Source organism: Shewanella sp. CG12_big_fil_rev_8_21_14_0_65_47_15, assembly GCF_002783505.1.
Lineage (GTDB): Bacteria > Pseudomonadota > Gammaproteobacteria > Enterobacterales > Shewanellaceae > Shewanella.
Window position 1 is genome coordinate 57,672 of sequence record NZ_PFGL01000017.1, and the last position, 57,671, is coordinate 115,342.

48 protein-coding genes and 3 pseudogenes (2 of these 51 cut by a window edge) are annotated in these 57,671 nt (G+C 45.4%); 31 read left to right on the forward strand and 20 right to left on the reverse strand.

Going from position 1 to position 57,671, the window contains the following annotated elements; translation table 11 throughout:
- The 3 genes from COW15_RS04425 to COW15_RS04435 form a co-directional block, all read left to right on the forward strand.
- Positions 1–144: the 3' end of an EAL domain-containing protein gene (locus COW15_RS04425; protein ID WP_293630399.1), read on the forward strand. 4,317 nt of this gene lie to the left of the window's left edge; the window shows 144 of its 4,461 coding nt (coding positions 4,318–4,461); its start codon lies off the left edge, out of view; its stop codon occupies positions 142–144.
- Between the two features lie 78 nt (positions 145–222).
- Positions 223–2,439: a patatin-like phospholipase family protein gene (locus COW15_RS04430; protein ID WP_293630400.1), complete on the forward strand. Its 2,217-nt coding sequence runs from the start codon at positions 223–225 to the stop codon at positions 2,437–2,439.
- Between the two features lie 198 nt (positions 2,440–2,637).
- Positions 2,638–4,680, forward strand: coding sequence for a M13-type metalloendopeptidase (locus COW15_RS04435; RefSeq protein ID WP_293630401.1), 2,043 nt, complete (start codon positions 2,638–2,640; stop codon positions 4,678–4,680).
- A gap of 117 nt (positions 4,681–4,797) precedes the next feature.
- On the opposite strand, the gene hxpB is transcribed toward COW15_RS04435, so the two are convergent.
- Positions 4,798–5,457 (reverse strand): hexitol phosphatase HxpB, encoded by a 660-nt coding sequence (hxpB, locus tag COW15_RS04440; RefSeq protein WP_293630402.1) that lies wholly within the window; start codon positions 5,455–5,457, stop codon positions 4,798–4,800.
- 436 nt (positions 5,458–5,893) lie between these two features.
- Between hxpB and acnB the strand changes: the two genes are divergently transcribed.
- Positions 5,894–8,491, forward strand: a complete 2,598-nt coding sequence (acnB, locus tag COW15_RS04445) for a bifunctional aconitate hydratase 2/2-methylisocitrate dehydratase (protein WP_293630403.1) — start codon at positions 5,894–5,896, stop codon at positions 8,489–8,491.
- Between the two features lie 160 nt (positions 8,492–8,651).
- Here acnB and rsd read toward each other — a convergent pair whose 3' ends face one another.
- The gene (gene rsd, locus COW15_RS04450) at positions 8,652–9,137 is read right to left on the reverse strand and encodes a sigma D regulator (protein WP_293630404.1); all 486 of its coding nucleotides are present in this window, start codon (positions 9,135–9,137) and stop codon (positions 8,652–8,654) included.
- A gap of 459 nt (positions 9,138–9,596) precedes the next feature.
- Here rsd and hemE point away from each other — a divergent pair, with 459 nt between their 5' ends.
- From hemE to COW15_RS04465, 3 genes are all read left to right on the forward strand, one after another.
- Positions 9,597–10,661 carry a uroporphyrinogen decarboxylase gene (gene hemE, locus COW15_RS04455; protein WP_293630405.1) on the forward strand — a complete coding sequence of 355 codons (1,065 nt, stop codon included), beginning with the start codon at positions 9,597–9,599 and terminating at the stop codon, positions 10,659–10,661.
- A gap of 416 nt (positions 10,662–11,077) precedes the next feature.
- The gene (locus COW15_RS04460) at positions 11,078–13,657 is read left to right on the forward strand and encodes an EAL domain-containing protein (protein WP_293630406.1); all 2,580 of its coding nucleotides are present in this window, start codon (positions 11,078–11,080) and stop codon (positions 13,655–13,657) included.
- A 75-nt stretch (positions 13,658–13,732) separates the two neighbouring features.
- Positions 13,733–14,536: an SDR family oxidoreductase gene (locus tag COW15_RS04465; protein WP_293630407.1), complete on the forward strand. Its 804-nt coding sequence runs from the start codon at positions 13,733–13,735 to the stop codon at positions 14,534–14,536.
- Here COW15_RS04465 and COW15_RS04470 read toward each other — a convergent pair.
- The 4 genes and pseudogenes from COW15_RS04470 to purH all read right to left on the reverse strand — a co-directional run bounded on the left by COW15_RS04470 (position 14,533) and on the right by purH (position 21,178).
- A pseudogene (locus COW15_RS04470) lies at positions 14,533–14,754 on the reverse strand (hypothetical protein). The gene COW15_RS04465 and the pseudogene COW15_RS04470 sit on opposite strands and share 4 nt — an antisense overlap.
- A 60-nt stretch (positions 14,755–14,814) precedes the next feature.
- Complete coding sequence (locus COW15_RS04475) at positions 14,815–18,027, reverse strand: ImpA family metalloprotease (RefSeq protein WP_293630408.1); 3,213 nt, start codon at positions 18,025–18,027, stop codon at positions 14,815–14,817.
- A 177-nt stretch (positions 18,028–18,204) separates the two neighbouring features.
- Positions 18,205–19,503 carry a phosphoribosylamine--glycine ligase gene (gene purD, locus COW15_RS04480; RefSeq protein WP_293630409.1) on the reverse strand — a complete coding sequence of 433 codons (1,299 nt, stop codon included), beginning with the start codon at positions 19,501–19,503 and terminating at the stop codon, positions 18,205–18,207.
- Positions 19,504–19,579: 76 nt separating this feature from the next.
- Positions 19,580–21,178, reverse strand: coding sequence for a bifunctional phosphoribosylaminoimidazolecarboxamide formyltransferase/IMP cyclohydrolase (purH, locus tag COW15_RS04485; protein WP_293630410.1), 1,599 nt, complete (start codon positions 21,176–21,178; stop codon positions 19,580–19,582).
- A gap of 348 nt (positions 21,179–21,526) precedes the next feature.
- On the opposite strand from purH, the gene zntR reads away from it, so the two are divergent.
- Positions 21,527–22,018, forward strand: a complete 492-nt coding sequence (gene zntR, locus COW15_RS04490) for a Zn(2+)-responsive transcriptional regulator (protein ID WP_293630411.1) — start codon at positions 21,527–21,529, stop codon at positions 22,016–22,018.
- A 2-nt stretch (positions 22,019–22,020) separates the two neighbouring features.
- Positions 22,021–23,514, forward strand: coding sequence for a permease (locus COW15_RS04495; RefSeq protein ID WP_293630412.1), 1,494 nt, complete (start codon positions 22,021–22,023; stop codon positions 23,512–23,514).
- 69 nt (positions 23,515–23,583) lie between these two features.
- On the opposite strand, the pseudogene COW15_RS04500 reads toward COW15_RS04495, so the two are convergent.
- A pseudogene (locus COW15_RS04500) lies at positions 23,584–24,042 on the reverse strand (SPFH domain-containing protein); the annotation flags it as partial.
- A 185-nt stretch (positions 24,043–24,227) separates the two neighbouring features.
- On the opposite strand from COW15_RS04500, the gene COW15_RS04505 reads away from it, so the two are divergent.
- Genes COW15_RS04505 through COW15_RS04515 form a run of 3 tightly spaced genes read left to right on the forward strand, consistent with a single transcriptional unit; the run spans position 24,228 to position 26,399 of the window.
- Complete coding sequence (locus COW15_RS04505) at positions 24,228–24,482, forward strand: hypothetical protein (RefSeq protein WP_293630413.1); 255 nt, start codon at positions 24,228–24,230, stop codon at positions 24,480–24,482.
- 3 nt (positions 24,483–24,485) lie between these two features.
- Complete coding sequence (locus COW15_RS04510) at positions 24,486–24,776, forward strand: hypothetical protein (RefSeq protein ID WP_293630414.1); 291 nt, start codon at positions 24,486–24,488, stop codon at positions 24,774–24,776.
- A gap of 6 nt (positions 24,777–24,782) precedes the next feature.
- The gene (locus COW15_RS04515; RefSeq protein ID WP_293630415.1) at positions 24,783–26,399 is read left to right on the forward strand and encodes a PepSY-associated TM helix domain-containing protein; all 1,617 of its coding nucleotides are present in this window, start codon (positions 24,783–24,785) and stop codon (positions 26,397–26,399) included.
- 78 nt (positions 26,400–26,477) lie between these two features.
- Here the strand turns inward: COW15_RS04515 and trxC are convergent, their stop codons facing one another.
- A complete protein-coding gene (gene trxC, locus COW15_RS04520) occupies positions 26,478–26,900 on the reverse strand; it encodes a thioredoxin TrxC (protein ID WP_293630416.1) in 423 nt (140 codons plus the stop codon).
- A gap of 192 nt (positions 26,901–27,092) precedes the next feature.
- On the opposite strand from trxC, the gene COW15_RS04525 reads away from it, so the two are divergent.
- Complete coding sequence (locus COW15_RS04525; protein WP_198781225.1) at positions 27,093–27,428, forward strand: FKBP-type peptidyl-prolyl cis-trans isomerase; 336 nt, start codon at positions 27,093–27,095, stop codon at positions 27,426–27,428.
- 19 nt (positions 27,429–27,447) lie between these two features.
- A complete protein-coding gene (locus COW15_RS04530) occupies positions 27,448–28,425 on the forward strand; it encodes a sensor domain-containing diguanylate cyclase (RefSeq protein ID WP_293630417.1) in 978 nt (325 codons plus the stop codon).
- A gap of 88 nt (positions 28,426–28,513) precedes the next feature.
- Here COW15_RS04530 and COW15_RS04535 read toward each other — a convergent pair whose 3' ends face one another.
- The 4 genes from COW15_RS04535 to COW15_RS04550 form a co-directional block, all read right to left on the reverse strand.
- Positions 28,514–28,858: a cytochrome c3 family protein gene (locus tag COW15_RS04535; RefSeq protein ID WP_293630418.1), complete on the reverse strand. Its 345-nt coding sequence runs from the start codon at positions 28,856–28,858 to the stop codon at positions 28,514–28,516.
- Positions 28,859–28,927: 69 nt separating this feature from the next.
- On the reverse strand, positions 28,928–30,595 hold the full coding sequence (locus tag COW15_RS04540; RefSeq protein WP_293630419.1) for an FAD-binding protein: 1,668 nt from the start codon (positions 30,593–30,595) through the stop codon (positions 28,928–28,930).
- 461 nt (positions 30,596–31,056) lie between these two features.
- Positions 31,057–32,793 carry a tannase/feruloyl esterase family alpha/beta hydrolase gene (locus COW15_RS04545; protein WP_293630420.1) on the reverse strand — a complete coding sequence of 579 codons (1,737 nt, stop codon included), beginning with the start codon at positions 32,791–32,793 and terminating at the stop codon, positions 31,057–31,059.
- A 145-nt stretch (positions 32,794–32,938) separates the two neighbouring features.
- Positions 32,939–34,177: an OprD family outer membrane porin gene (locus tag COW15_RS04550; RefSeq protein WP_293630421.1), complete on the reverse strand. Its 1,239-nt coding sequence runs from the start codon at positions 34,175–34,177 to the stop codon at positions 32,939–32,941.
- A gap of 277 nt (positions 34,178–34,454) precedes the next feature.
- Between COW15_RS04550 and COW15_RS04555 the strand changes: the two genes are divergently transcribed.
- The gene (locus tag COW15_RS04555) at positions 34,455–35,174 is read left to right on the forward strand and encodes a FadR/GntR family transcriptional regulator (protein WP_293630422.1); all 720 of its coding nucleotides are present in this window, start codon (positions 34,455–34,457) and stop codon (positions 35,172–35,174) included.
- Positions 35,175–35,268: 94 nt separating this feature from the next.
- Here COW15_RS04555 and COW15_RS04560 read toward each other — a convergent pair whose 3' ends face one another.
- The 5 genes and pseudogenes from COW15_RS04560 to COW15_RS04580 all read right to left on the reverse strand — a co-directional run bounded on the left by COW15_RS04560 (position 35,269) and on the right by COW15_RS04580 (position 40,993).
- Positions 35,269–35,673 carry a DUF1850 domain-containing protein gene (locus COW15_RS04560; protein WP_293630423.1) on the reverse strand — a complete coding sequence of 135 codons (405 nt, stop codon included), beginning with the start codon at positions 35,671–35,673 and terminating at the stop codon, positions 35,269–35,271.
- Between the two features lie 44 nt (positions 35,674–35,717).
- Positions 35,718–37,751, reverse strand: coding sequence for a TRAP transporter permease (locus tag COW15_RS04565; RefSeq protein WP_293630425.1), 2,034 nt, complete (start codon positions 37,749–37,751; stop codon positions 35,718–35,720).
- A gap of 114 nt (positions 37,752–37,865) precedes the next feature.
- Positions 37,866–38,822 (reverse strand): TAXI family TRAP transporter solute-binding subunit, encoded by a 957-nt coding sequence (locus tag COW15_RS04570; protein ID WP_293630426.1) that lies wholly within the window; start codon positions 38,820–38,822, stop codon positions 37,866–37,868.
- Between the two features lie 368 nt (positions 38,823–39,190).
- Positions 39,191–39,313: a hypothetical protein gene (locus COW15_RS04575; protein WP_269819992.1), complete on the reverse strand. Its 123-nt coding sequence runs from the start codon at positions 39,311–39,313 to the stop codon at positions 39,191–39,193.
- Between the two features lie 332 nt (positions 39,314–39,645).
- Positions 39,646–40,993 (reverse strand): annotated as a pseudogene (locus COW15_RS04580) (helicase HerA-like domain-containing protein).
- A 236-nt stretch (positions 40,994–41,229) separates the two neighbouring features.
- On the opposite strand from COW15_RS04580, the gene COW15_RS04585 reads away from it, so the two are divergent.
- Together COW15_RS04585 and COW15_RS04590 are read left to right on the forward strand one after the other, a co-directional pair.
- On the forward strand, positions 41,230–41,412 hold the full coding sequence (locus COW15_RS04585; protein WP_363699829.1) for a hypothetical protein: 183 nt from the start codon (positions 41,230–41,232) through the stop codon (positions 41,410–41,412).
- Positions 41,409–41,630: a hypothetical protein gene (locus COW15_RS04590; protein WP_293630461.1), complete on the forward strand. Its 222-nt coding sequence runs from the start codon at positions 41,409–41,411 to the stop codon at positions 41,628–41,630. The genes COW15_RS04585 and COW15_RS04590 overlap by 4 nt, the downstream gene beginning before the upstream one ends.
- 38 nt (positions 41,631–41,668) lie before the next feature.
- Here the strand turns inward: COW15_RS04590 and COW15_RS04595 are convergent, their stop codons facing one another.
- Entirely contained in the window at positions 41,669–42,736 is a 1,068-nt protein-coding gene (locus tag COW15_RS04595; RefSeq protein ID WP_293630430.1) for a hypothetical protein, read from the reverse strand.
- A gap of 288 nt (positions 42,737–43,024) precedes the next feature.
- Here COW15_RS04595 and COW15_RS04600 point away from each other — a divergent pair, with 288 nt between their 5' ends.
- The 3 genes from COW15_RS04600 (at position 43,025) to COW15_RS04610 (ending at position 47,433) form a co-directional block, all read left to right on the forward strand.
- Positions 43,025–44,485 carry a WH2 domain-containing protein gene (locus COW15_RS04600; protein WP_293630432.1) on the forward strand — a complete coding sequence of 487 codons (1,461 nt, stop codon included), beginning with the start codon at positions 43,025–43,027 and terminating at the stop codon, positions 44,483–44,485.
- 486 nt (positions 44,486–44,971) lie between these two features.
- Positions 44,972–45,523: a winged helix-turn-helix domain-containing protein gene (locus tag COW15_RS04605; RefSeq protein WP_293630433.1), complete on the forward strand. Its 552-nt coding sequence runs from the start codon at positions 44,972–44,974 to the stop codon at positions 45,521–45,523.
- Positions 45,524–46,047: 524 nt separating this feature from the next.
- The gene (locus COW15_RS04610; RefSeq protein WP_293630435.1) at positions 46,048–47,433 is read left to right on the forward strand and encodes a hypothetical protein; all 1,386 of its coding nucleotides are present in this window, start codon (positions 46,048–46,050) and stop codon (positions 47,431–47,433) included.
- Between the two features lie 428 nt (positions 47,434–47,861).
- On the opposite strand, the gene COW15_RS04615 is transcribed toward COW15_RS04610, so the two are convergent.
- Positions 47,862–48,242, reverse strand: coding sequence for a hypothetical protein (locus tag COW15_RS04615; RefSeq protein WP_293630437.1), 381 nt, complete (start codon positions 48,240–48,242; stop codon positions 47,862–47,864).
- A 47-nt stretch (positions 48,243–48,289) separates the two neighbouring features.
- Between COW15_RS04615 and COW15_RS04620 the strand changes: the two genes are divergently transcribed.
- The 4 genes from COW15_RS04620 to COW15_RS04635 all read left to right on the forward strand — a co-directional run bounded on the left by COW15_RS04620 (position 48,290) and on the right by COW15_RS04635 (position 51,241).
- Positions 48,290–48,871: a hypothetical protein gene (locus COW15_RS04620; RefSeq protein ID WP_293630439.1), complete on the forward strand. Its 582-nt coding sequence runs from the start codon at positions 48,290–48,292 to the stop codon at positions 48,869–48,871.
- Between the two features lie 372 nt (positions 48,872–49,243).
- On the forward strand, positions 49,244–50,017 hold the full coding sequence (locus tag COW15_RS04625; RefSeq protein ID WP_293630441.1) for a RhoGAP domain-containing protein: 774 nt from the start codon (positions 49,244–49,246) through the stop codon (positions 50,015–50,017).
- A gap of 164 nt (positions 50,018–50,181) precedes the next feature.
- Entirely contained in the window at positions 50,182–50,460 is a 279-nt protein-coding gene (locus tag COW15_RS04630; protein WP_293630443.1) for a hypothetical protein, read from the forward strand.
- 94 nt (positions 50,461–50,554) lie between these two features.
- A complete protein-coding gene (locus COW15_RS04635; RefSeq protein ID WP_293630445.1) occupies positions 50,555–51,241 on the forward strand; it encodes an RIO1 family regulatory kinase/ATPase in 687 nt (228 codons plus the stop codon).
- A gap of 270 nt (positions 51,242–51,511) precedes the next feature.
- Here the strand turns inward: COW15_RS04635 and COW15_RS04640 are convergent, their stop codons facing one another.
- Positions 51,512–52,225, reverse strand: a complete 714-nt coding sequence (locus tag COW15_RS04640) for a hypothetical protein (RefSeq protein WP_293630447.1) — start codon at positions 52,223–52,225, stop codon at positions 51,512–51,514.
- 539 nt (positions 52,226–52,764) lie between these two features.
- Between COW15_RS04640 and COW15_RS04645 the strand changes: the two genes are divergently transcribed.
- The 7 genes in view from COW15_RS04645 to COW15_RS04675 are tightly spaced (at most 47 nt apart) and all read left to right on the forward strand, a layout consistent with a single transcriptional unit that may run on beyond the window.
- Positions 52,765–53,040 carry a hypothetical protein gene (locus COW15_RS04645; protein WP_293630449.1) on the forward strand — a complete coding sequence of 92 codons (276 nt, stop codon included), beginning with the start codon at positions 52,765–52,767 and terminating at the stop codon, positions 53,038–53,040.
- A 47-nt stretch (positions 53,041–53,087) separates the two neighbouring features.
- Entirely contained in the window at positions 53,088–53,783 is a 696-nt protein-coding gene (locus COW15_RS04650) for an EscR/YscR/HrcR family type III secretion system export apparatus protein (RefSeq protein ID WP_293630451.1), read from the forward strand.
- Position 53,784: 1 nt separating this feature from the next.
- The gene (locus tag COW15_RS04655) at positions 53,785–54,468 is read left to right on the forward strand and encodes a type III secretion system apparatus protein VscT2 (RefSeq protein WP_293630453.1); all 684 of its coding nucleotides are present in this window, start codon (positions 53,785–53,787) and stop codon (positions 54,466–54,468) included.
- Positions 54,461–54,748 (forward strand): hypothetical protein, encoded by a 288-nt coding sequence (locus tag COW15_RS04660; protein ID WP_293630455.1) that lies wholly within the window; start codon positions 54,461–54,463, stop codon positions 54,746–54,748. The genes COW15_RS04655 and COW15_RS04660 overlap by 8 nt, the downstream gene beginning before the upstream one ends.
- Positions 54,738–56,204, forward strand: a complete 1,467-nt coding sequence (locus tag COW15_RS04665) for a secretin N-terminal domain-containing protein (RefSeq protein ID WP_293630457.1) — start codon at positions 54,738–54,740, stop codon at positions 56,202–56,204. The genes COW15_RS04660 and COW15_RS04665 overlap by 11 nt, the downstream gene beginning before the upstream one ends.
- 2 nt (positions 56,205–56,206) lie before the next feature.
- Positions 56,207–57,469 carry a type III secretion system ATPase VscN2 gene (gene vscN2 / locus COW15_RS04670; RefSeq protein ID WP_293630458.1) on the forward strand — a complete coding sequence of 421 codons (1,263 nt, stop codon included), beginning with the start codon at positions 56,207–56,209 and terminating at the stop codon, positions 57,467–57,469.
- Positions 57,423–57,671, forward strand: partial view of a hypothetical protein gene (locus COW15_RS04675; RefSeq protein WP_293630459.1) — the 5' portion only. Its footprint extends 147 nt past the window's final position; the window shows 249 of its 396 coding nt (coding positions 1–249); it begins with the start codon at positions 57,423–57,425; its stop codon lies beyond the right edge, outside the window. Before vscN2 ends, COW15_RS04675 begins: the two co-directional genes overlap by 47 nt.

Consider the following 57,671-nt stretch of genomic DNA (forward strand, 5'->3'; position numbering starts at 1 on the left):
GAAGGGATTGAGACCGTGGAGCAGTTGGAGCAGGTCTTTAGTCGAGGATGTTATATTATCCAAGGTTACTATTTTGCCAAACCTATGTCTGTGAGTGATTTTGAACATTATTTAGTGACAGATAATCAAGCCGAGTCGATTTAGATAAAATATGACTGACGGTTAAATAGATAAATTTGTTAATATTAACTCGAAATTTTATCCAATAAAAAGTAGCCAATCATGATGCGTAGAATACTCGCTTCTCTCTTTTTATGTCTGTTCCTCTCCCCTCTAATTGCAGCCGAACGGCCTAAGATAGGGCTGGTTCTCAGCGGTGGTGGTGCCAAGGGAGCTGCCCACGTAGGAGTGCTCAAAATATTGGAAGAACATCATATTCCGGTCGATTACATTGCAGGTACCAGTATCGGTGCCTATGTCGCAGGCATGTACTCACTGGGGTACAGTGCGAGCGAAGTCGAAGCCATTATGATGGGGGTCAATTGGGACAGCGGCTACTCGGATACTATTCCGCGCAATGTATTGAGCTACAGGGATAAACAGCTAAGGGATCGTTACAACATTCCACTGAACATTGGCTATAACGAAGGGGAAGTGAGGGCGCCTAGCGGTTTGCTACGGGGTCAGACCATGTCGCAGTTATTGCGACAATCAACGGATTTAGTGAATCAGTTCGGTCATTTTAATGAGTTAGCCATTCCCTACCGAGCGGTGGCGACCGACTTAGAAACCAGCTTACCGGTAGTGCTCGACCAAGGCAGTATAGTCAAGGCGATGCAGGCCTCTGCCACTGTACCCGGCGCGCTGCAACCTACCCAAATCGATGGCAAGCTGCTCGTCGATGGTGGTATTGCCAACAATATGCCCGTCGATGTGGTGAAAGCCATGGGCGCCGATATTATTATCGCCGTGGATATTGGTTCACCATTAGTTAAGAAAGACAAATTAGACAGTACGATTGCAGTGCTCGATCAGCTTTCCAACTTTTTGACCAATGCTAGCACCGAAAAACAAAAATTACTGCTGACAGATAAAGATGTGTTGATCCGCCCCGCGATCGATGCCTTAAGCACCACAGATTTTACTATCATGCCGCAGGCATTAACCTTAGGTAAAGAAGCCGCCAACGGCCAGCTTGATAAGCTGAGCAGTATGAGCGTGAGTCCCGAGGAATATGCTGCCTACGTCGCTGCCAAACAAGCCAAGGGCAAAGTGCTTATCGCTAATGTGAGCCATCCCATCCAGGAAATAGTGTTCGACAACCAGTCTAAGGTGAACCTCAATCTATTGAAGGAAGCCTTAGAGCTTAAAGCGGGGCAATCGGTCACTAAAGATGAGCTGAATGAAGCATTAAAACGCATTTACTCCCTCAATAAATTTGAGCGTGTCGATGCCGAATTTGTTGACGGTGAACACGGCCGCATACTCACAGTGACCACTAAAGCGAAATCCTGGGGCCCTAATTATTTCCAACTGGGCTTTAATTGGGAGGATGACTTTAGTGCTGATTCGGCTATCACTTTTGATACGGCTTACACTATGACGGATCTCACCCGCAACGGTGGCGAGTGGCGTAATGAAGTTAAGCTCGGATTTGAAAAATTATTTGCCACTGAGTTCTATCAACCTTTGGATAGGGATCAGGAGTTTTATAGCCGCGCGCGTTATCAATACGATACCCAGAGTTGGAACCTATATGACAATAACAATCGCGTCTTTGATTTCGATAAGCGGACCCATACTATCGAACTCGGTATGGGTTATAACCTTATCCTGCAGGGCATAGTTGAGCTTGGGCTAGTGGCGGAGAAAGGTGTGATAGTCAACGATGCTTGGCTCACTGAGGATTTTGATTTCAGCTCCTTCGGCGCCTATTTTAAATTTGGTTACGATAGTTTAGATAGCATCAGTTTCCCCACATCGGGGAATCGTGTCACCTTAAACGTCTATGTGCGCAATGAAGATTTCGACGATATTGTCGACAATAATGAAAATGAATACAGCGTGCAGATTGAAGCCGACTGGAAAGGGGCATTGAGTGTGGGCAACCATGCTTTTGTGGGTAAAGCCTCACTTGGTACCAATAACAATGATGGTGTCAATACGCTGCATCTCTCCGAGTTAGGTGGTTTCTTAAACCTTTCGGGTTACCACAAAGATTCACTGAGTGGTTCACATAAAATCTTTGGTGCCTTTATCTACCAGTACGACTTGGGGCGTGATGCCTTAGGTATGACGGATTATCCTTTATACCTAGGTTGGAGTTTAGAGGCGGGAAATGTTTGGTATGAAAGGTCCGACGTCAGTCTATCCGATCTTATCTATGCCTCGAGTTTGTACATAGGCACAGATACATCCATGGGGCCGGCAGCGCTGGGTTTCGGGATCACAGATATGGGTGATAAATCCTTCTATTTATTTGTAGGTAAAGCCTTTTAGGCAATGACTTAGCCGCAGCTAATCAACAAGGGCATGACTAAACTCATGCCTTTTTTCGTCATAGTGCTGACAATAAGCTCTAAAATAGTCACTAAAATGTCATATCCTTTTACAAAATCCTGCTACTGCGGGGCAGGGCAAGATGCTAAGGTTTTGCGGGAAAATCAATAACACACTCAACGGAAGCTGGGGAAAACAATGAAGAAAATTAGCACACTGGCTCTGGGGATCGCCCTGAGTTTAGGTTTAGCCGCTTGCAGCAGCGAGCCTAAAACGGAAGTCGCCGCGGTTTCTGGCATTGAATTACAAAATTTTGATGCCTCAGTTCGCCATCAAGACGATTTCTATTACAGCGTCAACGGTAAGTGGTTAGCGAATACGCCCATTCCTGCCGATAAATCCAACTACGGTGCATTCTCTGTGCTCTACGATCAGAGCCAAGATGCATTGAAAAAGATCATCGATGAAGTGGCCGCGAAAAAGAATCCAGCGGCGGGCTCTAATGAGCAGAAGATCGGTGACTTTAATGCCAGCTTTATGAATACCGAACTGCTGGAAACCTTAGGTGTTACCCCACTTAATCGGTTATTAAATGATATCGCCAGCGCGAAAAGCCACGCCGATTTACCCGCAGTCATGGGTAAGTTACTCACCAGCGGTGCTAGCATTCCCTTTGGTTTTTTTGTTAACAATGACGCGAAAAATTCGACCCAATATGCGGTGTATTTAAGCCAATCGGGCCTCACACTGCCGGATCGTGATTACTACCTTAAGGATGATCCTAAGTTTGCCGCTAATCGCCAAGCGATGGCGAAGTATGTCACCGATATACTGACCGAGGCGGGTTATAAGGACGCCAAGCGAGCGGCCAAAAACGTGGCGGAGATCGAATTGATGCTGGCGCAAAGCCAGTGGAGCCGCGTTGAATCCCGTGATGCGAATAAGGCTTATAACAAGCGCGATCGCGCTGAACTCCAACAGTTAACGGGCAAGTTCGATTTTAATGCCTTCGCCGCGAATGCGGGTTTTGGCGACAAAGTCACTGAAGTGGTTGTGCGTCAACCTTCCTATTTTGAAAAACTTGGGGCAAATTTTGATGCCTTCCCCGTTTCGGCGTGGCAGGATTATCTCGCGTTCCACTTAGTCGACAGTTATGCCGAACTGCTGAGCAAAAACTTTGTCGATTTGAACTTCGCTTTTAAGAGCAAAACCTTAATGGGGATCGAAGAGCAACAACCTCGCTGGAAAAAGGCCGTCGATGGCGCCGACCAAGTGATAGGTGAGCTAGTGGGCGAGGAATACGTTAAGCAATACTTCAAGCCAGAAGCTAAAGCTCGTATGGAAACCATGATCAAAAACCTGATCAAAGGGTTTGAGGTCAGCATCAATGAGCTCGAGTGGATGACGCCCGAAACCAAAGTTGCCGCCCAGGAAAAACTGGCTAAATTCACCTATAAAATCGGCTATCCAGATAAGTGGAGAGATTACTCGGGTTTAGCGATCAAATCCGATGAGCTGGTGGGTAACTATATGCGTTACGCCCAGTTTGAATATCAAGACATGATCAACAAGCTCGGCAAGCCTATCGATCGTACCGAGTGGGGCATGACGCCGCAAACGGTCAATGCTTATTACAGCCCAGTGAAAAACGAAATCGTGTTCCCTGCCGCTATTTTGCAGCCACCCTTCTTCAATATGGATGCCGACGATGCGGTGAACTACGGTGGTATCGGTGCCGTGATCGGCCATGAAATCAGCCATGGTTTCGATGATCAAGGCGCTAAGTACGATGGTGACGGTAACCTGCGTGACTGGTGGTCGGACAAAGACCGCGAAGAGTTCCAAAAACGCGGCAAACAGCTTTCGGCTCAGTATTCTGGCTATGAAGCGCTGCCGGGTAAATTCGTTAACGGTGATTTGACCCTAGGGGAGAACATCGGCGACTTAGGTGGCTTAACCGTGGCTGCGCGCTCTTATCTGATGAGCTTAAACGGCAAGCCAGCGCCTGTGATTGACGGTTTAACGGGCGAGCAGCGTTTCTTTGTCGGTTGGTCGCAAGTTTGGCGCCGTAACTACCGCGATGAAGAACTGGGACGTCGTTTACTGACCGATCCCCATTCACCTAGCCACTACCGTGCAATGGGTACGCCACGTAATCTCGAAGCTTTCTATAAAGCCTTCGAAATGAAAGAGGGCGATAAGATGTATTTAGCGCCTGAGGACAGGGTTAAAATCTGGTAACAGATTGAGTTAAAAGTAAAAAGCCAGACAATATCTGGCTTTTTACTATATGGATGCATGCAACTCTACTACTGGGATAATCATTTTTGCGCCTAGAATCTAGAATCTAAAGTAGGCTTACGCCGTTAACACCTCGGGTAATGCGAGCAAAGTGTCTGTTTGATGATGTGCAATCACCCATTTAGCTTCATCCCTCTGTTCTGCGGCGGGAATAGCGACGGTTTGCATATTGGCGGCGCGGGCGGCGATCAAGCCGTTAAAGGAGTCTTCGATGGCGAGGCAAAAGCGGGGATCGACACCTAGAGCTTTAGCGCAGTTTAAATAGACTTCAGGGTGAGGTTTGCCGTAGGTAAGATGTTCGGCCGATTCTATCGCCATAAATGTTTCACTAAGCTCTAACCTAGTTAATACGGCTTGGATAATGGTATTTGGGGATGATGTGGCTAAGCCAATTTTTAACCCCAGAGTTTGGCAATGGGTAATCGCCTCATGGACACCTAACATAGCTTCGCCACTAACCAGAATTTCCGCCGCGACTTTATCAACAATCGCCTGGCTGACCTTGGCGTTGTCGTAGTTTGTCCAAGGGGCTTTGTGATACCAATAATCGACACATTGGTCGATACGTAAGCCCGTGGTCTGTTGAATCGTTTCTATGGTGACTGGGACTCCGAGTGCCGATAGCACTTCATACTCGACCCGCTGCCATAGGGGTTCAGAATCGATTAAAACGCCATCCATATCAAAAATGACGGCTTGAACATTTAGGATTGTCATTGGTACTCCGATGGGCGGGGATAGAATCACTTAGCAATGCGATAAATTGCGTTTGAGTGTAAGTTTTTGCACTGCATCTTAAAAGTCAAAATCCACAAAGTTGAGAAATATTTACGCATATTTAAGCCACAGAGCTGAAAAATTCTTGTTTGATTTCAAATTTGTGAAAACATGTTAACTATTTGTGTTGTATGGTTTTTTATCTGTTTTCAAACTATTGTCTAATTTCCCTTGTTTTATTCTTCCCGTATGTTGGGCATCGCCGCCGGATTTAGCCCTTATTTCGTCCTTCGTCGAGTGTGAGCTGATTCATACTTTTGCAAAGCTGTAGTATACTGCAGGCCGGAAATACGGGTCGATCATGTCGGACTGTCAGCTTCAATAAAGAAGACGTGCAGTTTCGTTGTTAGAGCGCCAAACAAAGAGGAATGTTGCCGTGCTAGAAGCATATCGTAAACACGTCGCAGAACGTGCTGCAGAGGGCGTAGTCCCTAAGCCATTAGATGCACATCAAGTGGCTGAACTGGTTAAATTGGTTCAAAATCCACCCGCAGGTGAAGAGGCTTTCGTTCTCGACCTGCTCGAAAATCGAATTCCCCCCGGTGTTGATGAAGCCGCTTATGTTAAAGCTGCTTTCTTAGATGCAGTGGCTAAAGGCACTGTTGCTTCACCTATTCTATCTGCTGAGCGTGCTACCGAGTTATTAGGTACTATGCAAGGCGGCTATAACATCGAACCTCTGATTGCGCAGCTCGACAATCCCGCGCTCGCACCATTGGCCGTTAAAGCCCTCGCTCATACTCTACTGATGTTTGATTCTTTCCACGATGTGGTTGAGAAGATGGAAGCGGGTAATGAGTTTGCTAAGCAAGTGGTTGAAGCTTGGGCAAATGCCGATTGGTACTTAAGCCGTCCAAAACTTGAAGAGAAAGTGACGCTGACAGTATTTAAAGTCTCAGGTGAAACCAACACCGACGACCTGTCACCTGCACCTGATGCTTGGTCACGCCCCGATATCCCATTGCACGCGTTAGCTATGCTGAAAAACGCCCGTGATGGTATTGAGCCTGACGTTGCTGGCGCCGTTGGCCCAGTGAAAAAAATCGAAGCGTTAAAAGCACAAGGTTTCCCATTAGTATATGTGGGCGACGTTGTGGGTACGGGTTCATCACGTAAATCGGCCACTAACTCAGTGCTGTGGTTTATGGGTGATGATATTCCATTCGTACCCAACAAACGTGCTGGCGGTTTCTGCCTTGGCGGTAAAATTGCACCGATTTTCTTCAACACTATGGAAGATGCCGGCGCACTGCCTATCGAGCTCGACGTGAGCAAGATGGAAATGGGCGATGTTATCGACATTTACCCATACGCTGGTGTGGTTAAGCGCCACAGTAGCGATGAAGTGATTTCAGAATTTAGCCTGAAAACTGACGTACTGTTAGACGAAGTGCGTGCGGGTGGTCGTATTCCTTTGATCATTGGCCGTGGTCTAACCGACAAAGCCCGTGATGTATTAGGTTTACCTGCATCTGATGTATTCGTGCGCCCACAGGATGTCGTTGATTCTGGTAAGGGTTATACCCTAGCACAGAAGATGGTCGGTAAGGCATGTGGTGTAGCTGGCGTGCGTCCTGGCCAATACTGCGAACCTAAGATGACCTCTGTCGGTTCACAGGATACTACTGGTCCTATGACCCGTGACGAGCTGAAAGACTTAGCCTGTTTAGGTTTCAGTGCCGATTTGACTATGCAGTCATTCTGTCACACCGCGGCTTATCCAAAGCCAGTGGATGTGAACACCCATCATACTCTGCCAGATTTCATCATGAACCGCGGTGGTGTATCACTGCGTCCAGGTGATGGTGTTATCCACTCATGGCTAAATCGTATGTTACTGCCCGATACCGTTGGTACCGGTGGTGACTCACATACCCGTTTCCCTATCGGTATTTCATTCCCTGCAGGTTCTGGTCTAGTAGCGTTTGCTGCGGCGACGGGCGTTATGCCACTCGATATGCCTGAATCAGTATTAGTGCGCTTTAAGGGTAAGATGCAACCCGGCATCACCTTACGTGATCTAGTGCATGCTATCCCATTAAAAGCCATCGAAATGGGCCTGTTAACCGTTGAGAAGAAAGGTAAAGTGAACATCTTCTCTGGTCGCGTACTGGAAATCGAAGGCTTAGAAACTCTGAAAGTTGAGCAGGCATTCGAACTGTCTGACGCGTCTGCAGAGCGCTCTGCAGCGGGTTGTACTATCAAGTTAGACAAAGAACCTATCATCGAATACCTGAACTCAAACATCATCATGCTGAAGTGGATGATCGCTGAAGGTTACGGCGATCGTCGTACGATTGAACGTCGTATCAAAGGCATGGAAGAGTGGTTAGCGAATCCTGAACTGATGAGTGCCGATAAAGATGCCGAGTACGCTGCAGTTATCGAAATCGACCTAAACGACATCAAAGAGCCAATCCTGTGTGCGCCGAACGATCCTGATGATGCAGTACTGCTGTCATCTGTTGCGCAAACAAAGATTGACGAAGTGTTCGTCGGTTCTTGTATGACCAACATTGGTCACTTCCGCGCAACCGGTAAGATGCTGGACAAGTTCGCTAAAACTCTGCCAACCCGTCTGTGGATTGCACCACCGACTAAGATGGACAGAGATCAGCTGACCGAAGAAGGCTACTATGCGATTTTCGGTCGTGTAGGCGCGCGCATCGAGATCCCAGGTTGTTCATTGTGTATGGGTAACCAAGCACGTGTGGCCGAAGGTTCGACTGTGGTATCGACTTCAACCCGTAACTTCCCGAACCGTTTAGGTACAGGCGCTAATGTCTACCTAGCTTCTGCGGAATTAGCGGCGGTTGCTGCGCTATTGGGTCGTCTGCCGACGGTTGAAGAATATCAAGCATACGCTAAAGAGTTAGACGCGACTGCGGCTGACACTTACCGTTACTTGAACTTCGATCAAATCGATTCCTACACTAAAAAAGCCGCGGAAGTGATCTTCCAATCCGCCGTGTAATCGATTGTCCTTAAGGTCATTTGATGTAAAAAGCCAGCGCCAGCTGGCTTTTTGTTAATGTAAAACAGTGAATAAACATCGAGAGAGGAACAAGAATAAACGAAAAACGATGTTATGCAGCGCACTCACACCAGTATGTGCGCCTTAGCATGGATGGGCATTATGCCTGTTGGGCTTGCTCTGAATAGTTGTTATGCAGTACTTCGAGGAGTTCGTCCTCAAGTTCAAAACGGGTTTCCATCGCCTGGGCCAACTCAGACAAATCTTTATCGAGTTGATACAGCACTTGGTCGTCCTGTGCTTCGGCGTATTTATCGTTGAAATCCAGTGCGATATTGGTCGTTGGGGTAATTTGGGGTAGCACTTGCTGAGCTAAGGTCTTGCTCGATTCACCAAATTTTTCGCAGTCGGTAACGACGCGATCATACACTTCAAAATGACCTTCGGAGACATAATCGACTAACAGATCACAGAAGGATTTTACATTGTCAAAGGAGGGGAGGGATTTCTCTGATTTAGTGTAGGGAGGTAAGCCGGCAATTTGGCAGTAATGCACTAACAGCTTGCGACGATTTTCTAGCCATTGATCTATAAGCTTATTTGAACCGCCCCACTTCTGTTCTGCTTTTTCGAGTTCTCTCAGCATGATGCATTCCATTTAAGTGCCCGGACATGCTTCTAATGTAGGGGAGAAACCGCTATTTGATCAACCCTTTTTATCGGGTTTTGCGAGAATAACCCGATGGACAAACCAGCTGTTTTGTATAAAAAAATACCGAAATAAAAAGCCCAACGATAGAAACCTATCGTTGGGCGAGTAACGTATATAGCAGGCTCGATGCGACGAGCTTCTTGATTGTTCTTGCTAGCGCAGACTTTTTATACCAAAGGCAGGGAACTGGCGCAACTTTTTTCTGTCCGAGTGTGACTTTGGCTCTGATTGCTAAACAGGGTGTTATCTGGTTAACATTTTAGCGCTAAGTGGTTAATTGGACACCAATGATGGGTATTAGCTCACATTAATTAGCTCATATTGGTTACATTATTCGCGTAAATGCTAAACTACCGACCCAGCGGATCTCAATAAGTCTAGGAATCAAGCCAAATGGCAGAATTAAAGAATGATCGTTATTTACGCGCCCTACTGAAACAACCTGTCGATATGACCCCCGTTTGGATGATGCGTCAAGCTGGCCGTTATCTCCCTGAATATAAAGCGACTCGCGCCCAAGCGGGCGATTTCATGTCTTTATGTAAAAACCATGAGCTGGCCTGTGAAGTGACCCTGCAACCCCTGCGTCGTTATGAGCTGGATGCGGCCATTTTGTTTTCCGATATTTTAACTGTGCCCGATGCTATGGGTTTAGGTCTGTATTTTGAGGCGGGCGAAGGCCCACGTTTTGAGCGCCCAACAGACACTATCGATGCGATTAAAAAGCTATCAATCCCAGATCCGGAAGATGAGCTGGGTTATGTAATGAAGGCCGTGAGCACTATTCGCCGCGAACTGAACGGCGCTGTGCCGTTGATCGGTTTCTCGGGTTCACCTTGGACGCTGGCCACTTATATGGTTGAAGGCGGTTCGAGCAAAACCTTCGAAAAAATCAAAAAAATGGCCTATGCCGAGCCCGCCGCGCTGCATATGCTACTCGATAAGTTAGCCGATTCTGTGACGTTATATTTGAACGCACAGGTGGCTAACGGTGCGCAATCTTTAATGATTTTCGACTCTTGGGGCGGCGCTTTGTCGCACTCGGCTTACCGCGAGTTTTCATTGCGTTATATGCAGAAGATTATCGATGGCCTGACTCGTTTTGCCGATGGCCGTCAAGTGCCTGTGACCTTATTCACTAAGGGCGGCGGTTTGTGGTTAGAAGCGATGGCAGAAACCGGCTGTGACGCCTTAGGTTTAGACTGGACTGTGGATATTGCCGATGCCCGTCGCCGTGTTGGCCATAAAGTAGCGCTGCAAGGCAATATGGATCCGTCAATGTTGTATGCGCCAATTCCTCGTATTGAAGAGGAAGTCGGTCACATTCTGGCGGGCTACGGTGAAGGTTCGGGCCATGTCTTTAACTTAGGTCATGGTATTCACCAGCACGTTGACCCAGAGCATGCGGGTGCCTTTATTAAGGCGGTTCATGCGCAATCGAAGCAATACCATAAGTAATCTTGGGTTTGCGAAACAGGCCCGCTTACGGGCCTGTTTTATGTCTGATATTTGAATTGATAGCGTTGGGAACTTCTCGTGAAGGTATCTTTATGGATCATCATATGCGGTGGTTTCTATAGTCTGCAAGCTTAATGCATCTTACTTTTAAATAACGACTTACATACCCTATATTCACATACTGATTATGTATGAATTATCTTGAAAAAATGTAAAATTCACAATCGGTTAATTTATAAATTTTATTTTTAAATCAAAGGTCTTGAATTGATTTAATTGTATGAAAATGTCTACTTTAGCAACGACTAAAGCTAAGTGATGTTTAATACTATTCGTAAATAAGCTATGTTGCATGGCGAAGGGAAAGATGATGCGAAGCCATCAGTCAATTTAGTCATAAAAAGCCGTGGTAAGAGATGCACATTGGCAAGAAAATATTGGTATTTATTGCGGGCTTTTGTCTTCCTGCGGTTGTTATTGTTTCCTATTGCCTTGGTTGTTGGTATGACCATCGTGTCGAATTATTGCGCCAAGACAGTGCTAACCGTGAGCTGGCGAATATCCAACAGCAATTCCAAATTGATGTCGACCGTTTAGCCTTTTTAACTAATATCTACGCTTTGCCGCTATCCCAGCTCGATGGGTCGCAACTTAACACCTTAGAATCCTCATGGCACTCCAGCTCAATGTCGGCCAATCTCAGTTGGTATATTCTCGCTGACGCTGAGTTACGCGCATTTTTCCCTAATGAGCGGCCTTTTGCTAGCGATAAACTGCAGGAAATTGCAAACGCCGTGACAGCCATAGGTAAACCGAGTGTTGCAGGAGCTTATTTGATTGGCAATCAAGCCTTTGTGGTGACGGCAGTCGCCTCTGCACCCAAGGAATATGTGTTGCTAATACGCCAACTGACACAGAATGATCTCTTAGAATATGCACAGGCCTCCTTGGTAACTAAGGTGACTATGAGCCACTCGGCCATAGCCGCAGCACACTCTGAAGGTACTCATAGCGATATCATTGAAATTCCAGGTCTTTTAAAGAACGAGCCTATCTATCTGCAGGTCTTTTTCTCCGACGGTCTGTTCCAAGCGGTAAAGTTTAGGCTCGACTGGGTATCCCTCAGCTTTATTCTGCTGGGGGTGTTTATTGTTGCCCTCGGTTATATTTGGCTTCGCAGGGGCCTACTAAAACCCTTTAAGCACCTTATGCAGCAATTGGCATTGGTCGATCCTATGGCCAGTGTGTATCGACCCGTAATGGCGGAGGGGAATCAAGAGTTAGAAGTGCTCGCGAGCCGTGTTAATAGCCTGTTGGCAAGAATTTTTCAGCAAAAAGAACGGGCTAAAATTACCTTAGAATCCATTGCCGAAGCCGTCATTTTGACCGATGTCGATGCTAAAGTGCTTTATATGAATGCAAAGGCCGAGTCGTTGCTGGGTGTGCTGAGTGCTGACGCCCTCAATCTGAGTCTTGGGAGTCTCCTAAAGGCCAGTGAGCCGCTCAATCAAGCGGTATTCAATTGTATTCGCCTCGGCGATTCGACTCCCCAGACTGAAAAAATTAAGTTATTAACCGCCTCACCGCGGATCATGGAGCGCAGTATCAGCAATGTGCGCAGTCATAATAAAGACATAGTCGGTACTGTGGTGGTACTGCGTGATATTACCCAGGAAGAGTTGCTTAAGCGTCAACTGCAGAGAAGGGCAAATATCGATAGCGTAACTCAGTTGCTCAATCGGCAAGCCTTTGAGGAGCGGCTCCCCCGTTTTGCTCATAATGCAAAGAGCATCGCCGTCTGTTACCTCGATTTAGAGCAGTTTAAGCTGATCAACGATAGTTGCGGTCATGCTGCGGGGGATCGTATGTTGGCTATGGTGGCAAAGGCGATGCAAGCTTGTCTTGGGCCAGGGGAGTTGTTGGCGCGTCTTGGTGGCGATGAGTTTGGGCTGGTGATGTGTAATCGTACGGCCTTATCTGTGGCGCAGCTTCTAAAGCAGGTGAGCGCCCAGGTGGCTCTGCAAGTGTTAACTGACAAAAATTGTCACTATAAAGTGGGTTTAAGCATAGGTGTCGCCTTTGGGCGCGCGCCTTTTATTGATGCCCAAGAACTCTTGAAGGATGCCGATATTGCCTGTATTGCCGCTAAGGCCAAGGGATCTAATCAAATCCATTTTTACGATGATAAGGATAAAGAACTCACCTATCAAAGGAATGCACCCAAGTGGGCGGTGAGGATTGCACAGGCGATTGAGGACAATGAACTGATCCTCTACTACCAGCCTATCCGTGGCCTAGGCGCTGGGCCTAAGCGTCAACGGATGGAGATTTTACTGCGTATCCAGGAGCCCTGTGGCCGTATTCTCGCTCCGGCACAGTTTATTGCCGCCGCAGAGCGCTTTAAGCTGATGCCTGAAATCGATAAAGAAGTGATCCGCAAAGCTTTTTTATGGTTGTCCCTGCACCCCGATCTTTGGCCTGATCATTGTATTTCGATCAACCTTTCGGGCAATAGTTTAGGTGCCGAAGGTATGGTGGAGTACATCGCTCAGCAGCAAGGTATCTTTGATATTCCAAGTCAATGTATTTGCTTTGAAATTACCGAAACCACCGCGATTCAGAATCGCCATCGTGGCATGGAAATGCTCAAACAGTTGCGTAAATTAGGTTTTTCATTCGCATTGGATGATTTTGGCAGTGGCTTTGCTTCCTATGGCTATCTGCGAGAATTGCCCGTGGACTATGTGAAAATTGACGGTTGCTTCGTTAAAAATCTCGCCGTGAATGCCAAGGACTATGCCATAGTCAAATCGATTCAGGATGTTTGCCGTGTAATGGGAATCGAAACTGTTGCTGAATTTGTTGAAAATCAAGATATTATCGATTGCTTGCAAAGTATAGGTATCAACTATGCGCAGGGTTACGCCATCGGCAGGCCGCAACCACTCGCTAACTATCGTGAACAATATGATATAGAAATCCCACAAAGTGCATAAGGGATTGCGCTTTTGGTATGATTATGACAGTTTACTTTAAAGCATAATTGACACACTAATAACAAGGGAATGGTTATGGATGGACTCACTGGTAAAGTCGTGGTTATCACGGGTGCCTCAGAAGGCATTGGCCGAGCGCTCGCGACGGCAATGGCACGTATTGGGTGCCAACTGGTGCTCAGTGCGCGCAATGAAACCCGCCTTGCTTCACTCGCCCTCGAAATTGCCAATTATGGCCCCACGCCCTTTGTATTTGCCGCCGATGTGACGAGTCCTGAGCAGTGTGAGGCACTGATCCAAGCGACTATTGCCCACTATGGCCGTCTCGATATCTTAGTCAATAACGCAGGCATGACCATGTGGTCACGTTTCGATGAGTTAACCCAGTTGTCTGTGCTTGAAGATATAATGCGAGTCAACTATTTAGGCCCTGCATATCTGACTCATGCCGCCTTGCCCTATTTAAAGGCTAGCAAAGGTCAGGTGGTGGTAGTGGCGTCAGTCGCTGGATTAACGGGCGTGCCGACGCGCAGTGGCTATGCCGCTTCTAAGCATGCTGTGATTGGTTTCTTTGATTCGCTGCGGATTGAGCTTGCGGATGATAATGTGGCCGTGACAGTGATTTGCCCCGACTTCGTCGTTTCACAAATTCATAAGCGCGCCCTCGACGGTGAGGGTAAGCCCCTCGGAAAATCTCCGATGCAGGAGTCGAAAATCCTCACCGCCGAGCAGTGCGCTAATATGATGTTACCTGTGATTGCGACCCGTGGGCGGCAGTTGATTACGTCTCTGCGCGGTCGCCTTGGGCGCTGGCTCAAACTGATCGCCCCAGGCTTAATCGATAAAATTGCCCGCAGGGCGATTGCCTCTGGACATTAGTGGTTATTGAGGTGTTTAACTATGGTTTGCTCGGCTTCGTTTTGGGTCGCTTTAGCTCCCTCAGTGAGAATATTAATCGTCGCTTTGTGGCCAGTGAGAACCTCTGCAATATGTAGTCAGTCGGGATGCCAGTAAAAATCCTGTCCCGAGGGTGTTTGCCAGTTGTGTACGCCGGACTTTTCGCCTCGATAAATAATGTCTTTAATTGAATAACCCATAGAAAACCCCTGATTTATTGTTTATTGCACTTAAGTTTCAGTGCCTTAAAGTCTAGAGTATTAAGGTTTAGCACATTGGCTAGGGGAGCTTGTACCTTTCCAAAGCGTACTGTCATCGCTCAGTGACAGCGGGATAAAGGTTAAACCTTGGCTCATATTCGCAGGCGGCAAATCGGTTTCGAGCTCATACATGCCCATGGGCATAGTCCCCGCCGTTGCATTGCTGGCCGTTTGCGCGGCCGCAAGGCTGGAGTAGCGCAGCCCCAGCATATCGAAATGGCTGCGCCAATCTTTACCTGTCAATTTGCTTAGGGAAACCAACATAAAGTCGTTGCCTGGAATGTCTCTAACCGTTTTACCACCGTAGACGCTGTGGCTATCGAAGGGGAACAAGTCAAAGCCCAGTTTGCTGCGGTTGGCTTCCCAGTCGCTGGCGTTATTGGCGTATTTACCGAAGATGCGGCTGTGCTGGTACAGCAGGGTGAAGATATTGAAGCCATTACTTAAAATTGTACCGTCACTGAGCGTTATGCCGTGGGCTTTTAGCGCCATTTGGATGTAAAACGCCATGCGATAACCGTTATGCACGGCATAGGCATTGCTGGCCCAGGGCGCTGTGTATCTGTCTTCACCAACATCTAGCACTTTGCAGTTGGCGCCAAAGACCACGCGCTTGCCACTGGTATCCGTGGTGCCCGCCGCATCGGACATAAACACATAGAAGAGATCCTTATGGTCCATATGACCATCGGTGATGCTGCTCGTGTTGCCGTCGCGCAGATAATGGGTTTTCCACTTCACTACATAGGGGAAGATGTTATTGGAGTTTTCCCCTGCGCGGCTGCCATAACCTGTCCAATTGTCGCTATTAGCCGCGGTGGCATATTGCACATTGAGGCGGTTAGTTTGCAGATTGTGGCCTAACTCATGGTTATCGCCCCAACCCGTTGGCGAGATATTCCATGCCGCATCCCAAGGGTTACCACTGCAACCGGCGCCGCAGTGGGCATTTTGATCGTAATTGGCGTGTTGAATAATAGTGCGGGTATGCAGATTATTATCGATGCAGTCATCGCCAAACAGCCCTCTGCAGGCTGACTCAACATCGTCGGGTAAGGATTCGCTTAAGCTTTTACCTTGGATCTTAAGTCCCGCTAGGGTGTAAACGCTGTTGATATGGTCATCGACAATACTGTTAAGAAGCGCGTTCACATCGGGTACATTGCCACCGATGGCATTCATAAAACGGTCGCGGCGCAAATGCTGCTCGGCACCATCGGTACGCAGATCCACATGGGGTAATTCGCTATTTTGAATGCGATCGTTAAAGGCCGCGACCTCGGCAGGATTGGAGAAATCCATAATGGTCGGATGTTTAGCCACATTTTGCGCATTCACATCGACACTGAGCGCGCCTTCGCTGCCACTGATATAGAGGTAAATTGGCCCACCATAGGGTGTTGAAAACTCAATACTTTGTCCTTTGGCGAGCTTTAGGCGCTGCTGTGTTAACTCTAGCGGCGCGCGATAAATATTTTGCTCATAGGCGCGGTTGGTATTACGTCTATGGTAGTTGAGCTTGATTTCCACGTTGGCATTGGTGTTATCTAAACGACTGAGCTTGATGGTTTGCCCTGGCAGGGCGTACCAGCCCGTGGTCGTCCATTGGCCTGTATAGGGCACACTAATGGTTTTACGCTCTGAAACCGTTGTAGGGTAAGCGTAGTGCGCATTGCTGCCCTGGCTCAGATTGGTCCTGTCGGTGACATACTCACCTAAGTCAGCTTGGGCTAAGTTATGAGTACGGGCATAGCTCACGGTCCAATCGGCAAACAGTGCCTGCTGCCACTGGGCGAACTCGCTGTAGGCTATGGGGTAATCAATCTCGCTACGGTATTTATCGGCGAGCAGTAAACCAGCCTTCATCAGTGGAAAATTTGTGTGACTAAAAACATCGATACTATTGCTATCTAAGGTTTCGGCATTACTGCGATACCAATCTGCGCCCGCTTTAAATGCCTCAACAAAGGCTGGGGCATTGCAGCTTAAGTAATTGCCTGTGCAGTCATTTAATACTTGAGTGTCAAAGCGCTGTTCTCGAAGGTTTGTCAGCAGTTTCTTAACATCCCCAAGGGTTTTATCTTCGGCCAGAATGGTGCTCACACTCAGATTGTCGGCATTGAGTTTGGACCAATAGTTGCCCGCGGTAGAAAGCCCCATTTCAAGATAAAGTGGCGACAGCAGTGGGCTTTCATTGCGCCAGTAGTTAGAGAGTAGCAAGGGAATACCCGCGGCTTTAGCCTTAGCGATGGCGGCCTTTATCCCCGCAAACCCCTGTGACTGACGGTCTATATCACTGATAATGATTAAATCTGGCTTTAGGGTATCGATACAGTTGCTTAACTCGCTGTAGTCACAGGTATTTGCCGCATTTATGCTATGGGCATCGGGGTAGTTGTTTGTCAGCCAAGTGCGGATCCCTTCGTTATGGGGAAAGTACCAACTGTCGGCTTTGCTCGGCATGTGGGCGGTCACTATGCTGAGGCCATCGGTTTTATCGGCGCCTTTGGTCAGCCAGCCTAAAAGATTTTTCAATAAAGTATCGGTTTGCGCCGAAGTGTTGACGGAAAATAGATTTCCTCCCATGGCCGCATATCTTTGCCCCTGTTGCTCGCTTGCCATTACTAGCCCGCGAACCGCGTTTGCACCACTGCCATCGACATTCGAGGGTAAGACAGTAAAAGTGTTTTCCGGCATAAAGCTCGAAAAGGTAATAGAGTCATGGGTCGGATGCCAACTAATGCTGCTACCGACACCTTGATAGAGCTGATTTACCTCGGCTTTACGTTTGATGTCGACATTAGCGAGTTCGGTGATGCTGAAATCAATTAACTCACCCGCACTGGCAAGCCTGTGGTCTTGGTGCTTAATGGCATTTTCGGCGTTAGCAATAAATGTCGGCGTGATAGTGCAATCTGCCGTTATGGCCGCAGTGGTGTAAGTTAGCGCATTGAGCGTGCCACCACAGCCTGTAATGGCCTCAAGCGTAAAGCCAGTATCGGCAGTAATGCTAAAGACGGCGCTTTTGCCTGACTCCACTTTTTGACTGCTTGGATCTAAGGCTCCGCCATTTACTGACACACTGCTGGTAATGTATTGCACCGGTGCGGGAGGTTGGACTGGCGGCTGAGTCGGTGGTGTGGTCGTGCCAGCCTCTTCTGAGTCACCACATCCACTAAGCAGTATGGCGATGCACAGCAGTCTAATCCTCATGGGGAGTCCTTGATATTTAGGTGTTTAACATTTGGTTGACATTGTATCTCGTTGCTCCAATTTTCAATAGAATTAATTATGTAATTTTATTGAAAATCATGATGTTATATTTGACGTTCGTCAAAATTCAGGCACAAAAAAACCGGCTTCTGGCCGGTTTTTCAACGTGCCTAGCAATTAGTCTTGCTGTTCACGTGCAATCGCGCGGTAGCCAATATCGGTACGGAAATACACCTCATCCCAGTGGATTTCATCAACCAATTTATAGGCGGCTTTTTGCGCTTCAGTGACAGTGTGACCTAGTGCAGTGGCGCACAATACGCGACCGCCATTGGTAACCACATGGCCGTCTTTCATTTCGGTACCGGCATGGAAGACTTTGGCATCCTGATTACCAAGGCTTAGGCCGTCAATCACATCGCCCTTGCGATACTCATCTGGATAACCGCCAGCGGCTAATACCACGCCAACGGCTGCGCGCTCGTCGTATTCGGCGGTCACTTTATCCAATTCGCCACGGGTGGCGGCTAAACAGAGTTCCACTAAGTCAGACTTTAACCGCATCATGATTGGCTGAGTTTCTGGATCGCCGAAGCGGCAGTTGTACTCCAGTACTTTGGCGCTGCCGTCTGGAGAAATCATCAAGCCAGCATACAAAAAGCCTGTGTAGACATTGCCTTCGGCGGCCATGCCATCCACGGTTGGGCGAATCACGTTGGCCACAGTCCAATCGTGTACCGCTTGAGTCACCACAGGTGCGGGCGAGTAGGCGCCCATACCGCCGGTATTCGGACCATAGTCGCCGTTATCACGGGCCTTATGATCTTGGCTAGTCGCCATTGGCAGAATGTTTTTACCATCGACCATTACGATAAAGCTGGCTTCTTCGCCTTTTAGGAATTCTTCGATGACCACGCGTGAACCCGCATCGCCAAACTTATTGCCCGCGAGCATATCATCAATTGCAGCGTCGGCTTCGGCTTGGTCCTGGGCGATAATCACCCCTTTACCTGCGGCCAGACCGTCGGCTTTGATGACGACAGGGTAGCCAGTGGTGGCCGTTAATTCACGCACAAAGGCTTTGGCGTCACTTATTTCGGTGCAGTTTTTATAACCTGCAGTTGGAATATTGTGGCGGGCTAAGAAGTCCTTGGTGAAGGCCTTTGAACCTTCAAGCTGAGCAGCCGCCTTAGTTGGGCCAAAAATCGGCAGACCTGCGGCGTTGAAGGCATCGACTACGCCTAGTACCAGCGGCGCTTCTGGGCCGACAATGGTCAGTGCGATCTGATTGGTTTTAGCAAAATCTAATAGGGCAGGAATATCCGTTGCGCTGATCGGCAGATTCTCAACATTAGGTTCTAGGGCTGTGCCCGCATTGCCAGGTGCAACATAGACAGTTTCTACTTGAGCCGACTGAGCCGCTTTCCAGGCTAGGGCATGTTCGCGACCGCCACCACCAATAACTAATACTTTCATTGTAAAACTCCCATGAATCGAAATGGATAAGGTCCTAGAATCTAGAATCTAGAATCTAGAATCTAGGACCTAGTGATCAGTGACGGAAGTGGCGCATGCCCGTCATCACCATGGCCATGCCGTGCTCGTCCGCAGCTGCGATGATTTCCGCATCGCGCATTGAGCCACCCGGTTGGATGATGCAGCTAATGCCCGCCGCCGCTGCGGCATCGATACCGTCGCGGAAGGGGAAGAAGGCATCGGATGCCATCACAGAGTTCACCACTTCTAAACCTTCATCGGCGGCCTTGATGCCGGCGATTTTAGCGCTGTAAACGCGGCTCATTTGGCCTGCGCCGACACCGATAGTCATACCGTCTTTGGCATAAACAATCGCGTTAGACTTAACGAACTTAGCGACTTTCCAGCAGAACATTAAGTCTTTCAATTCGCTTGCAGTCGGTTGACGTTTAGTCACGACTTTAATGTCGTCTAAGCCGACCATGCCTTGGTCGCGATCTTGCACTAACAAGCCGCCGTTAACGCGTTTGTAGTCTAAGGTTTGGGTCTTAGTGTTCCACTGGCCGCACTCCAACAGACGTACGTTAGTTTTCTTGGCAACCACGTCGCGGGCCGCTTGGCTCACCACTGGCGCAATAATCACTTCAACGAATTGACGCTCAACGATAGCGCTGGCCGTCGCGGCATCTAACTCACCGTTAAAGGCGATAATGCCACCGAAGGCTGACGTTGGGTCAGTTTGATAGGCGCGATTATAGGCATCGAGCAAGTCTTTACCTAACGCCACACCACAGGGGTTCGCGTGTTTTACGATAACGCAGGCGGGTTCCAAAAATTCTTTTACACACTCAAGGGCGGCATCGGTATCGGCAATGTTGTTGTAAGATAGTGCCTTACCTTGCAGTTGTACCGCAGTCGCGACTGAAGCTTCATCGATCTTAGTGTCGACATAGAAGGCCGCTTTTTGATGGCTGTTTTCGCCATAGCGCAGATCTTGCTTCTTCACTAATTGGGTGTTGAAGGTGCGTGGGAATGGTGAGTCTTCGAAACATTCGTCCGCGCTGTGGGCCGGAACCATAGTGCCGAAGTAGTTGGCGATCATGCCATCGTAACCCGCAGTGTGCTCAAAGGCCGCAATCGCTAAGTCGAAACGCGTCGCATGGGTCGTGCTGCCATTGTTGGCGGCCATTTCTGCTAACACGCGGTTATAGTCGGCCGCATTCACTACGATAGTCACATCTTTATGGTTTTTCGCCGCAGCGCGCACCATAGTGGGGCCGCCAATATCGATATTTTCGATAGCATCTTCTAAGGTGCAACCGGCTTTAGCCACAGTTTCTGCGAAGGGGTAGAGGTTAACCGCAACCAGATCGATGGGGTTGATATTGTTGTCGACCATAACGCTTTCATCAAGACCGCGGCGCGCCAAAATGCCGCCGTGCACTTTAGGGTGCAGCGTCTTAACACGACCGTCCATGATCTCGGGGTGTCCTGTATAGTCAGATACTTCGATAACAGGCACGCCGTTATCCGCTAACAGGCGAGCGGTGCCGCCAGTGGATAACAGCTCCACACCTTGGGCGTGAAGTGCTTTGGCGAACTCGAGAATTCCGGTTTTATCTGAAACGCTTAACAGCGCGCGACGAATGGGTCTGGCATTATTTGCAGCAGTCATTTGGGTACAGGGTCCAGTTATTTTAGTGTCAAGGATCTTTCGGAAAACAGAACAACTTTAATCAGATTCTGCTTTCCAAAAGCCCCTTGGTCCTATTTTTACGTTATTAGCTAACTTTTATCCCTTCATCACGGCGCGCGTATTCTACCGTAAAACGGAATTTACGGGTGTTTTTTCTGCGCGATTTCACAATATTGATATCAGAACAAAGTGGAGTGGTTTTTGAGTGCGGTATAAAGTTAAAAATAGCCCTTGACCTTGGAGTAGGCTCTAAGGTTTATACTCGCTCCATCAGATTAATTGTCAGCTTGGTTGGGGGATTCAACCTCTGCTGCAAAGGATATCACTATGTACCGAATTGGTGAGTTAGCCGATTTATGCGAGGTTAAAGCCGATACGCTCAGATTTTATGAGAAGCACGGCCTGCTCTCGCCCTCGAGTCGAACCGACTCAGGTTATCGCGTGTATACCGATGCCGATGCGGCGCGGCTACGTTTTATTCTGCGGGCGAAGGCCGTAGGTTTTACCTTGAGTGAAATTAGCGAGCTATTGTCTATCGATCTCGATAAATCCAACTGGGCATGTGCCGATGTGAAGGGCATGGTCGATATTAAATTGGCCCAAGTACAGGCCAAAATTGCCGAACTGCGGCATTTTCAAACCAGTTTGCAGAGTCTGTCGGATGCGTGCTGTGGCGGGCCGCGTAGCGCCGAACATTGCTCGATTTTAGAAGCGCTGGAGTCGAGTACCGAACGAGTGCGTGTTGAGCACGACCATGGACAGGACTCCCATTCAGAGCATGCACATATTGCTGCAACAGCGGATAAATCAGGGGATTAATGATGTTACTGAAGAATTTTATCGATCTGTTTTTAGATTCTGCCCCTTGGTTGCTACTAGGGTTGATTCTGGCTGGCTTACTTAAAGTATTCGTGCCTATGGCATGGATGCAAAAACAGCTCGGCGGACATGGTTTTAAAACCGTGGTGAAGGCGGCATTGTTAGGCGCGCCACTGCCTTTATGCTCCTGCGGTGTTATCCCTGCGGCTGTGGGGCTGCGCCGCTCCGGTGCCTCTAAGGCGGCAACGACCTCCTTTTTAGTCTCTACCCCAGAAACTGGGGTTGATTCAGTGACGGTTTCCTATGTCTTGCTTGGGCCTTTTATGGCGATAGTGCGTCCGATTGCGGCGGTAACAAGCGCCATTGTCGCGGGCCTATTGGTTGGCCGTGATGATGACGATGGCAAACCTGCGGTTAAGGCCGAAGCTCAATCGGACAAGGCATTAGATAGCGGTACTCCTGTTGCTTCATGCTGTGCCTCTAAATCCTCGGCGCCAGCGACAGTGGTAAAAGCAGAAACAGTGAAAAGCTGCTGCACATCGACAAAGGCACCTGAGATTACCCCGGTAAAATCATCCTGTTGTGGCAGTGATGGTGCGAAAAAGCCAACGGCTGAGTCAAAAATCAAAATGACGCCTATGGCTACGCCGAGCTTAATGACGGCTTCGCCAAGTGTGATGGCTGCTGGTGGCCAAACTATAGGATCGATTCAAACTATGGGGTCAGTGGCTAAGGTCAACCCTGTTAAGAGCGAAAGCGCGGGTTCATGCTGTGGTAGTCAAACTGCCGAGTCTGAAAAAATACTGGTAGTGAAAAAAGGCGCCTGTTGCGGCAGCACCCATTCGCAAACGAGCGACAAGCCTCAAGACGAGAGCTGCTGTGCGTCGACCCAAGATATGGCGACCGAGTTAAAGTCGGAGTCTGTGATTGCGCGGATTGGGATTGGCCTTAAGTATGCGGCGACGGATCTGGTGCGCGATACTACGCTGTGGCTGTTGGTGGGCTTATTCTTTGCGGCGTTAGTTCAAACCTATGTTCCTGCGGACTTTTTAGCTAAGTGGGGCGATGGGTTGCTAGCCATGCTGGTGATGGTGCTGGTGTCTGTACCTATGTATATCTGCGCGACGGCATCGACGCCGATTGCAGCGGGATTACTGCTCGCGGGTGTGTCTCCTGGTGCCGTGCTGGTGTTTATGATGGCGGGACCCGCCACCAATATCGCCACCTTAGGCGTGGTCACTAAGGAGCTGGGTAAGCGCGCACTCTATGGTTATTTGGGGGGCGTGCTCGGTGTGGCCCTGGTTGCCGGCGCTTTGGTGAATTATCTGGTTGCGGCCTTTGGCTTTGAGGTGATGCCACAGATTGGTGAGCAGCACCAAATGTTGCCCGAGTGGTTAGTGGCAACCTCGGGTATTGTGCTTGCGCTATTAATGGCGAAAGTGGTGTTTGAAAAGATCCCCCGCGGCTGGTTACGTCGCAGCGATTGCTGCTCATAACGATTTGACTCTTAACAAAAAGTCCCCAGTTATGCTGGGGATTTTTTTATTGTTGATTTAACCCTAAGCTTAGTTGGCTTTTTTCACATCGATAAAGGGCAGGGTGCCTGTCGGCAGCATAGTTGTCGGTAGCTTACCGTCCCATTTTTCCGCCTTGGTTAATTCAACTAGGTTTTGATTCTGTGCCAGCGCTTCGGCGCGACTCTTAATCGCAGAGGCTTCGGCATCACCTTTAATGCGAATACTTTCGGCTTCGGCTTTAGCTCGGGCCAATTGCGAGTCGGCCTGTGCCTGTGCTTGGGTGACGGCGATTTGCGCGCTGACGCGCTCTTTTTCTAGGTTTTGCAGTTGGGTCTGCACTTCTACTTCGGCATGCATTCTGTCTTCAACGGACTTTTCATAGGCGTTGGAGAAGTCGATATTTTCAATTTGTACCGAGGTGATTTCTACCGGCCCTTTAACGGATTGGGTAATAGCGTTAGTGACATCGATACCGAATTTTATCCGCTCCTGCACCACTGAAATGGCGTGTCATAACCCATACTTACAGTGTAAATCTTATTGCGAATTGTTCTCACCAAAGCTAGAGTCCCAAAATTATAATTCTTCCATTGCTTTCATACTCTTATCTTTATTTAAAGGATGTAGGACGAGAAAGTACATAGATAAATGGACTCGAATGCTAACGCTTTGTGGTGAGAGGATAACATCCCGTGTTGCAACTTATATTCCTGTTGTCGATGCTTATAGCCTGCTTGTTATTTTATTTGAGCAATAAGCAGCAAAAGTTATTAGTAAGCTCCCTTCCTAAGCGACCTTGGCGGCTACTCGCCTATGGTGTTGCCTTTGCCAGCTTAATCGGTTGGCTCAGTCTATTTACCCTTAGCGCCGCGATTTTTATCTGGTTAGCCCTGTTGATGTTGTTCTCGGGGTTAGTGCCTTTTCTCTCACTTATCGGTCGGAAATAAGTTATGGCGCGTTTAGCTGAACAGGACAAATTGCAACCCGACTGGTGGACTAAGTCACTGGCGGGGTTGATTTTAGGATTTACCTTAGCGCTTGGACTGGTGGGGTTATTTGCTTGGTTTGGCCCGGGCGGCATCGATGCCGATACCAAAGTGCAGTTCAATATGTGGCTGATTGCACCCATCTGGTTATTGATTTTAAGTTTTAGTTTTCTCTTTAAAACCGGGCTAAGGGCAATCGGCTATTTAGGCCTACTCAACGTTTTGACTTATATAGTTTTATATACCTTTAGGTGATAAGGAATGAAAGTTCGCAGTGATGTGTTAAGGGTGTATCAGTCTATTCATATTTGGACTGGGATCATCGCCGGAATCCTATTATTTATCGGCTTCTATGCGGGCTCGCTCACTATGTTTAAGGGGGCGATTGAGGCTTGGTCAATGCCACCCTCTGTGACTTTGCCCCGAGTCTCTGCCGATAAGCTCGATGACTTAGTTTCGCAGGTGCTAGCACAGGATGATAAGGCGAAAATCGGCTTTAGTTTGCACTTGAATGATGAACATCAATCGCCGATGACCTGGTATCAACAGGGCTCGGAGCGGGAACTCAGTATGAGTCACCAGCTTTGGCATGCCAGCCTAGATGAAAATGGGCAGTTACTCACACAGTTAAGTACGCCCAGTGAGTTAGCGGAGCTTATCGATCAATTACACCGCACTGCGGGTATTGCGGGTGAAGTCGGCCACGATCAGGCGGGCGTCTATGTGCTGGGCGTTGCCGCCTTTTTATACTTCTTGGCACTGGTTTCTGGGGTGATTTTTTTACTGCCAACCTTAACCAAAAGCTTTTTCGCGCTGCGTAAAGATAAAGGCGAGAGTCGTTTCTGGCTCGATGCCCATAACTTAGTGGGCATTACCAGCCTGCCATTTCATCTGGTGATAAGCCTAACTGTGATCGTGTTTGCCTTCCATGATCAACTTTACGATGGGCTTAAGCATGCGGTTTATGGTGAAAAACCATTATTTGCTCAACCCGCACCAGACAAAACGCCCTATACACTCGCCGATCTGCCCAAAGTCACTACGGTGTTAGCTAAGGTGCAGGAAATCACTCCCGATTATCAAGTAAATGAAATGACTTTTATGAACTTGGATAATTCCCGTGCGACCCTACGTTTAGGGCTATATAACCCTAATGGTTTTATGCGCGGGCCGGTAACCGATTTCTTATACCTGCATCCCTATAGTCTTAAGGTGTCCAATAGCACGATTGACCAAAGTGACAAGGGGATTTGGGCCAGAACGGTTGCGGTATTCTTTGGGCTGCACTTTGGTAGTTACGGGGGAGATCTTGGTCGCTGGGTGTATTTTCTTTTAGGCTTGAGCGGCGCCTTTTTATTTTACAGTGGTAACTTGCTGTGGCTGGAGAAGCGCCGTAAAAAGCAGTCGAGTGAACAAACCCGTGCCTGTCGTTTAATGGCGAGCGCGACCGTGGGGATTTGTCTTGGATCCGTTGCCGCCTTAGCGGTAAGTATGTTGCTGGGTAAATGGTTATATGCGCATGTTAGCAATATTAACCACATTTACCTGTGGTTGTATTATCTAGTGTTCACCGTGTTGGTGGCCTATGCCTTTTGGCGTGGTGCAGCCAAGGCGGCTCTGCTGATTTTACCTTTGTGTGCCTTGGTCACCTTGGCGATGCCAATGACCTCTTTAGTTGCGGTATTAGCGCCAAGTTTAGGCTTGTGGGCACCTTATTCTGCGGCAACTTTAGGCGTCGATCTGGTGGCCTTAGCCTTTAGTGGGGGATTCTACTATTGCTATAGGCTGACTCGGCAACGGGTATTTTACGGTCCCCAGGATAGTGTTTGGGCTATGCCGACTAAGGCTTTATCGTTGGAGTCAGTACTAACCCGTTAAATATTTGTGTTGGCCGCTTGTTGTTATTGATTTGAATACCCAGCTTAGCTGGGTATTTTTATATTCAACTTAAAGTTGCTAACTATAACTCTTTAGCCATTGATCGAACGCCGATTTAGGTAAAGCTCCGGCTTGCTGCGCGAGGAGTTGTCCTTGCTTGAAAATCATTAGAGTCGGAATGGAGCGAATATTAAATTGGGCCGCCAGCGCTTGTTGTTCCTCGGTATTAATCTTGCCGAAGCGGAATTGGGGTTCCCATATTTTTGCCGCCTCGGTAAAAACAGGTGCAAAGCTTTTGCAGGGGCCGCACCAGCTTGCCCAAAAATCGACCACTAAGGGCAACTCTGACTTATGGGCGTGATTACTAAAATTGGCGCTTGTAAGCTCGATGGGCGCAGCGGCAAACATACTGCGTTTGCATTTACCGCAGGTCGGCTGCTCAGTTAACCGCTCGTTGGGCACGCGGTTTAAGGTGTCACAGTGGGGGCAAGCGATAATCATAATCTAGCTCCTAAGCTCGAGGGATAATCTCAATATGGGGATGAATAGGTGGAATTTAAAGGAGGATAGGCGCAAGTGAGCTAGTTCTTGGCCACAAAATCCCCTACACACGCCGACAAGTTGACCTACCGATGCTAGAATAGACGCTTTGATAAGTCACTTGTATTAAGTGAAGGGTAAGAGATTAATTAAATGACTGAATTAGAAGTAATAGATCTGGTTGTCGGTGAAGGGAAAGCAGCCGTAAAGGGCGCTTTGATCACCACCCAATACCGCGGCTTTTTGCAGGATGGTACCCAATTTGATTCCTCCTATGACCGTGGTCAGGCATTTCAATGTGTGATTGGCACTGGCCGAGTGATTAAAGGCTGGGATCAAGGCATTATGGGGATGAAAGTCGGCGGTAAGCGTAAGTTGTTAGTGCCTGCTCACTTAGCCTACGGTGAGCGCCAAGTGGGTGCTCATATCAAACCTAATTCGGATCTGACCTTTGAAATTGAATTATTAGAAGTGCTGACCAGAGACTAATTAAGGAAAAATATTTTTCGTGACTTCGGATACCGCAGCGGAACAGATTAAACAGCTTCAGGCTGAAATCGCTCAGCTAAAACGGGAAAACGCTAATTTAACGGCGTTGAATCGTCGTGCCGAAGAAAAACTGTTTGCCGCCCTCGATGGTAATGGCCTGTGTCTGTGGGAACAGCATATTCCCAGTGGGAATTTGACCATATTTAATATGCGCTGGGGCGAATTATTAGGTTTCAGCCGTGAAGAACTGGCAGCGCATATCGATAGCTGGAAAAGTAAATTACACCCAGAGGATAAAGAGTGGGTGATCAAAGCCTTTGAAGATCATGTCAGTGGTAAAGCCGATTACTATCAGGTGGTACACCGAATGCTGCACAAAGATGGCAGCATCACTTGGGTGTCCGACCGGGGGCGTATCGTTGAACGTCTTGCCGACGGCACGCCGCTGCGAATGATGGGCAGCCATATCGATATTACCCAAGAAAAACGCTATGAAATGGATTTAGCCCGCTTAGCCCACAGTGATCCTTTAACGAATTTGATGAATCGCCAAGCCATAGCCAAGGCATTCGATGACTCCTTGCGTTCGGGTATCCACGGGGCATTACTCTTTATCGATCTGGATGGTTTTAAAGCCTTAAATGATCATTACGGCCATAAGTTTGGCGACAGTTTGTTGATGCATGTGGCGCATACTTTAGTGTCTCACTCGGGTGAGCAAGCGAAGATCGCTCGGCTAGGTGGTGATGAATTTGTGATTTTACTACTATCATCCGAGACAGAATCTTTAGCTATGCTCGCCCAGTCCTTACTCGATGTGTATCGACAAAAATTTCTACTAGAAGGCTGTGAAGTGGAAATAGGTTTGAGCATTGGTATCGATATTTTTGGCGATGACGATAGTTTCGCCGAAAGTTGCGATCGCGCCGATGCCGCCATGTATCTGGTGAAACACCAAGGAAAACATGGGTATTGCTTCTATCAGCCCCCCAAATAAAAAACCACCTCGCGGTGGTTTTTTGTCCTAAATAGCCATTCCAAATGATAGGAGCAACTATTTAGCCTGTTACCTGTGATGCGCCGTCTTATGGTGTCACTAGTTCAAATCGTGGATGACAGCTTACACATAAGTTTTCAGATTTCTTATGTACGTGGTGGCATTTAGCACAATCTGTCTCAGTAGCGAAGTGACGGTTGTTATGGGGATTTGTTGGTTTCACGTCTGCTGTTTTTGCCGCGAGCTTTTCTGTGTTGTGGCATTGCACACATTTAAGCATGGGCACAGCTTGACGTTCTCCAGAGCCATGGCAACTGGCGCATTTTACCCCTTTCGATGCATGGGTTTGATCGAGTAGAACAGTGTCTTTTGCTAACGCGCTGCCAGCGAAAATACTCAAGACAAGAGAAAGCATAATTGTTAAGTTCTTCATTGTGTTATTCCATTGTTCATTTAACTGGATGCCCAAATATGAAGCCTCCATTTTTGATGACTTTGCGCGCTATAGTTTGGCGACGTATTTGCCGGCTAAGTAACCGAAGGTGTAACAACGGCCTAGGGACAAGCCGAATACGGTCAATGGATAGTCAACGCCACCATAGAAACCGGCTCCAAGGTTGCCGACAATGAATAAACCCGGAATTTCTTTACCATCGGCATCGAGTACTTGATGGTTTTCGTTAACGAGAATACCTGAACATAGAGTCGATATTCGCATGCGACGGTGGATCCCGTAGAATGGAGGCTTGAGTACTGGCACCATCTTGCTCGCCGGTTTGCCGAAGTCCTCATCTTTGCCTTTTTTGCATAACTCGTTGTAACGGTTAACGTTAGCTACAAAGGTTTTTGGATCGCATTCCAGTTTCACTGCCAATTCTTCTAAGGTGTTAGCTGAATAGGTATTGATCAAAGAAGGGTAGACGCCCTTTTTCTCGCCTGGCTCTTCAGGCATATAGACTTTCATTTCTTCTGGAGAATAGAGGTGGCCAGGCCAATCTTTGGCTTGCGTCATATAGTCTGAATCAAATACTTGGGAGTAATGACCAGCGTTCTGCTCATCTTTCAAGTAGTTATTCATCAGAGACATCTCGACCTTTTCATTCACAAAGCGCTCACCTTTACGGTTTACGGCTAGGAATGGCATGTCGCACATTGAGGCAGGACCCGCATCGAAGTCATGGAGCATTTTTGTGTGGCCAACGGGTTCGATCACGCCACCCGCCCAATAGGCCATGGCAAAACCATCACCAGTGCGGTCCATTTGCTTACGTTCAAAGTTTTTCAGTTCGGGGATGAAGAAGTCACACATGGCTTTGTTATTTTGATAGTCACCGGAAGACAGGATGACACCTTTCTTAGCCATGTATTTGTGGTACTTACCATCACGAGTCTGGGCAATGACCCCAATCACTTTTCCTGATTCGTCTTGGATTAACTGTTGTGCAGGCGTGTTAAAGAAGAATTTTACGCCTGCTTTTTCAGCAGTCTTAGCTAAAGCGCGAATGCCATCACCCGTAGTGTAGGGTTTAGGGCCGCAGAATGAGGTCACAAAATTTAAACGATCACCTTCATCTGCAATACCGCGAATACCATGTTGCGGTTGAGTTCCTTGGTCAACAATCTGACCGCCACCCTGTTTAACGCGGTCAATAACCCAAGTCACAGCTTCACCGGAGTTGTAGGCCCATTGTCTTAGCAAACCAGGGTGTGAACGATGGGCATTGTCCGCCATTAAACGGCTAACTAACGCTTCGATTGCCGATTTGTCGCTATTTTTTAGATCAATCCCTGAACCTGTATTGCCTTGGGATACGGGAATAGCTTGCTTTTGCAAACAAGCAACGCTTGCGCCGCTTTCTCTGGCGGAGAGAGCCGCTGGCACGCCCGAAGCGCCAGCACCGACAACGACAACATCAAAGGTTTGGGTTGTCGCAATATCTTTATCAGCAATAGGTTTTGGCTTAGGTAGAAAACCTAAGGTTGCGCCACCAATCTCACCATATTCAGTGCCAACCTGAAGTGGCGCTGCACTAGCAGCACCCATACCAAGACTGGCGAAGGCTAAGCCACCGCTGCCTACCGCTGCTCGCGTCAGGAAAGTTCTTCGAGATATACCATTTTGCAGGACGCTAGCAGTGTATTGATCAATTTCTTTCGATTCTTTACTCATTTAATACTCCTTTGGCCCTCATTGCTAAAGAGGTTCCCCTATAGCAACGACACTGGATCTATGTATAACCACATATGTTTGCTTGCTTTAAAAACGTAAAATGCAGTTGTGCGAAAGTGATTAAATTTCACCTCATTAACAACATACCTTTAAATGTATGACATATGACAATAAACCAAAAGGAGTATTAATAACATCTTTGCAGTGCTTCACAAAACGCTGGAGTTTTGAGCGATAAATATGATTATTTTTGGGGAAATTATCTAATGTAAGCTTTTATTGACTAAGTGACTTTATAAGTATTGGGAATATTAAACTTTAGTTTTTATTATGTTTTACTTTAAATGAACATAGATTTTATTGGCATATTTATAGGGGGACATTATAAATAAGAAGCCTAGCTTTAAATAATGCCACCCCAATCTTGTTGGGGTGGCATTAGGGCTGCGATGTCTTGGTTATTATTCAGGTGTTACACAGGTAAAATTGGCGGCATCTTCAATACTACCTATACCATTATATTTTGCGAATTGGGGATATGGGCAGAGGATCCTCGTTCTGCTTTTTGACCAATCATTGGGTAATTCGGTATTTTCAGGGCGCACGGAGGCCGTGATATTTTGTGGTTCTACACCTTTTTCAACCCAGTCAACCAATGCGCGGACCATGTTAAACTTATCTGTGGTAGGACCCTTGCCGCAATGATTCATCCCTGGGATTAAGAACAAGCGGGCGAAGTTTTCGGCGTGCCCAGCATTGGCATCTCCTAATTCCTGATACCAGTTCACTGTATCATTGACTGAAAATACGGGGTCCGATGTTCCGTGAAATACCATCATCTTTGCGCCGCGATTTTTTAAGACAGAAAGATCCGTTGGATGGGGAGGCGTCATAAAATCGATACCCGATTCGGAGTAAATCGAATCCGTGGCATAGATCCTTTGGGCGTCCTCATCCATGCTAAATGATTGCACAAATTCCAAACTGGATTGTTCAGTTCCACCATTAAAGGGCGTGGGTGGTGAACTAAAGATAAAACCCACGGCGCCGGGATCTCGATTTAGCGCCATAAAATATTCCCATTCGGACCAACCCGATGCACCGATACCCGCATCGTATGGGAAGTCAGTATAAATGGCTTCACCTGTCTTACTGTTATGGGGTCCTGCCATAATATTGCCTAGAACCTGCTTTTGCTCTGGGGTTAAGCAGGTATTGTCTCTGCCACTTGAACAGGTTGGAACATCACGTTCAAGGTCAAATGACTTCTGACAGGAGTAAGTGTCGGCAATCATGCCATCGCTCACGCCGTCAAGGGCATCACACTGCTCGAGGACTTTTTGGGAAACGAGGGAAAATTCTTCGGGGGTAATGGCGGTTTGTAGTGTGGCTAAAATATCAGCACTATCAAATTCAACGAGTTTTGCATATTGCTGAACGCCATACATTTGCGCTACTGCAGCTTTGGGTAGGTTAAATCCGGGGTTACCTACCAGAAAGCCATCGTACATATCGGCAAAACGACTGGCCGCGACCATAGTGTGTCTGCCACCGTTAGAACAACCGGCAAAATATGATCTATCGGGTTGTTTGCCATAGGCTTTTTCTATCAGACTTTTCGCCATAGGCGTTAACTCGGCCACTCCGTTGTAGCCGTAGTCTTGCCTTGCTTGGGGGTCTAAGCCAAAAAATGGCGTTGGCGCTGGATGCCCCATATCAGAACTAATAACCGCGAATCCTTCATTCAGGGCGGCGGAATCTGGACCAGCGGAAAATACGATTCGACCTACAGCCTTAGCTACCGAACCATCGAGGCCGCCGTTGGCTTGATAATAGAATCGTCCATTCCAGTTAGTGGGTAAACGCATTTCAAAGCCGATAGCATAGCGAGTCTCTCCCGCAATGCCAGTGCCTATCCTTTCGTTCATATAGCCGGTTACTAAACAATGTTCTGGGGCACGGTAATGTTCAGTTGCGCTATAGGCAACATTTCCAGCAGAAACTAATTGTGAGTCAGTTATTACCGTGTTTTTAAAACTATATTGTGAGGCTATTTCATTACATATATTTAATGTGCCAGATTTCGCTGGAGTTAATTGTGGTAATGAGGCTTCTGAGTCATCGTTATTTCCGCATCCACTAAGTAAGATACAGAAAATGGCCATGGCTGGGATAATTAAGAAATTCTTTTGTTCCATTTTTAATCTCAATAATTAAATCAACGTATATTTGCCGCAACTTTTAATTGGAGATGAGTATTTTGCGGTATAAAAACCGGGTGTATCTAACAAAGCTGATACACCCGCATTAAGTTTTGGTGCAGGGGAGTTGAAACGGATGAAACTATTTACCTAAAACAAATTTGTAAGTGACATATAAACGTAGATCGTCAAGATCTTCACCTTGATCAACATCGACCATGGCATAACGCGCCCTAAGTCCTAGGCCTGATAACGTACCGGAAAACTTATAGGTGATTGAAAAGTCTGTTTCGTTAAAATCTTTTGCGGCACCAGTTGGAACTTCGTACTGTCCATAAAAGGCATAGGCTTCTAACCCGTTCAGGCCCAGTTTCTCAAAGTCATAGGCAAGTCTTAATGCATTGACTTCTTCCTCGCCCCGTGCCGATTGATATACCTGTTGAATGACCACTTTATCATCGCCCCATGGGGTAAGCAGTGTGTCATCGCCTGTCTTAGCATACAAATAGGTGATATCAGCACCGGCAAGTTTGGCACCTAAATGGAAACCATATTGGTAGGTATCGAGCGGACCGCCCGTTTCATCACCCGTTGCTTGCTGAGTTAAATAGGAAGGTGTTAGGTACAGATTAGTTGCACCCACATCGGTGGATAGTTTCACCTTGGCATAGGTTTGGTTGAAGACATCTTCCATGCGGTAGTGCCATAGATTGACTTCAGTTTTGACTGTCTCAAAGGGCAATAGATACTTTGCTCCTAGGGCATAAACAGGATTATCCGCTACATCGGCGATAACGCCTGCCCTTGCTAGCTCGCTTTGTACGGCTTCTTTAACGGATACAAAGCTGTTATCGGACCATCCCATAGAATCGGTAATATATAGGGCAGAAAGGGTAAGGTTATCAATGCTCTTGTTCTCTGCAGAAAAACCGCGGAACGTCCGTGGGATAGCGCGAATATCATGGGGATTCATCATAGGGGTGCGCAGTTCCTGTGCGCCGAGCTTGAATTTAGTATTCCACCAATCGCCTTGGACAAAATATTCTTGTAAGCGGTTAACATCGTCATGGTCACCGTTGGCGTCGCGAGCGACTAAACCATAAACATCATCTGAGTCGTTGATCCAAATCGGATTTGCAGAAGCGAAGCTAGTGCCAAAACTAATACCGTTTACTTTTGCGGTATTGTAGTAAAACAGGCCACCAAATGAGGTGTCATGTTTGGTGTTCGTCGTATTATCAAAGTCACGGGTAAAATCGAATAGCCGTAATTCACCCTTTAGTGTCCCTTGGCTAAACATTTGATCAATGTTGGTATCTGCAATGGCTGGGATGCTTAACACCGATAGCACAAGTAAAGATAAATAAGATCTGTTCATCATCATTTTCCTTATTTTTGTTTGTCCCGATCGGAATGGTCCGAGCGAGTTAAAAGGTTATCGTTAACCTCTTTAGGTGAAATGTATGATGTATAACCTTTGCTCGCAATGGAGTAAGAATGAATATGAGAAACGAGTTACGAAATTCGTACAGATGTTACATTGATCAACAAAGATGAAGATTTTTTAATCACTAATGTAGGAAATGCGGGAGTACTTTTGCCGAATTATCTGAGTCTTATGGTAGAATGGCACCACTGAGTCTATCCGAGATTATAAATTGCATATCTTCAAGCCTATTAAGCAGATAAAAGCTTCGAGTGAAGTTGGCCAGCAATTGAAAAATGCTATTTTAGGGGGCGACTATAAGGCGGGTGATAAGTTGCCCTCCGAGCGTGAATTAATCGAGCTATTTCAAGTTAGCCGTACTGTGGTTCGGGAGGCGATTAAGAGTCTCGAAGCGGGTGGGTTAGTTGAAATTCGTCAAGGGGCGACGGGTGGTGCATTTGTTAAGCATTTGACCTTTGAGCGTTTAAGTGATGCCTGCCACGACTTATTTATGATGGGAAAACTCTCTCTACCTGAGCTGTGTCAGGCACGAATGTTGATTGAGCCCCAAGTGGCGCGGATGGCGGCCAAAAATTGCACTCCAGAGCAAGCGAAAGCCTTACAAGAGGCCAATAGCCATGAAAGTGATACCTATGATTATCCGGATACCGTCATTTTACGATCTCAGGTGCATTATTTGCTGGCGGAAATGTCGGGTAATCGTTTTCTAGAAGCGATCGTAAAATCCTTGTTGGTTTTATTAAGTAATCAAACGACTAAATTCCAGCCACCGACAGATGAAATTCACCCTTTAGGCTTGCACGATGTCATTGTCGAAGCGGTTATCGCCAAAGATGAGGCGAAAGCTGAAGCCGAAATGTTGGCACATCTGCAAGATTTTAATCAACGCTTAGCTGAAATTGAGCGTAAGTATATGCTTAAAAAGGCTTAAGTGAGTGCTGACAAAGCGCTTAATGCTTTAGCAAGCACCAGCGTAAATGATTAAATACCCGTCTAAATGGACGGGTATTTTTGTATCCTGGGGATTAAGGAAAAGTAGCGCAGCCCCACAGTTCGACCGCTGCATCTTGCTTGTTAGGTGCGCCAATCCAATGGTCCATGGCTTGGCATTGCACCTTGCCAGAAGGCTGCGCGAAACAAATATCAAAATCCCCCGCTTCGGGTGTGCGGCCTAAGCGTAATTTAGGCAGCGTTGGGAGCTTAGGCCGATAATGCCAGCTGCCATTGTTAAACACCGCATCATCTGGGATTTCCATTCCCGCACCAGTCCCTTTAACTCTCGCCTCGACTAACACTAAGCCTTGGGGCGTGATGTTATAGTCCTCCTCCCAGCGGATTTTTTCTATGCTGTGGTTCCATGACAAGGTGAAGTGGTCTGTGGGCACTTGCGCCCACAGTGTGCCCGCTAGGCCTAAACATAGACCTAGCATTTGTTGACTCCCATCCAGATATTAATAACAGATAATTCCAAGGCTTATCCCTGCTCGGCAAGGCGCTTAAGTTTACGCGCCCGCCAACTGTGCTGCAGGATAAACAACAGCGCGAGTCCAAAGCCGATTTCATCGCTGAGCGGCGTGGCAAGGATTAAACTTGCTCCGGCGAGGAAACCCATCAATCTTTCCCACCAATAGAGTTTTTGCAGCAGATAACCCGTAAATATCACCCCCCAGATCCCAATGCCCACAGTCGCCTTCAGCACCACAAAACCGATAGCCAACCAGCTATCGCTTTGTAGCATTAATGCGGGATCGTAAACCGCCATAAAAGGAATAACAAAGCCGGCAATAGCGATACGAATCGCCCATAGGCTAATTTTAAGTCCTGACTCCTTGGCAATCGGGGCGGCGGCAAAGCAGGCCAAGGCTACGGGCGGGGTGAGATCGGCCATGATGCCAAAATAGAACACAAACATATGGGACACTATCAAGGGCACGCCTAAGTCGAGCAATGCGGGGGCGGCAATTGAACTGGTGATAATGTAGTTTGGAATAGTCGGGATCCCCATACCCAATACCAGACAAGTGAGCATAGTTAACACTAAGGAGAGAAACAGATTATCTTGCCCTACCGCCAGAATGTAGCTGGCAAAGGTTGAGGCGATACCCGTCAGTGACACTATGCCGATAATTATTCCGACTAAGGCACAAGCTATCCCCACGGGGACGGCGTGACGCGCACCTTCCACCAAAGCATGTAAGCAGATTATCAGGGTATCTTTGCCGCCCTTAATAAACCAACATACCGCCACCAATAGGGCAATCACAGCAAATACCACCGCAATCCCTAATTGGAAGAAACCCGCACATAGCACACCTAAGGCTATCCAAAAGGCAAAACGCAGCGCATTCGATGGCAGTCTCAAGACGATGGCGGAGCCTAGGATAACGATTGAAGTCAGTGCTAAGCCGACCATGCCAGAAAAGAGTGGCGTTCTGCCGGAAAAAAGCAGGTAGATCAAAATAAACAAGGGGATAAGTAGATACCAACGTTCCTTAATCGCGGCCCAGGGATCGGGACATTGATCCTTAGGTAGGCCGCACAGATTGGCGCGCTTAGCCTCTAAATGTACCATCCAGAATACGGAGCAGAAATACAGTAAGGCAGGGATCAGTGCCGCTTTAGCGATTTCAATAAAAGGCACGTTAATGGTTTCGGCCATAATAAAAGCCACCGCGCCCATAATGGGGGGCATGATTTGGCTGCCCATACTCGAGGTTGCTTCCACCCCGCCGGCAAAGGCGGGGCGATAACCGAAGCGTTTCATCAAGGGAATGGTAAATTGCCCCGTGGTGACTACGTTGGCAACTCCCGAGCCCGTGATAGTCCCCATCATTGCCGAAGAAACCACGGCGACTTTGGCTGGGCCACCCAGCTTGTGGCCGAATAATCCCATCGCAAAATCGGTGAAGAGACGGATCATCCCCGCCTGTTCTAAAAAGGCACCAAAGAGAATAAATAGGAAGATGTAAGTTGCCGACACATAGGTCGGAGTACCATAGAGTCCTTCGGTGCCAAAGGATAGCTGATTGATAATCTGATCAATCCCATAGCCGCGGTGCATTAGCTCACCGGGTAGATATTGGCCGAACAAACCGTAGGCCAAGAAGAGGCTACAGATAATGGGCAGCGCCCAACCCATGACTCGCCGAGCAGCTTCAAACACTAATATAATCAGGATGATACCAATCACCATATCGGCATCGGTCAATTCACCCGAGCGCTGGATCAGATCGGCTTCAAAAATCCATTGATAGGCCGCAGTGGCGATCCCCGCAAGGCCGAGTACCCAAGCCAAAGGTTGCCAAGGTCTGGATTTACCCACTGCCGGATAACTCAGAAAAACCACTAACAGGAGGAATCCCACATGGGTGGCACGCAGCACCTGAGTCGAAACAGGGTGAAAGGCGGCGGTAATAATCTGAAAAATAGAGAAAACTAAGGCGGTATAAAATAGTGCCTTGGGCCAGTCGCTAGGCTTAGCACTAAGGCCTTGCTCGGAATCGCTCATATTATGCCTCACAGCATTAGACTACAGAGGGCGACATAGCACTCGAGCCTTAGTGTTAACTTATCGCTCAAGTGCTTAAGTGGAACATTGGTCGCACAGGTTTAGATGAAAGGCTTAGAGTGCGCCTACTTCTTTGAAATAACGCTCCGCACCAGGGTGAAGCGGTGCAGGTAGCTTTTTAGTCGCGTTATCTAAGCTAATAGCCTTGGCGGCCGAATGAGCGTTACCTAGACGCTCTAGGTTTTCAAACATGATTTTTGCCATTTGATAGGCGAGATCATCGGAGACGCCGCTTTGGGTGACGAAGATGTTTTGAATAGCAACCGTGGATACATCCGCCGTTTGGCCTTCATAGGTGGCAGCAGGAATAACGCCGTATTGATAGGCGGGATTATTGATTTTGAGGATGACATCTTCGGGGACCTCGACAAAGTTAATCGGCATGGTCGCCGCCAAATCGCGGATGGCAGCCATACCGAGGCCGGAAGATTGTAAGGTTGCATCTAACTGACGATTTTTAATTAACTCAACGGATTCGGCATAGGGTAAAAACTCCACTTTACCCATATCTTCGTAGCTTAATCCCGCCGCCTTGAAAATGGCTCTGGCGTTGAGTTCAGTGCCCGATTTAGGCGCTCCCACAGAGATACGTTTACCTTTTAAATCGGCTAAGGTTTTGATACCAGACTCTTTATTGGCCACGATTTGAATATAATTGGGGTAAGCGGCGGCAATCACACGGATTTTGTCCAATGGCTTTTTAAAGCCTGCATCGACATCTCCTTGATAGGCCGCGGCAACGGAATCACCTAGGGCTAAGGCTAATTCACCACGACCAGCCTGTAGCAGGTTAAGGTTTTCAACCGAAGCCTTAGTCGCTTGAACTGAGGTTTTGGCCCCTTCAATGCCTGTACCGTAGAGTTGGGATAGGGCAACACCTATGGGGTAATAAACACCGCTGGTGCCACCGGTAAGAATATTAATAAATGCGGGTGCGGCTGCCATAGTGGCTGCGCTGAGTGAGAGTGTCAGTGCGGTACCGACGGCGATAAAACGTTTGTTAATTTTCATACTGAAATATCCTTATTTTTTATTGTGTTATATAGGGCTATTAACATCGACTCTGTTGACTGCTGACTTTAGTATCACTACTTATATACCCAAAACTGCTCAAAATACAGGCTTTAGATGCAGTTTTATACCTTAGCAAAAGGTCCAGAGAATGTAGATTTAGCTTTAGTCTAGGTGACATTTTAAGATGTAGGAGATTTTAGATTGTAATTGTTTAAAAACAATAAATTACAATTATTTTGGCGCAAGTGTTAAACGGGCATTTTTTGAGAAGGACTGAGCCACTACAACTGAGGTGGATAATAAAAAGGGCTAACCTAAGTTAACCCTCTATTGATGTCGAATGCGCAACTTAACGTGGCACAACACTATTTAGTGTTTTCTAAGAAACCCTTAGAAGCATTTTTAGCGTGTTTTGCTGCTCTTTTTTCTTTTGCAGACATTAACGGCTTCTTCTTAGTCTCTTTGCGGTTTTTTTGCTCTTTACTCATAGCTAACTCCATGTACTTTGTGGTTGTTCATCAGGCTAATCATGTAAGCCATACGCGTGAAACCCGTTCCATGATGTCCTGATTAAAGCGAAACGTTTAAACTCGAATTACACCATTTTTAAATCACAACTATTTAAAACGATAGGTAATTTATTTGAATTTGTTTGCCTCTCTGAGCTGTACTCGCAAAATAATCTTATCACCGAAATCCGTGGCGAGATCTATCCTCCACTTAGAATAATTCATGCTATGGGTAGTGCTAAACTGTCTATAAAATATGCTATCCAGCGCACAGTTTTTACCATCAAGCCTGCGTAGGCGTATAACAATGCCTATCTGCGGGTTGATTTACCTAATATTCCCCCTAGGAGCCCCCGAAGAATTTGTTTTCCCAATTGATTACCCACGGTACGTGCCGCCTGTTTAGACAGTGTTTCGGCTAAACCTTGGCGGCGTTTATTACCGAAGATTAGCTCGCTAAACCAACCCTGCTCTTCTGTTTTAGGACCCGCTTGAGCGGCATTTTCTGAGGACGTTGATGGTTCGGGCTCACTATTAGATCGCCTGTTGTGGAGTAATTCATAGGCCGATTCGCGGTTGATTAAATGGTCATATTTGCCACCAATAGGGCCTTGTGCCCGAACTTGTTGCAGCTCATCGATCAATGCGGGTCCCATACGGCAGCGGGGTGGGGCGATGAGCGCGCGTTCTACCATACTAGGCACTCCTTTATCGGCCAGCATGGAGACTAAGGCTTCGCCCACCGCCAGTTGGGATATCACATCTGTAACGACTAGCTTAGGGTTGGGTACAAAGGTTTCGGCCGCGGTGTTAACGGCTTTTTGATCCCTTGGGGTGTAAGCCCTAAGGGCGTGCTGAATACGATTGCCGAGTTGCCCGAGGATTTCATTGGGAACATCATCTGGAAATTGTGAGCAAAAATAAACGCCAACGCCCTTGGAGCGGATAAGCCGCATAATTTGTTCAACCCGTTTTAATAGGCTTGGCGGGTACCCTTCAAACAGTAGATGTGCCTCATCGATAAAAAAGATCAGTTTAGGTTTGTCGAGATCGCCGACCTCTGGCAGATTTTCAAATAACTCTGATAACAACCAGAGTAGAAAACTTGAATATAATCTTGGCGTTAAAATAAGTTTATTGGCGGCGAGTAAATTGATGATGCCACGCCCCTGCAAATTAGTACGCATCAAATCTTCGAGTTGTAATGCGGGTTCGCCGAAAAAGTCTTTACCGCCATCGCGCTCTAACCCGAGCACAGCTCGTTGAATGGCGGCGAGGGATTGGGCGCTGATAAGGCCATATTTGGCGGAGATTTCTTTACGCTCATCGGCGACTAAGTTGAGCATGGCCCGCAGATCGTCGAGATCGAGCAACAACAATCCTTGGTCGTCAGCCAGTTGAAAGACAATATCTAAAATGCCGCTTGGGGTGTCATTAAGCTCGAGAATGCGGCCAAGCAAGGTGGGACCCATTTCACTGACGGTTGTGCGTAAGGGGTGTCCTTGCTCTCCCGCTAAATCCCAGAAAAACACCGGATTGGCCTCGGTTTGATAGTCCTCAATCCCGATTTCGGCCGCCCGCTGGAATAGCTTGTCGTTTGGCATATTTAAGATTTAAGTGAACCTGTTGCTCACCTTTCCCTAGGAGTAGAGTATTCAAGCGCAGTCCTTATCTTAATTTAACAATTCAAGAATCGGTCGTGTGTGGATAGCAAATCATCATCCAGTGTTTGTCTTTAAAAAATCTCTGTCAACATTGTTAAGTGCTGCATTGATACGGCTAAGATAAAGCCAGCCAATGCTAGCTTGGCTAAGTGTAGCTATTTTGTTGCATTTGTTGAGGCACTGAAGATGAAAACGCCATTGATTATGTGAGTCTTATCCGCATCATTACTCATATCTGCCTGTGCAGAGTTAGTCTGCTCCGCAAGGACGGATGTCGATCCCTATGGGCCAATGCTAGATAAACAGCGCTGTGTGGCCGAGGCGGATAAACAGTTAGCCGTGGATGAAAAAGCTAAAAAGGCGACAGAGGAACACAGGGCGGTATCGGTCAGTTTTTTATTGGGCTTGCCATGATGTGTGCAGGATTTTATCTGCTACTCAATGCGATACAGGTAAGCTCCAGTTTTGGACTGGGCTATGGACTCTACCGCATGAATGCCTTTGGGCAGGGATTTTCTATCATCACGGGTATGGTAATGTTGCCCTTTATCCTAGGGGTTATGATGGTGTTTTTCGATGCCAAGACTAATAGTGACCATAACCATTTTCATTTGCTAAATGGTTATGGATGAATTTATCGCCACGGCTAGTTTAAGTGAATTGAATTAGCTTATTTCCAGTTGATCATGTCGATCAAAGGTGTTGCATCGACATTGCTACCAGGAAGTTTAACGAATGCTTCAACTTGAGTTTGATACTCAGGCTTGATGTGTTCTTGTATCCAGTATTGGGCTCTTGTGAGAGCGCTACCCTGCAGACCAAAAAGGCGTTGTGGGTTTCCTGTTGTGGATTGTTGAAAAAAATCACCGCTTGTGGCTTCAATCATGCTAAGTAAAATGGAGTAGTTATCGTGGTTTTGGTCGGCGAGTGGATCCCCGTTGAATATCGCATTGGTCAAATGGGCTGTGGTGTATTCTGGCGTGCAGATAATGCCATCTTCGCCATCGTTATAATCCGCTGCGAACAGATTTTCCACATCAATATGACGTACATGGGTGCCTTTATAGGTTAGATTTGCAGGTTTGATATCGTGTAGAAAGATATTCTCGTTATGCAAGGAGGATAAATCCTCTAAGAGAGATTTAAAGTGAATTAAGGGGATCTTATCCCCTTGCTCAATTAATTGCGCTACTTCTATACCACCATTATGGGCAATCATGGTTGAATCGTTAACATAAAGGGCGGGACAAATCGAAGGATGGTGTTTAAGCTGATCCATCATCAACAGGTTGTACTGACTCTTATCTATATCAAGTGTGTCATTATAAATATGTAGTTGCACAAATTGACTGTCTTGGCGTACAAGTTGTTTGAAATTTCCTTTTCCTGCCGGTTGAAACTTAGCAGGTGTTCTTGCGACTAATTCATCTTGAGCATTATAAAAATAACTACAGCCCGCCTTAGCATTGGTGAGTGATTTAATGCCGACAGTGTTGATCTCTGCACCCGCTTTTTGTTGTTGATAAGAGTGATATTTCTGTTGTATGAGCTTAGCTGCTTTGATCCTCATTAGCTGGGGAGCATTCATCACTGTATGCACATCCGCGAGTGAACTTATCATTTTCTCAGGTGTTTCTTTCCCTTGGTGCTGGTAAATTCTCAGGACATTGAGCGTATTGGGTATGGCGGCGAATTGGCTATAGGCTTTATAGTTGGGGAAATTGGAATGAATACGCATGATGATCTCACTAAATTAATGGATATGATTAACCTAACGTAAATATGTTTCTAATAGTTAATGATAAATAATGAATATTCAGCAGCTATGGCCATTATTTCTTCGTATTTATAATGATTTCTGCTCATTTTTGATAAGTGACATTTATGACAGTTACCACTTTTAATCAGAATATTTCAAACAAAGTCTAGTGTGTGTGGCGGTCACTGTTTTATATAGTTGTTAAGAGTAAATAATGACTCATTCACAGTGATGACACTAGTGAACATATGACCATAGGAGTACCGGATGCCAATTTCCAAACCCACTATCAATCCACCCTCGTTCGATATCAAGAGTGAAGACGTCAGTATCGCCGCCGCAGATAAACTCGAGATTAAGCAGGTGAGCCATAGGCCTAGTATAAAAAAGCGCTTATTATCTCTGTTGAAATCTATCCGTCTCAAACCTCGCTCGAAGAATGACAAAAAAATGTCGGTTGCAAATAAGCCACCTCAGTTAGCCAAACCAGCTCAAGTTGCAGCAATGGCAGTTAAAGCACCGGGGCAAAACGTGGATCCCAATTCGGCATTATTGCAAGCGATTCGTAACGGAGTTGACTTGAGACCGGTAACGGTAGATCAGAAAGTACGACCTGTGACGATCAATTCCGATAGACCATTTTTGCAAGAGATCGCAAACAGCCCGGTATTGAAAAAAATCCAAGACGCTCGAGTGGGTTTATCCAGCCAAAGCGCAGTCCCAGTCACGGTGCAGGCAGAGATACAGCCTCAGGCAACATTAGCTGTGACAAGTGATACATTACCCCCCCCACCTCCACCTCCTCCTTTGCCGTCACTGGTTCAGAATCAGCCTGTTAATGTGATGGCTGGTATGACCGCACAGTCAGATGCAGGAAAGAATGCTTTACTAAATGCGATTACAGGTTTCAATAAAAGCAATCTTAAAAAAGCAACGGTTGAGAATAAAACTGCTGAGTCTCAGGTCCCTGCAGCGAAACAAGAGCTGGTGGATGCGCTTTACTCCGATGAATTATTGAAAACGGCACCCGGTATGGACGGGGCGGTTCGAGCAGAACTCTGTGCACAAATGAGTGATCATATTGTGAGTGCGATGGAGGTTGATTGGGAAAAGATGTTACTCGATCAGTATGGCAGCTATAAGGATATCTCTACCTTAGAGACGGCGATGAAGGGGCAAGCTGAATCTATTGCTAGTTATTGGGCTGAAGTAAAACGCTTTCCCGACCTATGGAAACAAGCCGATGTTGTGTCAGATCAGCCATCTCAGGCTGAACGAAAAGGTGTTGTCGCAGTGGCAATGAACCGCCTTAATGCGGGAAAAAATGGGGTGTTTGGCTCGGATAATACCCGAGGCGCTAAAGAGATGAAGAAAGGAGAAGCGATTCTGGAGAGTGCTCGTCGTTTGGCCAATCAACATGTGACGAGTGATGAAAAGCTGCATTTATTGGGTAACAATTACCGTCAGGCGGCGCTCAACGTACTCACGGAAATGCCTTTTATGGAGGGTTTTGTCGCTAAGAATGGTAAAGATGCACTCGCAAAATTGGAAAAGCAATTTATGGCAAGTATCCATGGTGTCGATAGTCTTAAAACAGATGTGTCGACATTTCTAGCAACGCACATGCAGAACGGATTTGCCGATTTTACTTTCTCAGGGCAGGAGGCTTTAGTCATAAAACAGGCCGCTTTAATAAATGAGTTGCAATTAAAATTGGGTTTATTATAGAGAGTTAAATTAACTAAGGCAGATAAGGCTGGGCTGACAGTGACCTGTTAATAATAGGTCACTGTCAGATTGGATATGGATTGGTTACGCTTATGTGAATAATTGTCGATGAATATTAATTCAACCTTAAAATTATTGACGTATTTTAAATTGGGTTAGCTTGAACTCAATGATGAGCCATATAATGCATTGAGTATATCTGATGTTTTTATGAATTTTTATGAATTGTTGTGAGTCGATGTCTGTTTTGTGTTTTGATGCATTTTGAATCTTTTGTTTCGTTTTTATTTCCTTGCGTTAAGTGTGTTGTTGTTGTTGTTTTTGTTTTTTGTTTTTTTTCATAAATGAAGTTAATGTATGATGTTTTTTGCGGTCATGTATTACTTTTTTCTGAAAAAAACATCACAATGTAATCGCTCTCAATAGAATTGAGCCGCTTTTAATCATGAAGCTTTATCATGAAATGATGAATTTAGGAGATAATATATGACAAGACGCTATGCATTAGGAAACCAAATTATTTACGATGTCCTTAAAAGGGAAATTAGTATAGATGAGTATGTGGTGAGTATTGGTGGGCGTGAAGCCGTCATACTTAAGCTGCTGTGTGATAATGTTAACCGAGTGCTCAGTAAAGAAGATATTCAAGAAAAAGTGTGGGGGAATGTGTTTGTCAGTGAAACCTCGTTAACCAAGGCTATTTCTAATTTGCGAAAATCTCTCGCTCAATTTGATTGCTTGGCCTGTGAAATAAAAACGATTTCCAAAGAGGGTTACATGCTGATTTTGGACGAAAGCACTACGGACATATTTATGACCGAAGAGGCCCCCATACTCGAAGTAAAAAATATCGTGAAGAGTGATAAAACTTATTTTAATCATTTAGCTATCTCCTCCTCTTCCATGGATGTAACGGCACAAATGCGTGCGGAATTTCCCGTAAAAAGTATGTTTTTTATCTTAATATGTTTTGCTTCAGCCCTGCTTGCCGCCATGTTGGCAACCGCTGCAGTTATGGTGCTCAGCAAACTCGGTTAACTGCTAAGTTTTATAAATGTTTAAATCATCGGAAATTGTACGTTGTGATCATTCACTCAATTTGGGGTTGAGTGAATGAGTCCACGCCTATAAGTAGAGTATGTTGATACCAGTAAGAATGTATTTTTCACTAACATATTCTGTCGCAGGGATGCGTATAAATGGTAATGTATCAATTTTGATTAATTGATTAATATATTCTAGTAAATGTTAGTACTATTGGTAAGGTTTGAGGTTATAACTACGGTGATGGATATTGATGTTGCATTGAAGTAATGGGTTTTTAACGAAAAAGCATGGCTTTTTTATTTTAAGCCTGCAATAGAGCAATACTGTTATCCTATTTGTATCATGTTAGTTAAAGTTTGCATCGTACGGCAATGTAAAACTATGGCGAGGTTACTCGATGTTTAAATTAAAATAACAGTTTTTTACTGGATATTTCAGGAGTAATCTCGTGATATTAATGATGATAGGTGCATAATTATTATTCTTTAATCTAACTTAAAATGCAGGGAATAGTTATGCCGATAAATAGTGTTGTAAAGCCAATAGTCATAAACGAACCACTAGATGTTAAGATCAAAATAGGAGAGGAACAGCAGTTAAATATCCACCGTGTTGCTCATACTGTGCAGAAACCCACCATCAGTCCAAATCCAAAACTGTTGAGTCCTAAGCCTTACTTTAAGGATGTGCCAAAACTTAAAAATGGCAGAGAAGTGTTCTCGTCTTTAATTCGTAATAATTTGATAACGGGTAACCGTTCAGCCTCTGAGCGTGCACTCGATGCGGTAGCTTCCAGCTTGAGTCGTGTTCTTAATACTGCGGTTAAAGATGTAGATCTAACTGGAAAGAAGGTTTTTGTAAAAAACTTCCTGCAGTGCGACCAAAATGAACAGATTAAGGTGACCGCAGATCAGTTTAGCCCTGTTCATCAAGCAGAAATTTTTTCCCGATTATCCATTTGTTTTGATGGTTTTATGAATAGTAGTCCCGATGAGTTAAGTGAAAATTTAAATGCTATTAAGACTAAACTCTCTAAGAATGAAAAACTTAGTACGGCAGAAGAAAATCAATTACTTGAAAAGATTTCTCAAGATGCTTTAACTGATGCTAAGGGTAATAACCTTTATACCAATAAACTGCTCAAGCCTGCTAATCTCGTACTGGAGTTTCCGGGGGATGCTGCGGTAGTTAAGACTGGCACTGAAGCGAGAAATAATAAGATATTAGTGGAGCAGTTAGGTTTTCCTCGCAGTCTTTTAGAACGACCAAGTGTGAACCTACATGAAACTTACGCATTAAAAGCATTTATGAGTGAAAAAGGTGAGCCTGTGACGCTAGGTCAGCTTTTTGGTGGTGGATTGCAGGGGATCATGCGCGCACCCGTTGATCCAGGGAGAGATGCTCGGGGTTACTTTAATGAAGAAGTGCTTGCTTCCGGTGGGTTACATTTTGATTTCAGACCAAATGACAAAATGTATCAAAACAATCTTGATTCCCTTGGGCAAGCTATACTCGATTTAGCTGTGAATCTAAATATGGATAACTTTAGCCGACAGGATATGGAAGGTTTTACCGCTGGTGTATCAGGGAATGCCCTGCACTATACCATTCAGGCGGCGAAGCATAGTCGTGCCACGAATAAAGCATTTAATTTTGAACAAGTTGTTGATGTGTGCTTAGAACACTTAGTCGGCGATAGTGTCAAGCAGCCAATGCATCACAGTTTACCTGAAGTTATACAAGGCGCTTATATAGGCAATATGCTCATTAATAAGGGTATATTGAATCCGCAGTCAGAAATCATGAACCATGATGAAATGCTCGAGAGTTTAAAGAATGCCATCTCCGCTGCTGATCAGAAAGTCACTGATTTGATGGCAACGACTTACCATAGAGAATGAGATAGTCTTTTATTGAGAATAATACTCACCTCAGCAATCTTTTCGTTCAAACCACTTGTAAAGGTGGTTTTTTAATCTGTGTTGATTGCGGAGGGGAACTGAAAAATAGATAGCTCTACAGATTAACTCAAGTCATTTATTGTGTGATGAATAATGTGACGTAATATTTCAATAATAATCGCTTGTGTATATATTCTATGGGAGATAATGATGCAGCTCTTAATCGGTGAAATGAGAGGTGTATATGTCAGTTATTATAAATCCTGCCTTGAGAGAACAGCTAGGGTTAAATATATCGTCGAGCGAACTAAAAAAACTCGAAAAACTGGATGTGAAAAATATTCGTAATGTGGACATCTTACGTTTAAAGCAAACATTAAGAACCAGTCATAATGAGCTTAAAAAAGGCATCATAGCTAAAGTGTTAACTAAGCTAGCGCAACCGCAGGTACAGGTGCCTGAACCGCGTCGGCAACCTTTGCCACATTTACAACCGCGCCTACAAGTGCAACCTCGGCCATTACCACAACCACCACGACTAGGTAGACAAGTGCAACCGCGGCCAGATTTACAGGCGCAACCTCGGCCATTACCACAACCGCCACGACTAGGTAGACAAGTGCAACCGCGGCTAGATTTACAGGCGCAACCTCAGTTATTATCGCAACCGCCACGGCCGGGCGTGCAAGCGCCCCTTCAACCCCGAGCACTGCCGCCACGGCCAGACTTACAAGCGCAATATCAACCTCGCGTGCTACCACCTCGTCCGCGCCTACAGCCAGCCCCACTGCCGAGTGATGCTCAAGCATTACCACTCAAAGAACGGTGTCAAGTCGATGGAAGACAGCCCAAAAATATGCCTCTCCTTCATCCAGAAAACATATCTCAATTAATCGAAGGGGCTAAAACTGGGAAATACAAAAAATTTGCGGGAACCAATCGAGAAGTCTTTATCGATAAAAAAACTGGCCAAGGGTATAAGATCTTCAAACAAGATAGTACATGGAAACAGTTAACCAATGCCGATTTACGGATTAATGATATATATCATGATCCCCATTTTTATGGTGGTAAATATTCACGTTTCGGTTCCAACGAAATCATTACTATGCGGGATGATAGGTGCAAGGGTACTCCGCAAGTGAAAGTGTTTACTTTTAAACAAATCCCAGAGGCTTTACACCTAAGACGTGACGAAAAAATTCCATATTCAGTCCTAGTCATGATGGAGCAAGCCGGTTTTCGGCCTTTTGATATAAAGCCTGATAACTTTATGAAGATCGCCAATGCTCACGGGGGCTATGACTACCTACCTATTGATGCGAAACAAATAGGATTAACGCGGAGTAATAGCGGACGCTCTAAAGAAGTTCGCAATTTTAAGGAACAACATGGTCCTTATTGCTATGGTCAACGTTTTGTTGACTATAAAAGATAAGGTTATAGAGAAAATAAATGGATAAATATTTAGCCAAAGGACAATGCATGAAAAAAGCATGGCTATCTATTCTGATTACTCCATTGGTAAAAGCGAACCTATGCTCAGGATCTTTAGGGCAGTAAAAGAAAGATAGAAAATGGCTCTTTGCGTGTCAAATGAAGTGGCTAAACACAAACTCATCACAACACCAAGAGCCATGATCCGTGTAAAGACTAAGGAAAGTATAGATATAGATTTCATGAAATATGCGTATGTCTTAGTGTTATATTAGTTGAAAAGTTTTCCTGAATATTTCAGGAATAGTCTCGTGAGATTGAGTGTTGTCTGGATATAATAATAAAACATTTACTTATTAAATAAGGATTGATTATGAATATTGTTAATAATTTCAGAGCTCATGTATTACATCATTCTAGTGCGGCAGAAAAGCTAGGTAAACATGAGCTTGCCCTAGATATTGTACGAATAAAGCAAGGCAAAAATAATAAAAAGATTGCTGGAGTTATTGCCGAGGTGTCAAAGGATAAAGCACTATTTGCTGAGGCAAATATTAAGCTGAACAAACTCCTGGATAAGGATGATAAATATCAGACAATTATCGCAAAAAATCCTCATGCTGAAACTGTGATGCAGCTTGCTGCATTATTGGAAAAGACCCCTGATGCCCTGAAGCAGGAAGGGATTTTCAGAATATCTCCAAGCTCAGAGCAAGCGAATAAAATTAGTAGTCGCCATATGATACAGAATTTTGATGAGCTAAAGAGTATGAACAATGTGCATCATATTGTTGCTCATCGGATCAAGGCAGAGCTACAACAGTCTATGATGAACAAAGATAGTGACATTATTGATGATGTAGTAAAAAAATGTGCAAATGATGCTACGTATATCCCTGCATTGGAAGAATTACCAAAGCAATTAGCCGAAGTCGTGAAGCTTTGTCAGCATGTCATTACATATACTGATGAAAATAAAATGACGGCCAAAAGCTTGGCTATAGTGTTAGCCCCCAGAATTGAAAATAGTAAAAATGCACCTAACGACATTCAGAATATGAGTGAAAGAATAGCAAAATCAGTGGAATATACTGAAACATACCAGACATTTTTAGAGCGATGCATAAGCCAGTCTGTGGCTAACTAAGTAACTGATTAATATTCTAGCCAAATAAGTAAGCAGATATGAATTTGCAAAAAGTCACAGAGATGATATTCATTTGTTCGTATTTTAAACTAGTTTAACGTATTGATAATCATCGCTTTAAATTAGTCGGTTGATATTATATTGTTTTTTAAATAGGAATTATTATGTTTGTAAATGCAACTATAAATCGAGAGTTATTGAGTCTAAATGTGTCAACGAGTGAACTATCTAAGTTAGAAAAAATGGATGTCAAACAAATAAAGCAGATTGATGTTAATCGGCTAAAGCAAACACTCTCAAGCACAGAGAACCAAGCTAAGCAATCACGGATATTAAAAATTTTAAATGAAGCGGGACAGTATAATGAAAATGGCATCCATATGTTAAGTAAATATTCGCCAAGCAAGATTATCGATCTACACATACACAGAATGCTTCGTTGAATTATATTTTTCAACACATATCTTAAACCTCCGTGTGAAAACATATCTTTTGGGCTCCAGAGTATGGAGCCCATTTATTTATTAGGATGGACTTATGCCTCTAATTAATATAGCTGCCAACTCTGGGCCACGAGCAATACCGAAAGAAATCGATGACACAGTAAGGCAAGGAGCGAGTAGTACTTTGCAAGTCAAATGCGTTAAGAATCTTTCAAAGATAGTTGCTGAAAATTCCTCTGAATTACCAGGAAAAGCAAAGCGTCATTTGAAGTTACATTTAACGATTCCCAAAGGGATAGAAAGTGGTGAATTGCTAGGTAGCGGTTTATGCGGTGATGTGAGGAGGGATGTTGACCACAAGGGTTTTGTTTTAAAAAGCTTTACCCGATTTTCGAAAGACGATGCACAGAGGGAGTGCCAGCTTTTTCTTAAAGTGTATGGGGAAGGAAGTGCTGAGGTTGTTGAAAAAAATGACTCAGTTTATTTGAGAATGCTAGAGGTACCCGGTAAGGCCTTAGTTCATTGTGTTTCATCTGAATTACCTTCGAATGCAGATGAGTTATTTCTAAGAATGATAGCCGATTTAAATGAAGTGGGTATTATTCATGGGGACCTTCATTCTGGAAATATTATGTATGATTATGATTCAAATAGGTTTTGGCCGATAGATCTCAGTAATGCATATGATGCCTACTATGAAGAATCACATGCTGGTCGTAAATTTATGGATATCGATAACCAGAAACGATTCGAGCAAATTATGTCTAAGTTGATAAAATAGAGATCGACGGGATCTTGGTAAGTTGAACACTTCGCTACATCCAGTACTATATAAGTGGTGATAAGGAGATTTTTTGCAATATGTGGGTGCAGCTTCATATCCGATAATGGTCGTCTACACCCGTTTTCAAAGTTGAGTGTTAATCTGAGCTGCGCTACAGTCCCAAAGTAAGCCCATAGAGGGCCTACTTTGGGCTTGATGTTCAGATGAACACTACTTGCCCATAGCTGACTGAGTTCGTGTTATTTAGGTATCAGTGATGCTAAAAACCTAATCATTAGAAATGGCGATATTTTTGATACAAAAATCACCCTGCCTTAAATACTCGACTAGTGAATCTCGCCATTGAATTGGCATTTGAGCACCCGTAGGTACAAGACCTGATACCTTCAAAGCTGTTGCTCGCGAGAAGCTATGATTAATTACAAAGTCTGGTTTATCACCGTTTAAGGAAGTCGATGTTGTTTTTATCTGTGCGAAATCATCATTAATTTTAATGAGCGCAAAACCTAAGGAGCTTTCTTTGGATAATCCGGCCTCGAGAGCAACTGCCATATGATGTGTCATTCCTGCAGGTCTATTTCTTAAAAAATCAGGCATTATAGAATTGCCCTCACGTTCACCTAAGGCCCCAGAAGCATAGCGGTTCATTCCTTGTTGTGATGTATTGGTCAATGTTTGCCCATTTAAATGTCCCATAGAGCGATCAAACACGTTTACTGGAACCAGTGAAACTGATTTTTTTGCAGTGTCAATGACTCCAATAAACCATTGCCCAGGCTTAGCTGCTTTCCAATCATGTAAACTCTTACCGACAAAACTCAGTTGCGAGGTTGCATCAGCACAATATTGTGCTGCAATTGGAGTGGAAATATTTCTAATTGACTTTATATTAGATGAAAAGTCATTTCTTGTTATTGGATTATTATTCAATAATGGCTGGGCTGGTGTTGTTATAGATAGCGATATAATTTGTGCCGGCATAAAGACCTCGAAGTGTTTAACATGTATGTCATAATAGTATCTCTTCATGTAGGGGCTGGCATGATATTTTTTATGGCATATTAAGAAAAACTCTACCATTGAAATTTAAGCCAGTTTCTTATTGGGTGTCATGATTAATTTACCCTAACTGAGAATGGTGATTGTCACTAATTTTTGCTTACCATGGTGATACTTTATTTTCACAAAATAACAGGCGAGAATGGGGGCATGCTGGTCATAATTGTTGAGTGACTGGTGAAATTATGTTTGACCTATATAGCAATAGCCTGATTTGCAGGTGTTTCCGTTTTTATCAGAAGTTTTCACTGGTTACTCGGTGCGGTGGTGCTTATATTTTGCGCCTCCTCCTTCTAGAAGCTAAGAAGATGCCAACAATCACTAGCAATTTTCATTGCCATGAAGGCTAAAACCAGAATGACAGTAGCCAGTTTTTGTAAGCTATTAGCCAGATGCGTGGCGGTTTACAGGGGGGGGGCAGCAATAAAATTTTTATAATTAACACTTAGGAGCGTATTTAGATGTCTCAATTATCAACGGGTTATATCAGTGGTGTGTTTGGTGGTTTAGTGAATAATGCCGATGACAAAGTCAGTACATTTATTACTGACCATACAGGTTCTGTCGGTGCTGATGGCTCTTTCACAAAAGATCCAAACGGTACGCTTATTTTAAGCGCCTCCGATTCACTGTCATTGCAACAGTTAATGGCGGATCAAAGCATTACAGCACAAACATCGACATCGACATTGAAATCGATCAAAGATTCTATTTCTGCCGCAGCTAGAAATATTTAATCTTTAATGAGATTTAATGGGTTAGCGGTCTATAGAGAGTGTTATCGATGTTGCAATTACTGAATCCGGATAATGCATTTTCGGGGGCAAATTTAATTTTACTCCTGACTCTGATCTTGTTGTCTACCGTATTTTTTATATGTTTCTCTGGCTATGTTAAGTACAACATAGTGCTTAATATTATTAAGAATGCGGTGGGTACACAACAAATCCCGCCCACAATAGTAGTGAATTTACTTGCGGCATTAATGGCGCTGAATAGTATTTGGCCAGATGTAAAGCCAGGGTTAGAGAGAGTAAAGCCTTACTTTGTTGAGCAGATCAACGCTGGTGTAGAACCCGATGTACTGCAGTTGTCACCTGAGCTGGAAGATAAAAAACCAGAAAATATCACTATGTATTATTTGGTTAGTAATGCATTTGAGTTTTTTCCTGAGCTTTTGGCGAGGGCGGAGCGCAAAACTAATGAATTAACTGGGATAATCGACATTCCACTGAATTTTGATTCAGGTAATAATACGTTGAAATTTTTTCTCGGGAATTTAATTTTAGATCTATACCAGGGATTCGAATTCGGCTTAAAGCTATACATGATATTTGTGAGTATCGACTTTTTAATCGCGGTGATCCTAAGTGGTGTCGGTATGACCATGCTATCGCCGACGGTAATATCGACTCCAGTAAAACTCGCGGTATTTTATTTTTCGGATAGTTGGACGATTTTATTTAGGGCGCTTCCGTGATATGGATACGCTTCTCTTTCCTAACTGGCTGTTATTTGCTGGATTATTTTTATTTTTAAAAATTTATAATCCAACCCGTTTATATCTGGATAATTCATCGGCACTGGCTATTGCCATCGGGCTCGCCATTGCACTGGAAGCCAGTGACTTAGGTGCAATACTGACACCGTTCTGGATAGTAAGTGTCATCATTTTTGCTATGTTTGCATCCGTACCTTACTGGCTCAGTGGCATGGTGGGTAGTGTGATACAACAACTCTTATTGCTAAACGAACAGTCGGTACAAGATAGGCGTTTTACCGATGAGTCAGAGGCTCTATCTAAGATGAGTTCTTTGATGTTTTTGATGTATGCCCTAGATTCTGGTGTGGTATTTAGGCCTCTGTTATCGGTGATCTCTGAGAATATTGAACAAGGGGCTAATGTCGGTTTTGATACCTTGTATTTTTATATTACAGATAGCTTAACTATGATGGCTATGGTGACTGGGAAATATATTATTTTATTGTTATGCATCACCATTTGTTGTGGTTATGTCGATCTTTTTTTTAAAAAAGCATCTCTATCTATAAGCACCACCGCAGATATTAAGGCTATAACAGTGATCATTATTCTTAATTTGTGGCTGTTACAAGATCAGTTTTATGTGTTCAAGCAAATAATGAAAAAGGCGGGATATGAGTAACATTAATTTAATGAATGTCACACCGAATAGTCAGCAACTTAACACTGCGGCAGAAAAAGAAGCCCTCCAGTTTGAGTCTGCGCTCAAATCCGTTGCTGCGGAAGTCGGATTGGCGAGAAAGGTTACGGATGGTCAAGTACATATTAATGATAGTAAAGGGGATTACATCACGGAAGATGAATTTCTCCTGATCGTTTTAGAGCAAAACATTATTAGAGAGGGCGTTAAGCAAATGAAGGCCAGTGAGGAACGCATGAAGGAGATCCTCGATGAAGCCTAGTCTCTTGTTGTTATTTTGCCTATGTACGGCTTTTACGTGTCAGGCCAAGGTATTCATTAAGCAGTCAGACATTGACTTGAAAGGCGCTTTGGTTGCTATAGCTAAGGATATGCAGGTCAAGTTGGTCGATGATGTTGAAGAAAAAGTAGCAAAACAGCCTATTACCCAAACACTCTCAGGTGATGGACTCGAACTGTTAGCGCAATTATCGGATGTCTATGATTTCGATTGGTATGTTTATGGCGGCACGCTTACGGTGCATTCTGGACAAGCGTATATCAACCATGCGTTTAAACCGCGCAACATAGCACCGGACAGTCTGCTTGAAGAGTTAAAGAGTGCATTTACCGCCAATAATACGACGAAAATTGGACTCGTTGGCAATGGCAATTCAATCTTTATATCTGGGACGCGTAAGTTTGTTAGTGATGTTGTTATTTACGCGAATATGATAGATAAGAACCAATTTTTAGAGAGTGGTAATAATTTGGAGTTGGCCCGGATTGAGTTTAATTACTTGTCTGTCGTTGATCGCCAAATTAATTCATACGATGGCACTGTGACCTTTCCCGGTGCTCAGTCTTTAATCTCATCGGCGATTGAAAAAATCGGTCAGTTTGAAAATATTACTGATGGAGAAATGGTTAAGCGGGCCTATAAGCTCAAGCTTAACCAAAATGATAAGCAGCAACTGGAAGAGGATGAGTTCACCTCTAAAGTGCAAGTGCTGCCAGGCAGTAATGCGCTGCTGGTGCGTGGCACTCCAGAGGAGATCCAATTAGCGAAACGTATTGCGACACTGATCGATGTTCAACGCCAACAGTTATTATTTTTCCTGCGCGTTTATGATGTCTCGGTAGAGCGCACCGAAGCCCTCGGTGTCAACAGTTCATGGCTGAACGGAAGCCGTGGCCTGTACGATATTATTGTCCCACCGTTTACGGATACGGTTGATTTTTTCAAAAATTTTCAGGCCTTGTATAACAACAACATGGCGAGGGGCGTGTACGAAACCAATCTATTAATATTAGAGAACCAACAGGGTCACTTTGGGAAAAAGGAAACTGCAACTGTAGTGCTTATTTCTGATAAAGAGGTTTCGACCCAAAAAATTGAAGCAGAGAATAGCCTCTATGTGACGGGACGGTTATTACCATCGGGCAAAGTGCAGGCGAAATTTAGTTATATAGAAGAATCACTCGATGATGATAGTAATTCTGAGGGGGGCACGACTCAAGCACCTAGAGTGAACTCCCAGTCTTTAACATCGGAAGTTTATATTGAGCCGGGGCAGACCGTTATTTTGGGGGGATTCGATAATACAGTGACGGATAGTATTGATAGCGGTGTGCCTATTTTATCGAGTATTCCTTTGTTGGGTGAATTATTTAAGAGTAAGAAAGAGACTAAACGTAAATATAAACGCTACGTATCGGTGTCGTTTAAGGTGATCTAGTCATGCTCAAGCATTTTTTTAAGGTGAAAGAATCTTATCAAGATACTGTGATTTGTCATGTCAATATGAATACCTTTGTTGGACAGGAATGTTTTATTAACACTGTCGCCAATGAGTGTATTCGTGGTGAGGTGATGAAGATTACCGGTAAAAGAGTGGAGATCAAGTTATTACAGCCGGGGGCGATTCAACGGGGCAGTAAAGTGGAAATTACCCCAAGGCGCTTCTGTTTTCCACTTAATGAGACGGCGCTTATAGGTAAGGTCATTAATTGTTATGGCGAGTCACTATACGGCGATAATTATCTGGGCTGTGAAGGTGAATATCATGACTTACCTATTATCGAGAAGCCGATCCCACTTAATATTCGTGCACCAATCGATACTGTATTTCCGACCAAAATTAAAATTATTGATGGGTTGTTTACTATTGGTGTAGGTCAGCGGCTTGGCCTATTTGCCCCGGCAGGCGCGGGCAAGACCACCACAGTGTCGATCATGGCAAATAACATGGATGCCGATGTGGTGATTTTTGCCATGATTGGTGAGCGCGCACGGGAGGTGGTTGAATTTCTGGAGGGGGAAATTGGCCCCGAAGTGATTCAAAAATCGATCACTATAGTGTCGACCTCTGAGGCGAATCCGCTGGAGAAAGTGAGATCGGGTTTAGTGGCGGTATCCATTGCTCGTTATTACATGGCGCAAGGCAAGAAAGTGGTGCTTTATTTTGACTCTTTGACCCGTTTTGCGCGCGCTCAGGCCATGCTAGATGGTACGCCCATCGAAGGTGGGATCCCCATAGGTGTATCTTTAGCGCTGTCACGCTTGGTTGAGAATTGTGGTAACTCTATCCATGGTTCGGTGACGGGCATTTTTACCGTGTTGATTGAAAGAGAAATCGATGAAGATCCGATCGCTCATGAAGTTAAATCTTTGATTGATGGCCATTTGGTTTATTCGACCACTATAGCATCCACTGGTCGCTATCCCGCCATCGATGTGCTCAAGAGCAAGAGTCGTCTGCAAAATAAAGTGCAGGATCCGCAATATGTGAGCCTTTCTGAAAAGTTTAAAGATATGGTTTATCGCTATTTTAATGTGGAATTATTAATTCGAGTCGGGGAGTACGAGAAAGGCAATGATCTGGCCACCGACGAAGCGATAGATCGTTACCCCTACATCATGGACTTTTTGAAGCAAGGTTACGATGGGGTTGAGTATGAAGAAACCCTCCAAGCGATGGATGGAATTTGGTCAGCTTATTGACGTTGTCAATATCAGGATCGGCAAGCAGCAACGTAAATTAGCCAAGCTAAATGTACGCCATCAAGAGCTACTGGATTCGATATCCGAGACATGGGCATTAATCGCCCGTGAGCAAGATAGGCTAAAGAGCCTCGTCGTTAAGGATGAATTGAATGGGCTTTCTCGCCTGTTTTTACGCAGAGAGAGCGTTAAGTCTGGCATA

What these genes read in the sequence shown, in the direction of transcription:
- COW15_RS04430 (WP_293630400.1), top strand. Translation starts at nt 223, where the DNA reads ATGATGCGTAGAATACTCGCTTCTCTCTTTTTATGTCTGTTCCTCTCC.
- COW15_RS04435 (WP_293630401.1), top strand. Translation starts at nt 2,638, where the DNA reads ATGAAGAAAATTAGCACACTGGCTCTGGGGATCGCCCTGAGTTTAGGT.
- hxpB (WP_293630402.1), bottom strand. Translation starts at nt 5,457, where the DNA reads ATGACAATCCTAAATGTTCAAGCCGTCATTTTTGATATGGATGGCGTT.
- rsd (WP_293630404.1), bottom strand. Translation starts at nt 9,137, where the DNA reads ATGCTGAGAGAACTCGAAAAAGCAGAACAGAAGTGGGGCGGTTCAAAT.
- hemE (WP_293630405.1), top strand. Translation starts at nt 9,597, where the DNA reads ATGGCAGAATTAAAGAATGATCGTTATTTACGCGCCCTACTGAAACAA.
- COW15_RS04460 (WP_293630406.1), top strand. Translation starts at nt 11,078, where the DNA reads ATGCACATTGGCAAGAAAATATTGGTATTTATTGCGGGCTTTTGTCTT.
- COW15_RS04465 (WP_293630407.1), top strand. Translation starts at nt 13,733, where the DNA reads ATGGATGGACTCACTGGTAAAGTCGTGGTTATCACGGGTGCCTCAGAA.
- COW15_RS04475 (WP_293630408.1), bottom strand. Translation starts at nt 18,027, where the DNA reads ATGAGGATTAGACTGCTGTGCATCGCCATACTGCTTAGTGGATGTGGT.
- purD (WP_293630409.1), bottom strand. Translation starts at nt 19,503, where the DNA reads ATGAAAGTATTAGTTATTGGTGGTGGCGGTCGCGAACATGCCCTAGCC.
- purH (WP_293630410.1), bottom strand. Translation starts at nt 21,178, where the DNA reads ATGACTGCTGCAAATAATGCCAGACCCATTCGTCGCGCGCTGTTAAGC.
- zntR (WP_293630411.1), top strand. Translation starts at nt 21,527, where the DNA reads ATGTACCGAATTGGTGAGTTAGCCGATTTATGCGAGGTTAAAGCCGAT.
- COW15_RS04495 (WP_293630412.1), top strand. Translation starts at nt 22,021, where the DNA reads ATGTTACTGAAGAATTTTATCGATCTGTTTTTAGATTCTGCCCCTTGG.
- COW15_RS04510 (WP_293630414.1), top strand. Translation starts at nt 24,486, where the DNA reads ATGGCGCGTTTAGCTGAACAGGACAAATTGCAACCCGACTGGTGGACT.
- COW15_RS04515 (WP_293630415.1), top strand. Translation starts at nt 24,783, where the DNA reads ATGAAAGTTCGCAGTGATGTGTTAAGGGTGTATCAGTCTATTCATATT.
- trxC (WP_293630416.1), bottom strand. Translation starts at nt 26,900, where the DNA reads ATGATTATCGCTTGCCCCCACTGTGACACCTTAAACCGCGTGCCCAAC.
- COW15_RS04525 (WP_198781225.1), top strand. Translation starts at nt 27,093, where the DNA reads ATGACTGAATTAGAAGTAATAGATCTGGTTGTCGGTGAAGGGAAAGCA.
- COW15_RS04535 (WP_293630418.1), bottom strand. Translation starts at nt 28,858, where the DNA reads ATGAAGAACTTAACAATTATGCTTTCTCTTGTCTTGAGTATTTTCGCT.
- COW15_RS04540 (WP_293630419.1), bottom strand. Translation starts at nt 30,595, where the DNA reads ATGAGTAAAGAATCGAAAGAAATTGATCAATACACTGCTAGCGTCCTG.
- COW15_RS04545 (WP_293630420.1), bottom strand. Translation starts at nt 32,793, where the DNA reads ATGGAACAAAAGAATTTCTTAATTATCCCAGCCATGGCCATTTTCTGT.
- COW15_RS04550 (WP_293630421.1), bottom strand. Translation starts at nt 34,177, where the DNA reads ATGATGAACAGATCTTATTTATCTTTACTTGTGCTATCGGTGTTAAGC.
- COW15_RS04560 (WP_293630423.1), bottom strand. Translation starts at nt 35,673, where the DNA reads ATGCTAGGTCTATGTTTAGGCCTAGCGGGCACACTGTGGGCGCAAGTG.
- COW15_RS04565 (WP_293630425.1), bottom strand. Translation starts at nt 37,751, where the DNA reads ATGAGCGATTCCGAGCAAGGCCTTAGTGCTAAGCCTAGCGACTGGCCC.
- COW15_RS04570 (WP_293630426.1), bottom strand. Translation starts at nt 38,822, where the DNA reads ATGAAAATTAACAAACGTTTTATCGCCGTCGGTACCGCACTGACACTC.
- COW15_RS04575 (WP_269819992.1), bottom strand. Translation starts at nt 39,313, where the DNA reads ATGAGTAAAGAGCAAAAAAACCGCAAAGAGACTAAGAAGAAGCCGTTA.
- COW15_RS04590 (WP_293630461.1), top strand. Translation starts at nt 41,409, where the DNA reads ATGATGTGTGCAGGATTTTATCTGCTACTCAATGCGATACAGGTAAGC.
- COW15_RS04595 (WP_293630430.1), bottom strand. Translation starts at nt 42,736, where the DNA reads ATGCGTATTCATTCCAATTTCCCCAACTATAAAGCCTATAGCCAATTC.
- COW15_RS04600 (WP_293630432.1), top strand. Translation starts at nt 43,025, where the DNA reads ATGCCAATTTCCAAACCCACTATCAATCCACCCTCGTTCGATATCAAG.
- COW15_RS04605 (WP_293630433.1), top strand. Translation starts at nt 44,972, where the DNA reads ATGACAAGACGCTATGCATTAGGAAACCAAATTATTTACGATGTCCTT.
- COW15_RS04610 (WP_293630435.1), top strand. Translation starts at nt 46,048, where the DNA reads ATGCCGATAAATAGTGTTGTAAAGCCAATAGTCATAAACGAACCACTA.
- COW15_RS04615 (WP_293630437.1), bottom strand. Translation starts at nt 48,242, where the DNA reads ATGCTTGAGCATCACTCGGCAGTGGGGCTGGCTGTAGGCGCGGACGAG.
- COW15_RS04620 (WP_293630439.1), top strand. Translation starts at nt 48,290, where the DNA reads ATGCCTCTCCTTCATCCAGAAAACATATCTCAATTAATCGAAGGGGCT.
- COW15_RS04625 (WP_293630441.1), top strand. Translation starts at nt 49,244, where the DNA reads ATGAATATTGTTAATAATTTCAGAGCTCATGTATTACATCATTCTAGT.
- COW15_RS04630 (WP_293630443.1), top strand. Translation starts at nt 50,182, where the DNA reads ATGTTTGTAAATGCAACTATAAATCGAGAGTTATTGAGTCTAAATGTG.
- COW15_RS04635 (WP_293630445.1), top strand. Translation starts at nt 50,555, where the DNA reads ATGCCTCTAATTAATATAGCTGCCAACTCTGGGCCACGAGCAATACCG.
- COW15_RS04640 (WP_293630447.1), bottom strand. Translation starts at nt 52,225, where the DNA reads ATGCCGGCACAAATTATATCGCTATCTATAACAACACCAGCCCAGCCA.
- COW15_RS04645 (WP_293630449.1), top strand. Translation starts at nt 52,765, where the DNA reads ATGTCTCAATTATCAACGGGTTATATCAGTGGTGTGTTTGGTGGTTTA.
- COW15_RS04650 (WP_293630451.1), top strand. Translation starts at nt 53,088, where the DNA reads ATGTTGCAATTACTGAATCCGGATAATGCATTTTCGGGGGCAAATTTA.
- COW15_RS04655 (WP_293630453.1), top strand. Translation starts at nt 53,785, where the DNA reads ATGGATACGCTTCTCTTTCCTAACTGGCTGTTATTTGCTGGATTATTT.
- COW15_RS04660 (WP_293630455.1), top strand. Translation starts at nt 54,461, where the DNA reads ATGAGTAACATTAATTTAATGAATGTCACACCGAATAGTCAGCAACTT.
- COW15_RS04665 (WP_293630457.1), top strand. Translation starts at nt 54,738, where the DNA reads ATGAAGCCTAGTCTCTTGTTGTTATTTTGCCTATGTACGGCTTTTACG.
- vscN2 (WP_293630458.1), top strand. Translation starts at nt 56,207, where the DNA reads ATGCTCAAGCATTTTTTTAAGGTGAAAGAATCTTATCAAGATACTGTG.